Here is a 57,671-nt window from a genome sequence, read left to right on the forward strand (position 1 = left end):
GCCCGGATCTGCTGGCTGGGCTACGGCGAACGTGCCAAGGCCGGGCTGCTGTTCAACCAGCTCGTCGCCGAGGGCAAGGTCAAGGCCCCGATCGTGATCGGCCGGGACCATCTGGACTCCGGCTCCGTGGCCTCCCCGTACCGGGAAACGGAGTCCATGAAGGACGGCTCCGACGCGATCGCCGACTGGCCCCTGCTCAACGCCCTGACCGCCGCGTCCTCGGGGGCGACCTGGGTCTCCATCCACCACGGCGGCGGCGTGGGCATCGGCCGCTCCATCCACACCGGCCAGGTCTCCGTCGCCGACGGCACCGAGCTCGCAGCCCAGAAACTCGAACGCCTCCTCACCAACGACCCCGGCATGGGCGTCATCCGCCACGCCGACGCCGGCTACGACCGCGCCATCGAAGTCGCCCACGAACGCGGCGTCCGCATCCCCATGGAAGAAAGCAAGTAGGAACACCCCGATGACAACCATTACCCACGAACCGCTGACCGTTACCCTCGGCTCCAGCGGAGTCACGCCGGAGGACGTCGTCGCCGTCGCGCGCTACGACGCCAAGGTGACCATCTCCCAGGAAGCCCTGGACACTGTTGCCAAGGTCCGCGCCCACATCGACGGCCTCGCGCACAGCGAAGTTCCGGCGTACGGCGTTTCGACGGGCTTCGGCGCCCTGGCCAACCGCCACATCCCCAATGAACTCCGCACCCAGTTGCAGAAGTCGCTCATCCGCAGCCACGCCGCAGGCATGGGCCCGGCAGTGGAGCGCGAAGTGGTCCGCGGCATCATGTTCCTGCGTGCCAAGACCCTGGCCTCGGGCCGCACGGGCGTTCGTCCCGTGGTCCTGCAGACCATGGTGGACGTCCTCAACGCCGGCATCACCCCGGTAGTCCGTGAATTCGGCTCCCTGGGTTGCTCGGGCGACCTCGCTCCGTTGTCCCACTGCGCTTTGGTCCTGATGGGCGAAGGCGAAGCCACCGGCCCCGACGGCGAGCTCTACGGCGCCGCCGGAAAGAAGCCGGTTGCCGAACTCCTCGCCGCGCACGGCATCGAGCCGGTGGTCCTCGCGGAAAAGGAAGGCCTCGCGCTCGTCAACGGCACCGAGGGCATGCTCGGCATGCTCCTGATGGCCATCGCCGACCTGCACCTGCTGCTTACGACGGCGGACATCACCGCGGCGCTCAGCGTCGAGGCGCTGCTCGGCACCGACCAGGTGTTCCTGCCTGAGTTGCACGCGGCCCTGCGGCCCCACCCGGGCCAGGCCGCAAGCGCGGACAACATGCTTCGGGTGCTTTCCAACTCGCCGATCGTCGCTTCGCACCGCGTCAACGACACCAAAGTCCAGGACGCGTACTCGCTCCGCTGCGCACCCCAGGTGGCCGGCGCGGTCCGCGACACCGTGACGCATGCCGAACTCGTGGCCTCCCGCGAGTTGGCTGCAGCCATCGACAACCCCGTGGTGCTCCCGGACGGCCGCGTGTCCTCCAACGGAAACTTCCACGGCGCCCCGGTGGCGTACGTCCTGGACTTCCTGGCGATCGCCGTGGCGGACCTGTCCTCCATCGCCGAGCGCCGCACGGACCGCATGCTGGACCCGGCCCGCTCGCACGGACTCCCGGCCTTCCTCGCAGACGATCCCGGAGTGGACTCTGGCCTCATGATTGCCCAGTACACCCAGGCCGGCCTCGTCTCGGACAACAAGCGGCTGGCCGTCCCGGCGTCGGTGGACTCCATCCCGAGCTCCGCCATGCAGGAAGACCACGTCTCCATGGGTTGGCACGCTGCCCGCAAGCTCCGGAAGGCCATCGAGAACCTGCGTCGCGTCCTGGCCGTGGAACTCGTGACGAGCGCCCGCGCCCTCGACATCCGCACCAAACTGTCCGGTGGAGAACTCACTCCGGGGCCTGCCGGCACCGCCGTGATCGAGGTGCTGCGCGGCGTCGTCGACGGTCCCGGAACTGACCGTTTCCTCTCACCTGAACTGGAAGCGGCAGACCGTCTTGTAGGCGCTGGCGAGGTGCGAACGGCCGCCGAATCCGCCGTCGGAATTCTCGCCTGACGCCGAACAAAATACTGTTCGAGTGAACAATAGGAAGCGCCCCGGAAATGTTTGGCAATACGTGCCCCGGGGCGCTTTCTGTGTAGTAGAACTTATGGTGTACGGCATGTCCACGCCGACGATGTCGTGGGCCTACCGGGGAATATCCGTTACAACTGAAAACAACGAACATCCACAAAGGGGTAGAAGTTCAATGAAGGCACGCGGGACAGTCCTGTCCAGGCGAATCGCACAGTCCGCCGTCGTTTCCAACTGGGGAACGTTGAAGGTGGGGGAGCGGATCGAAGTCGTAAGGCACGCACATGTGGTCGCGGCGGGGGAGGTGCAGGAAGTCTCGGGCAGCGGCAACGTTGTGTGGCTTGAACCCGCAGGACCTGGCGCCGATGAAGCCGCCAAACAGCTTTTCATGAAGTCCGACGGCGTGGAGTTGCGCCGGGTGTAGGGACTCCGCAAAAACCGGGTTAAAGGACCGGGGCTTGTTTCCCATTCCGCGCCGTCTTGGCGTGGTCTGGAAAACAAGCTCCGGTTTTCTTGTCTGTACCTATTTCAGGGCCTGTCCTTAGGCGGCGAGGACCTCACGGGTCTGGCCGAACGGGACGGACTCGTCCAAGGCGACCGTGTAGCTTCCGGGCTCCCGGCGGGTCACCAGGATCCCGCAGCGGCCGTCTTCGGCAGCGGCTTCGATGAGCGTGCTGACGGCTTCGTCGAGTCCGGCATGGACTTCGTCGACGGACGCAAAGGACAAATGGATCTCGTTGTTTTCTATCGTGGCAGTGCTCATTGGGGGCCTCCTTCTGCAGGATGCCGCGTTGGGGAGCGGCAATTCCTGCATAAAAGATAGCAAAGAGTCGTCGGATGTCTGTCATTCTGGGATCTGGATCACCGGCGTACCATCGCTCGCAAGAGCTTCACGGCCACGGAGAGTGCGGCTATATCCACCGGGCCGGGCTTGATCGCTTCCTTGATGGTGTCCTGGATGCGGGCGAGTTGTTCGATGTTTCCGCGTTCCCAATCCTGGATCCTTCCTATGGGGTCGGCGCTTGCCTCGGGGGAGCGGGGAGTGTGCCGGACCACGGCCTTGGTCATGTCGGCAAGGACCAGATACATGTCGTCGCGAAGGGCTGCGCGCGCCAAGGCCTCCCAGTGGGTGTCCCGCGGCAACAGCGTGATGTGTTCCAACAGGGGGATAGCCGAGATCCGTTCGAACACGGCGAAGTACACCTCGGCGACGTCCTCAACGGGCTCCTGCAATTCCTCGGCAATCGCGGAAATGTCCAAAAGGCCGTAGCTGACCAGGAGTTCCGAGGCTCGAAGGCCCAGCTCGTGTGGCAAGCCCACTGAATCCGAATGGGCAAGGCGCGTCAACGAGTGTTGCAGGTTGATCCCGTGCAGGAAGCGCGTGAAGTTCGCCCGCATCAGCGACATGGGCCGCTCGAGCCGGGCGAAGGCGTCCGCAATGGGCTTGTCGCGGAAATCGTGGGTGACGTACCAGCGGGTGGACCGGTCGAGGAGCCGGCGCATGTCCAGGGCCACGGCGCATCCATGTTCGCTCGGGACGCTTGCCGGTACCCGCGCGATGGCTTCAGTGACCGAATCGAAGTCCCAGATTCGGCGCATGACCACGAATCCGCGCGCGACCGCGGCCGCCGAAACCGTGGTCTCCTCCATGGCGCGGAACGCGAAGGCTATGCCGCCGAGGTTGATCATGTCGTTGGCCACCACAGTGGCAACGATTTGGCGGCGCAGGGGATGCGTGGAGAGGTCCTCGCCGAACCGTTCCGAGAGCTGACGGGGAAAATAGTCGCGCAGCGTTTTCGAAAACCATGGATCGTCCGCGAGCCCGCCCTCCGTCAGTTCCCGCGCGAGCTCGATCTTCGCATAGGCCGCCAGCACGGCGAGTTCAGGTGAGGTCAGTCCAACTCCGGTCCTTACTCGCGCCTGGATTTCCTTGGTTGTCGGCAGGCATTCGAGCTCCCGGTCCAGGTCCGTGGCTGACTCGAGCCAGTCCATGGTCCGTTCGAAGCTCGGGCTCCACTCGAGGACCAGTTGCCTGTCATTGAGGAGGAGGACGTTTTGGTCAACGTTGGTTTTCAGCACGAGCCTCCCCACTTCGTCCTGGAGTGAGTGCAGGAATTTCGTCCTTTCGTTGGGGGACATCTTGCCTGCGGCGATCATCCGGTCCAGGAAGATCTTGATGTTTACCTCGTGGTCCGAGCAGTCCACGCCGGCGGAGTTGTCGATGGCATCGGTGTTTACGCGGATTCCAGCCAGCGCAGCCTCGATCCTGCCGCGTTGGGTGATGCCGAGATTGCCGCCCTCGGCGATGATCCGGGTACGCAGTTGGGCGGCGTCCACCCGGATGGCATCGTTTGACTTGTCTCCGACGTCGGCATGGGTCTCGGCGGAAGCCTTGACGTAGGTGCCGATCCCACCGTTGTAGAGCAGGTCGACGGGGGCCGTGAGGACGGCCCTGAGCAGCTCAGGCGGGCTCATCGCCGTCGTGCCCTCCTCCAATCCCAAGGCGAGGCGGACAGGCTCGGTGATGCCGATTGATTTGTCGGCCCGGGAGAACACTCCTCCACCGGGACTGAGCTTCGCGGGGTTGTAGTCGGCCCAGGATGAGCGGGGGAGCTTGAAGAGCCGTTTCCGCTCGGCGAAGGAAATGGCCGGGTCCGGGGTGGGATCCAGGAAGATATGCCGGTGATCGAAGGCCGCCACAAGCTTGATGTGGTTCGAGAGCAGCATTCCGTTTCCGAACACATCGCCGCTCATGTCGCCGATGCCCACCACGGTGAAATCCTCGGCCCGGGAGTCGATGAGCAACTCACTGAAATGGTGCCGCACGGACTCCCAGGCGCCGCGGGCCGTGATGCCCATCTGCTTGTGGTCATAACCCACGGAACCGCCGGACGCGAACGCATCGCCCAGCCAGAATCCATACTCTGAGGCGAGGTCGTTGGCGATGTCGGAGAACGTGGCTGTGCCCTTGTCCGCGGCGACCACAAGGTAGTAGTCGTCACCGTCGTGCCTCACCACGCGCGCCGGCGGGACGACGCGCTCGGCAACCAGATCGTCCGTGATGTCCAGTAGTCCACGAACGAAGATCCGGTAGCTTTCCTGGCCCTCGGCCAGCCAGTCCGCCCGGTCTTCGGCGGGGTCCGGGAGTTGTTTGGGGTAGAAACCACCCTTGGCTCCGGTGGGAACAATGACGGCGTTCTTCACGGTCTGGGCTTTCACGAGCCCCAGGACCTCCGTGCGGAAGTCCTCCCGGCGGTCGGACCAACGCAAGCCGCCGCGGGCAATGGCGCCGAACCGCAAGTGGACGCCTTCCACGCGTGGCGAGTAGACCCAGATTTCGAATTGTGGCCGGGGTGCAGGTGCAGCCGGGATGGAGGAGGGGTTCAGCTTGAAACTCAAATACGGTTTGTTGAGGTAAAAGTTAGTGCGCAGGGTGGCCTCCACCAGGCTCGCCAGGGAACGCAACAGGCGGTCGGCGTCGAGGACCGGTACGGCGTCGATCGCTTCGGCCAGTTCCTTGCGCGCGGCGTTGGTGGCTTGCGTCCGCGAGCTGTACTTGCCGCGGTCCGTTTCGAACAGGTCGCTTCCAGCCGCCATCTGCTCAGCAGGCGTCTTGTCAGCGGGCGCCGGCGCCCGCAGTTCAGGATCGAACAGATCGGGGTCGAACCGGTCCGGATCGAACTTCGCCTCGAAGAGCGAAAGCAGAGCGCGGGTTGCCCGCACATTCTCACGAAGTGTATCCGCGATGAACCCGTACGAATTGGTGCTCCCCAGCTGCCGGAGGTACTTCGCATACGCGCGCAGGATGGCTGTCCGCCGCCAGTCGATCCCCTCCCGGATGACCAGGGCATCGAAGGCGTCGGACTCCGCATCTCCCCGCATCGCGGCACAAAACGAAGCGGCCAGGAGCTCGCCCGTTCGCACGGGATCAACTCCGCGCGGATACACGAGGCCAAGGTCGTAAAGGAAGAAGGACCGCCCGTCGGCACGCTGCACGTCGAACGGCCGCTGGTCCAGGACGCGCAAGCCTAGGTTGTGGAAGAGGGGCAGAATCTGGCTCAGGCTCTGCGGGTGGGTCAAATAGAGCCGAATCCGCGCATCCTCGGCGAGGACAGCGGTTCCCGGGCGCCTGTAGACGGTGAGCAGCGGGTCCGCGGTGTCGCCGTCGGCCTGGTCCCCGTCCATGGGCGCGAAACCCTCGAACCGGACGATGTCCTGAACGGCGTCTTCCACCTCGTAATCGGCCTTGTAGCTGGCCGGAAAGGCGGCAGCCCATTGCCGGGACAGCCGGGCGGCCTCGTCTGCTGGGAACCTTGCCCGCAAGGCTTCGTCCAGGCCTTCCGCCCAGGACCGCGTCGCGGCGATAATCCGCTGCTCCAGTACCGCAGGGTCGACGACGGCGGGCGCCCCCTCGCGTGGCAACAGGACCCGGAAGAACACCCGGGCCATGGCGGATTCGCCCAGGCGGAGCTCGAACTCGATGGCCCCGGAACCGAAGGCCTCGCGAAGTTCGCGTTCAATGTTGAGCCGGACGGCCGTGCTGTAGCGCTGCCGCGGCAGGAAGACCAATGCCGTCATGAAGCGGTTATGCGAGTCCGGACGAAGGAACAACCGGGTGCTGTGCCGTTCTTGGAGGCGCAAGATGTCCCGCGCGTGCTCCGCCAACTGCCCGGCGTCGATGTGGAAGAGCTCGTCGCGCGGATAAGCCTCCACCACGGCCAGGAGTTCCTTGCCGCGGTGTGATGCCGGCGGGTAGCCGAACGTCCGCAGTACCTCGTCCACAGTGTCCCGGATGACGGGAATCTGGAGTGCCGAACGGGACGCCGAGCTGGGAGCGAAAAGGCCGACCCAGGTGCGCTCGCCGATCTTGTCAGGCCCGCCCAGGGTGATTTCGTCGAGGTAGGCACGCCGGAGCACCGTCGAGCGGAGCGTCGACTTGGTGAGCGTCAGGAGGGGCTTTGCGCTCGGCCCACCTTCGGACGGCCCACCTTCGGGCGGCCCGGCCTCGGGCGGCCCGGCCTCGGACGCGTCGGCCGCCACCTTCCGGAGCAGTCCGAGACTCCTCCGGCCGCGGTAGCCGAGGAACACGAAATTCCCGTCGTCCAGCCAGCGCAGCAACTCCCGGACCTCCCCGCCGCCGGACAAACCCGCCAAACCCCCGATCTCGTCGGCAAGTTCCTGGTGGATGGCAGCCGCGTCTTCCGCCGCGGCCCGGACATCGCCAAGGACGCTCTGCAGCCGTTCAACGAGGTGTTCGGCACTCGTTTCGTCCGGAAGCCGGGAAATCTCGACGGCGATCCAAGCCTCCGTCAGCGGCCCCCCGTCGTCGTGCTCCAGAGGGGTGACCGGGACGGAAGGCTCGACGCCGGACGGCAGTCCGGTCCGCAGGGGGCCGCGGCGGACGTCGGTCAGGCGGTGGGTGGCTGGATCCCGGGTGACGGTAAAAGTGGGGTGGACCAGGAGCCCGATGGAGGCGTTGTCCCTGGCGATTTCCGCAGTGACCGACGGTACGAGATAAGGCATGTCCTCGGTGACAATCGCTACGAGGCTCGCGTCGGCCTCGTTCAGGACGCCGATCACAGCTTGCCCGGGAGCCCGCCGTTCAGCCAATGAGCGGTGGTACCGGGCACGCTCGAGGAGCGTGTCCGTGGTGTAGTTGCGGACATCATCATCGGCCACGTGTTCGTAGTAGTCGGTCAGGAATCGGTCCGGGGCGCCGGGGGCAGTGCCTCCCAGGGCGTGGTCCGCGGGCTCGATCCTGGGTGACATGTCGCTGCGCCTCCGCTGCGCAAGGAGCGGCCGTGCTGTAGCGGTCGGCGAAGTCCTGCGCCTGATTTCATGATGGCTGGCGCGGGGCGGGCAGTAAACCCCTGGAATGCGCCGCGAGATGGCACTTCGCGTCAGTAATTGCCGTGAACTGCCATCTCGCGGGTGGTGATGAATCGCCTAGCGCTTGACGGCGTCCAGCTTGAGCATCTTGGCGATGACGCCGTCGAGCTCGGAGTCGTCGAAGATCTTCTTCCAGTCGTCCTTGATGATGGTGTCCTTGCCGTACTGGATGGCGATTTCGCAGGCCTCGGAGAACGGGTTGGAGCCGCGCAGGGCGTTGGTCAGGGCAATCTGCACGTGACCGAACAGCATGGCCTTGGCTGCTTCTTCGGGGACGCCGGCGGTGTGCACGGTTTCGTGGAGGGCTTCGTTGAGCAGGGTGCCGATCATGCAGGCCACGGTCTCCACGAGGGTGGGTTCCAGGATGGCGAGCTGCTTCACGGTGACCCAGTGGACGTCGATGACGGGGGCGTAGATGGTGCGGATGGTCGCCTCGGCTGCGTCGCGGGTTGCCGCGGGTGCGTCCTCATCGATCGCTGCCACGACGTTCTGCGGGGCGCCCTGGCCGCCGAAGGTGTCGGCCCATTCTTCCTTGGTGGTCCGCTCGAGGAACACGGAGGGGTGGCACGGGTGGGCGACGGCCTGGACGACGTCGTCGCGCTTGGCCAGTAGTCCGGCGTAGGCGGCGGCCGGGTCCAAGGTAAGGAGGATCGAGCCGGGCTTCATCTGCGGGACGACGCCTTCGGACACGATGCCCAGGACGGTGTCCGGCACGGCGAGGATGACGACGTCGGCGCCCTTGACGGCGTCATCCGTTGCGGTGATCTCGCGGCCCTCGGCGCGGACGCGGTCCTGGCCGGCGGCGGAGTTCTCGCTGTAGGTGACGGTGTGGCTGCTCTTCTGGAGGTTGGCGGAAACGCGCATCCCCATCTTGCCACCGGCTCCAATAACGGCGACGGTCAATTGTTCTGCTGACATTTCACTTGCTCCTTAGGAATTCGAGGCTTTGTTGGGTCCACTGGTTTTCGAGGCGGATGGTTTCCGCCTCGGAGTCCTGCCAGGGCAGCCAGTGTTCGACGATCTGGTTGATGTTTCTTTGCGAGGGCTGGATCTTGCCGGCCATGTAGTCGTAATCCAGGAGGCCTTCGCCGAGCGGCGCGCCGGAGTACGTGAACCCGACCCACCCCTCCTTGCGGCTGAACGCAAAGTCTTTGATGTGCATGTTCAGGACATAGGGCGCGACGGCGTCAATCACCTCGCGCGGCATCTCCAGCGCCGCGACGGTATTGGCGGGGTCGCTGCAGATCCCGAGGTACGGGCTGTCCACCCGGCGGATCACGTCCAGGATCCGTGCGGTAGGCACCTGTTCGTAGGTTTCGACGGCGATCCGCACGCCTGCCGCTTCGAAGGCCGGCAGGACCTCGGTGAAGATCGCGGTGGCTTCGTCGGCGTCGGGCGCGTGGCCGGGGACGTTGAACATGGTCCTCAGTAGCTCCGAGCCAAGGATCCGGGCGATGTGCAGGAACTTGCGCAGGTGCTCCGGACGGATGCCCTTCGTACCGAGTTCCAGCGTGATGCCGAGGGAGTCCGCGGTTGAGCGGACGGCGGCGAGTTCGTCGTCGGACATGTGCTCGACGGGAGCATAGTCGCAGATCTGGAACAGCTCGACGCCCAGGTCCGCAGTGCAGGCCAGCGCGTTGTGGATGCTCAGCGGCGCCGAGACGGCGTCCGAGAGTTGCCAGAAGAACGCGTAGCTGCTCAGGCCGATGGTCGAGCTCATACTGTCACCCCTTTCCCAACAAGGCGTGCGGCAGCCTCGTCCAGGATGGTCTTGAGGGCTTCCGGATCGTGCGCGAAGCGGCCGAGGAACAGGCCGGCAACGGACATGTCCAACTGGCTGATCAGCCCGGGGCCCGCGCTGCCGCCGTAAATGACACGGCTCCCGGCCTGTCCCGGCAACGAGCGGAGGTGCTCGTCGAGGCCGCGGACCACGGCGCTGATGTATTCGGGCGTCGCGGGTTCCGGCGCGCCGATGGCCCACTGCGGTTCGTAGGCCACGATGGTCCGGCCTGCGGGACCGAGCGATTGCGCCCGCTTGAGGGCGGCGTCGATCTCGGCGGAGCAATGGGCGATGGCCTCTTCGGCTGAACCGGAGTTCAGTTCGCCGACGCACAGAACCGGGGTGAGGCCGTTGCGGTAGGCTGCCGCGGTCTTGAGCCCGATGACCCGGTGGTCCTCGCCGAAGATCCTGCGGCGTTCGGCGTGCCCGATTTCGACGTAGCTGCCGCCGATCTCGGCCACCATCTTCCCGCTGACCTCGCCGGTGTATGCGCCTTCGTCTTCCCAGAAGATGTCCTGCGCGCCCGTGGCTGCGCCGGACGTTTCGAGGAGTCGGCCGGCGTCCGCTAGAACGGGGAAGGCCGGCAGGACGAACAACTCGACCTCGCCGCTCCGGACCGCGGGATGCGCGGCCGCGATGGACGCCACTTCCCGGCAGTATTCGAGCGTGCGCTCGTAGCCGAAATACATCTTCAGGCTGACGCCGATGATCACCTTCTCATTCGTCCCGCCGACGGCGGGTTTAGCAGGAAGTGACACCTTCGTAGTCCTTAATAAGCGTGACTTTCTCGGCGGAGGCTGAGGACTCGTCGAACGTGTAGGTGAGCCACTCCTTGGCGAGGCGGCGGGCAAGTTCCAGGCCGACGACGCGCTGTCCGAAGGTGAGGACCTGCGCGTTGTTGCTCAGGACGGCCCGTTCCACGGAAAAGCTGTCGTGGGCGGTGACGGCGCGGATGCCGGGGACCTTGTTGGCTGCGATGGCCACCCCCAGCCCGGTGCCGCATACCAGCAGGGCACGGTCGGCCTTGCCTGCGGCGATGAGCTCGGCAGCAGCGATGGCCACGGACGGGTACGGGGTGTGGCTGACGGCATCCACCCCGACGTCGGTCACGGATTCGACCAGTTCACTGGCCTCGAGGTCGGCCCTCAGGGCTTCCTTGTACTCGAATCCGGCGTCGTCCGATCCGATGACCAGGCGCAGTTTGGTGCTCATGCTGTCTCCTTCATGCTGTTTTCGATCGTGTTCTCCTGGAGGAGGGACTCGTGGATCGCCTTGACGATCAGGGCCATCGAGACTGCTCCGGCATCCGGGGTGCCCAAGCTCTTCTCGGCATGCGGGCGGGCGCGGCCCATCAGCGGCAGCAGGTTCGCGGTTGCCTCGGCGGCCTGTTGGGCAGCCACGACGGCGGTGCCCCACGCGTCCGTCAAGGACCGGCCGTCCTGCACGCCGGCTTCGAGGGCGTCGCGGAACGGGACCAGGACGTCCACCAAGGTTTTGTCGCCCACCTTGGCTTTGCCGAAGTTCATGATGGCCGCGGCGGCGTCTGCCACGCCGGTGGCGACAGCACCGCCGTCGGGCGCGTTGGCGTCGCCCAAAGCGTCACCGACGGCCCGCAGTGCCATGCCCCAGAGCGCGCCGGAGGTTCCGCCGGCCTTATCGGCCCAGGCATCCCCGGCGAAGTGCAAGGTGGTGGCCGCACCGGCGCCGCGTACGACGGCGTCTGCCGCGGCTTCCACGGCGGCGCGGACTCCGCGTTCCATGCCGATGCCGTGGTCGCCGTCTCCGGCGATCGCGTCGATCCTGCCAAGTTCCTCGGCGTTCGCGTCGACGACGTCCTTGGCGGCGCCAAGTGCGGCGAGGACGCGGACGGCGGCCGCGCGGGACTCAGCCGAGGCGGCAGGGATGGAAAGTTCGCCGTCGGCCAGCCCGCCGTCGTCGGCCGCCAGCGCCTGGGCCGTGACCGCGCCGCGGCGGAAGGCCGGGGCGTCGGCCGGTGCGAGCCAGAGTTGTTCGAGTTCCTCGTCCAGCCAGAAGAGGGTCAAGGATGTGCCTGCCATGTCGAAGCTGGTCACGAGCTCGCCCACCTGCGGATCCACGACGTCGAGTCCTGCCTCAGCGAGGAGCTGCGCGACGCGGCGGTACACGACGAACAGTTCTTCGTATTTCACGCTGCCCAGGCCATTGAGGATCGGGACGACGCGGGCACCACTGATCTGGACACCCTCGGGGATTTCGGCAAGGAGCTTGGCGACCATCAGCTCGGCGAGCTCATCCGCCGTCGGGATGTCCGTTTCGCCGATGCCTGGTTCGCCGTGGATTCCCATGCCCACCGCCATCCGGCCCTCGGGGACGGTGAAGAGCGGCCGCTCCGCGCCGGGCAGCGTGCACCCGGTGAACGCGACGCCGAAGGAACGGGTGCGGTGGTTGGCGCGTTCGGCGATCTGCACGACGTCGTCCATGGTGTAGCCGGCCTCGGAGGCTGCGGCGGCGACCTTGAAGACGGTCAGGTCCCCGGCAATACCCCGGCGCTTGTGCATCTCGCTTGCGGGGGCGGAGGAGATGTCGTCCGTCACGGCGATGCTGCGGCAGTCGATTCCCTCCTTGCGGAGCTTCTCCTGCGCCTGGGTGAAATGCAGGACATCCCCGGCGTAGTTGCCGTAGCCCAGGAGCACGCCACCGCCGTTGTCCGACGCCTTGGCCACGTTGTAGACCTGCTGCGCGGACGGCGAGGCGAAGAGGTTGCCCATCGCTGCGCCGTGCGCCAGGCCCTGGCCGACGAGCCCCCCGAAAGCCGGGTAGTGGCCCGAACCGCCGCCGATCACCAGCGCTACCGTGCCGGGAGTGCTCCGGGTGCTGCGGGCCACGCCGCCGGAGACGCGCCGTACCCAGCGGCCGTGCGATGCGACGAAACCTTCGATCATTTCGTCGGCGAAGGCTGCGGGTTCATTGAACAAGCGGGTCATGCGGAACTCCTGGACCTGTCGGTGGAAATCATGGTGAGAACTGGCGCCTGCCTGGGGGCAGGCCGGCCGGGCGGGGCGGCGGTGTGGCTGCGTGGTGTGGCGTGGGACGGTAACCCAACTGACTAGCAGTTGTTGTCGTTATGAGGGCTCATAACGACAACAACTGCGAGTTAGTTGGGCGGGCCGGGCGCGGGTTAGGGCTGGGTTTGCTGGCTGGCGCCTGCGGGATCCAGAGCCTCGGCGGGGGCGCCTTCGCTGGCTTCTCCCCGGCGGCTGAGGACGACCATGAGGATCGAGGAAAGGAGCATGAAGCCACCCACCACGAACATGGGCACCACGTAGCTTCCCGTCCAGTCCTTGAGCCAACCCGTGATGTAGCCGGCGCTGAAGCCTGCGAGGTTGCCGACGGTGTTGATCAGCGCGATTCCGGCTGCGGCCGCCGCCCCGGTGAGGAACTGCGTGGGCACCGTCCAGAAGTTCGGCAGGGCCGCGAAGATGGACATGGCGGTGATGGTGATGACGGCGATCGTCGCGGCCGGGGACCCTGCGAACAGCGCCAACGGAATGCTGACGGCGCCGGTCAGCGCGGGAAGCGCGATGTGCCACGTCTTGACGCCGCGCTTGGTTGCGTCCCTGGACCAGAAGTACAGGGCGACGGCGGCAGGCAAGTACGGGATGGCCGTGATGAGGCCTTGCTGGAAGACGTCGAATTTCGTGCCGAACTGGGACTCGAAACCCTTGATGATGGTCGGCAGGAAGAACCCGAGGGCGTAGAGGCCGTAAATGAAGCCGAAGTAGATTAGGGAAAGCATCCAAACGCGGCCGTTGCCGAACACGGTGCGGACGCTGACGTGCTTGTTGATGGCAGAAGTCGCCGCCTTTTCCTTGTCGAGCGCACCGGTCAGCCAGGTCTTTTCCTCCGACGTCAGCCACTTGGCCTTGGCGGGGGAGTCTGCCAGGTAGAACCAGGAGATGACGCCGATGGCGATCGCGGGGATGGCGACACCGAAGAACATGAACCGCCAGCCCTCAAGGCCGAAGAACACGCCGTGCTGCTGGATCAACGCTCCGGCCAGTGGAGCGCCGATCACCGTGGTCAACGGCTGTGCCAAGTAGAAGAGGGCGAGGATCTTGCTTCGGTGTTTTGCGGGGACCCAGAGGCTCAGGAAGAGGATGGCGCCGGGGAAGAATCCGGCTTCCGCCACACCCAGAATGAAGCGCAGGACGTAGAGCTGGTCCACGTTGCCCACCCAGGTGAACACGAGGGACACAATGCCCCAGCTGACCATGATTCGGGCCAGCCAGCGGCGCGCGCCGAACTTGTGCAAAGCAAGGTTGCTGGGAACCTCCAGCAGGATGTAGCCGATGAAGAAAACTCCGGACGCGAAACCGAACTGCGCTGCGGAGAGCGCCAGGTCCTTGTTCATGCCGTTCGGGCCGGCGAACGAGATGGCCGTCCGGTCCAGGTAATTGATGAAGAACATCAAGGCGACGAACGGCACCAGCCGGTTCGCGACTTTCTTGATGGCCGATCTTTCGACCACCGATTGTGTGGTGTCCACATTGACTCCTAGAGGTTGCCGGAGCGCGTTGTCCTTCTGTGGACCAGGCGGCTCGGGTTTTCTTAGTGCCGATCCGTGGACTTCGATGCCTCAGGACCGAGCTAAGCGTGTGATAAAAACCATAAACCCCAGGGAGTAAATTGGTCAACCGGTTGACTGATCTTAATTTTCGCGCGCCGGATTCACGTGACCCCCGCACCTACGAATTCGGTGCGGGAGAAATTGGTCATCCGGTTGCTACGCTGTGAAGATGTCAGCGAATTCCGCCGCCGCAGCGGCCCATATGACGGCAGCCCTTGCTCCGATGGAGCACGGCTCCGTCGTCTCCGAGGTCGCCGAGAGGTTGCTCGCGTACTTCACCAGCGGCGACATAGCGGCGGGAACCCGGCTCCCGGCCGAGCGCCAATTGGCGGCTTCGCTCGGCGTCGGGCGTTCGGCGGTTCGCGAGGCGTTGGCCGCGTTGGAAATCCTCGGCATCGTCATCGTCCGGCCGGGGTCCGGAACCTATTTGCGCGACGGCGTCTCCGAACTTCTGCCCCGCACCCTCAGTTGGGGACTCATGCTCGGCGAGCCGCGCACACGCGAACTCGTGGAGCTGCGCAGTGGATTGGAGGTCCAAGCGGTTCAGTTGGCCGCGGCCCGCATTACCGACGAGGCCCTGGAGCGCATGCGAGCCAACCTTGATTCGATGGAGGCCGGGCTGGATAACCTCGCGGTTTTCGTCGAGGCCGACGCCGCGTTCCATAAGGAAATCGCGTCCGCTTCCGGGAACCAGGTCCTCCAGGAACTCCTGCAGAGCATTAGGTCGCTCTTGCGAATCTGGGTGGACCGGGCACTGACCGATGAAGGCCATGCCGCCGCCGCGCTCGCCGAGCATCGCGCGATCTTCAAGGCGCTCGAGTCCCGGGACGCCGCCTTGGTGACAGAGGCCATGGTCTCGCACATGGGCACAGCGTCCCGCCGCCTGCTGGCGGGCTACGACGCCGCCCAATAGCTCGGCCCCTGGGCGTTTCGCCCCAGGACAACACACGAGACGTGGTGGCGGGATTCGAACCCGCGTGCGCTGCTTTGCAGGCAGCTCCCTGGCCTCTCGGGTACACCACGTGCATCGAGGTTAGGCAGGCCGCGGCGCGCCAACCAATAATGGTTTCGAAACCTTTCGCCGGGTTGCGTGGCGTTGCTCCAAGTGACCTACCGCGACGCGAACCGCAGCGCGTGAGTTCTCAAATATTGGTCAACCGGTTGACTCATCGCATGGCCCGCATCACAATTGATTCCAATTACGCCTACTTCCGTCCTCGCTGCAAAGGCCCGCTGTGCTCAACGACGAAAACCACGCCAGGCTATTCGCCCCATCGGAAACGGTGGAAGCAGCAGCTTGGGGAGCCGAGCTTCGCAACGATGAACTCTCGGACATCACGTTCAACGGCATGCCAGTACTGCGGGCCATTCGCGCAGTGGTCCGCGATCACGACTGGCGCACCCTCGTGCCCACGGTCAGCAGGGTCGCGCAACACTCCCGCGACGGCGGTGTCACCCTCCTGCTCGACATCGACTTCGCCGGTTTCGGCTCCAGCTACACCGGCGAGCTCGCCATCCACTTCACGAAGAACAGCGTCAAAGTGACGTTCGACGGCGTCGCTCCCGCTGCCTTCCGCAGCAACCGGATCGGACTCGTGGTGCTGCACCGCCCCGACGACGCCGGCCGCGCGGTGACCATCGGCAGTCCCGGTGGCGCCAGCACGCCGTCGTTCTTCCCCGTGGACATCAGTCCGCACCAGCCCTTCATGGACCTTTCTTCCATGGAGTGGGAGCGCGACGGAACCCGGTTCAGGCTCGACTTCCACGGCGACGTCTTCGAGACCGAAGACCAACGGAACTGGACAGACGCTTCCTTCAAGACGTACAGCACGCCGCTGTCCAAGCCGTTTCCGGTGGAAGTTTCCGCCGGCGATCGCGTCCACCAGTCGGTGCTCCTGACGGTGACTCCCGGGTCCGCCGCGCCGTCGTCAGTTCGGCAGCCAGAAAGTGTCCTCACCGTGCTCGACGGCGGCACGGCCCGGGTGCCGGCGCTTTCGGTTTCGGCTACTTCGGCCACAGCACCCAGAACCCGTTCCGAGCCCATCCCCGGCCTGGACGCCCTGCTTCTGGAGCTCGTGCCCGGACCGGACACTGAGCGCACGGTCCGTGGGGCCGCGGATGAGGCAACGGACCTGAACGTTCCGCTGGATGTGCGGCTCTCCGTCGATTCGCCGCAGCGCATCGGGGAACTCCTCGAGCTCCTGCCCTTGGACAATGTGCTGCGGCTCGCGGTGTTCGACGCTTCCAGCCACGTCACGGAGCCGGAGCTCTGGGCTGAACTCAGGGATGAGGCTCGGCGGCGCGAATTTGGCGGTGCACTGCTTGCCGGAGCGCGGTCGCACTTCACCGAGCTGAACCGCAGCGCGGATCGCCTCCCCCCGGACGCCGACGCCGTGTCCTTCAGCATCACGCCGCAAATGCACGCCACCGAAGTGCCACACGTCGTGGAGACCCTGCCGATGCAGCGTCTTGTCGCGCTCAATGCCCTCCGGATCGGCCCGGGGCGGCCGCTGCACCTCGGCCCGGTGACCCTGAAGGCGCGGTTCAACGCCGTCGCCACAGAGGGTGACGATGCGGCAGCCGAAGCCATGGCCACGGACCCGCTGCAGCCCGAGGGTTTCACGGCCGCTTGGCTGCTGGGCAGCATCGCAGCGCTCAGCGTTCCCGGCGTCGAATCCGTCAGCTATTTCGAGGCAACGGGACCGCGCGGGATTCGCGGACCCGGCGGCCTCACGCCCGCGGGCGAGCTGCTGGCCGCCCTCCCCGCCGTGCGCGGGTGCGAGGTCCTTGAGGTAGCTGGCGAGGTGCCCGGCGTCGTGCTGTATCCCGTGCGCGACGGCGGCCGGACGGTTTTGTTTGCCGCCAACCTCACTGCCCAAGCGCTGAGCGTCGTCGTCCGGCTCCCGGGTAGCCACACCACCAATCTTGAATTTGAGCCGTGGACTGCGGTTGTCCGCCGCGTCGACTGAACTGAAAGAGGAACAACAATGAGCAAACGGCTGGACGGCAAGACCGCCCTTGTCACGGGAGCAGGCTCCGGCATCGGACTGGCCGTGGCCCAGCGTTTCGTCGCCGAAGGCGCCCGCGTGTACTTCGCCGACATCAACCTGGAAGCCGCCGAGAAGGCTGCCGCTGTCACGGGATCAGCCCTCGCACAGGCTTTGCGCATGGATATCTCGGACGAAGCCAGCGTCATTGCGGCCTACGCTGCCGTGGCGGAAGACGGACCGCTCGACGTCGTCGTGGCCAATGCCGGGGTGCAGTTGTTCGGGCAGGACGCCCGTGTCGGGGACCTGGACTTGGCGGTTTGGGAAAAAACCGTCGCCATCAACCAGCGCGGGGCCTTCCTCACACTCAAGCACGCAGTCCGGGCCATGGAAGGCCGTGGCGGATCGATCATTTGTACCGGCAGTCCCACCGCGGTGGTGGCCTGCGGGCAGACCTTCACCGCGTACACGAGTTCCAAGGCCGGGGTGCATGGCTTGGCCAGGGTAGTGGCGGCTGACTATGCCGCGTCTGGAATCCGGGTCAACACCGTAGTGCCCGGTTACACCGAGACCCCGCTCGTGCAGACCATCGCGGACGATCCCGTGAGCCGTGCCGGCCTGGTCAACTCCACGATGCTCGGCCGGCCCGGAGCCGCGGCCGACGTCGAGGGCATCATGGTGTTCCTCGCCAGCGACGATTCCGCGTACGCCACTGGCGGGCTGTTTACCGTGGACGGCGGCCTGACGGCGCTGTGACGCGGGGCGACTGACCCACCCAACTAGCTAGCAGTAAGTGTCGTTTTGAGGGCTCATAACGACACTTACTGCGAGTCAGTTGGGTGGGCTAGAAGCTCTCGGTCGTGACGGCGTTGAGGTAGGCCGCGACTTCGGAGGGCATGTCCACGGAATCGTTGTCGAGAAGCCACTGGACCTGCAAGCCGTCCATGAGCGCGGTCAGCTGGCGTGCCGCTGCGGCAGGCGCGACGCCGGGCCGTAACGTGCCTTCGTCCGCCATGTGCGAGAAAGCATCGCTCAGCAAGCCGCGTACCCGCTCGTACCGTTCAAGAAAGTACTCGTGGGCCGGGTGCTCGGGGTCAGTGGCTTCCGCGGACAGTACGCAGTACAGCGCCACGAGGCCTGGGATGGTGGTGTTGTGCCGGGTCAGATCCACCATGGCGTGCAGCAAGTCCGCACCCTTGGCATCCAAGGCCCCGGTGTAGATCGCGGACTCGTCGTCGCGGAAGGTCAAGACTGCCTCAAGCAAGGCTTCCTTGCTGGGAAAGTGGTGCAGGAGCCCTGCTTGGGTCAGGCCCACTTTGTCCGCCACGTCCTTCAGCGAGCCCGAGCGGTATCCCGAGGATGAAAAGACGTCGAAGGCGGCCTTCAGGATTTCCTGCCTCCGGGCCTCCGTCTTGGCATAAGTCCCGCGGCGCCCTCGGCGCACCGTTTCGGGCTGGATGCCGCCCGCCGTCTCTTTCATGGATCAACCCTAACAACGTCGATTTTCAATAAGTCCATCAATTGGTCAACCACTGTGCGCATCGTCACATTTCATAACGATTCAAAAAGTTCGGCTAAAACCTAGTGGTCACTAGGTTTTTGATGTTACGGTCTTTCCCAATGGCCGTCCATGGTGGACGCCACTGATCGTGAAAGGGACCAACGATGTTCCGATCCAAGCGAATGGCCGCAGTCATTGCGGCTGTTGCCCTGGGGCTCACTGCTTGTGGTGGTGGCGGAGCCGCCGCCCCCCAGGACCAGTCCTCCCAAACCCTGACCCTGGGCGCGCTGTTGGCGCCCAAGACCTTCGCTGCAAACCAGTCCGAGTTCGCCAACCTGTCGCCGTTCTACCAGGCCGTGTACGACACTTTGATCCGGATGAAGCCGGACGGCTCGCTCGTGCCGATGCTGGCCAAAGACTGGAAGTACAACGCGGACAAGACCGTCCTGACGCTCACCCTGCGTGACGACGTCAAGTTCACCGATGGCACCCCCTTCAATGCCGACGCCGCGAAGCAGAACCTTGAGCGCTTCAAGGCAGGAACGTCTCCGGATGCACAGTTCATGGCGGCACTGAAGACTGCCAAAGCCGTGGACGCAACCACGCTGGAACTGACCCTGTCCGCCCCGGACCCGGCGTTCCTGAACTACCTGTCCAAGGACGCGTCCTTCATGCAGAGCCCGGCGTCCTTCGGCAACGCCGACATCGCCACCAAACCCGTCGGCTCCGGTCCGTATGTGCTGGATACCGCCGCCACCGTGACCGGCACGTCCTACAGCTACCACCGCAACCCGAATTACTGGGACAAGAGTTTGGTGCACTACGACAACCTTGTCCTCAACGTCTACGGTGACCAGACCTCCCTGCTGAACGCCATCAAGTCCGGACAGCTCAACGCCGCCAACACCGCCGACAACAACACGCTCACGGAGATCCAGGCTGCCGGGTACAAGGTCAACCCACTCCAGCTGAACTGGGCAGGGCTCATCCTGTTTGACCGGGCCGGAACCACCAACCCCGCGCTCAAGGACATCCGCGTCCGGCAGGCACTCAACTACGCCTTCGACACCAAGGCGATGCTGCAGTCAATCGGCCAGGGCTATGGCGAGCTGACCACCCAGGTGTTCCCGCCGTCGTCGGCTGCCTATGACAAGTCCCTGGACTCCCGCTACGCCTACAACCCTGCCAAGGCCAAGGAACTGCTTGCCCAGGCCGGATACGCCAGCGGGCTGACCCTGAAGCTGCCGTCCTCGGCGCTCATGGGCAACACCCTCCCTGCGCTCATCACGCAGCAGCTCAAGGACATCGGCATCACGGCGGAGTTCACGGACACGGGCAACAACTTCATCGCCGACCTCCTGGCACCGAAGTATGGCGTGAGTTACATGATCCTGGAGCAGCAGTCCGACTGGCAGCTGATCAACATGAAGATCGCTCCCGGTGCCCCGTGGAACCCGTACAAGTACGAGGACCCGAAGGTGGACGAGCTGATCAACAAGATCCATGTCGGTTCTACGGATGAGCAGACGGCCGCCGCGAAGGAACTGAACAAATACATCGTGGAGCAGGCATGGTTCGCTCCGTGGTACCGCCCGCAGTCCAGCTTCGTCACCGACGCCAAGACCAAGGTCGAGGTCCAGACGGGTAACGCCTACCCGTTCATCTGGTCCTTCTCTCCCGCCTCCTAGCGGACAGCCGCCGGGACCGGACCACGTGCTGACACAAGCGGCCCGGCTCCGGCGGCCCCAGGAACCTTCCCTTAAGGAACTTTGATGTACCGTTTCGTGCTGCGCCGCCTGCTTTCGGGCGTCCTCCTGCTGTTCGTCATTACAACGGTCGCCTACTTGCTGCTGTACGCGGGTGGCGGCGATATCGCCCGCCGCATCGTGGGCCCCACAGCCAGCCAGGCCCAGGTGACCCTGAAGGCTTCCCAGCTGGGCCTGAACCGCCCGCTCGTGGTCCAGTACTGGGATTGGCTCACCCACGCCGTCACCGGCGACCTTGGACGCTCGTGGTTCAACGGCCAGCTGGTCAGCACCGGCGTCACCAGCCGGGTATCGGTGACCCTCTCCCTGGTGTTGGGCGCCACCATCATCGCGGCCGTGATCTCCGTGGTCATCGCTGTCCTGGCCGCAGTGCGCCGGGGCTGGGTGGACCGCGTGGTCCAGTTCGTGGGCGTCCTGGGATTCGCGATTCCCGGCTTCCTCATCGCTTTGGGACTCGTGTCCCTGTTCGCTTTGAACCTCAAGTGGTTCAAGGCCACCGGCTATGTACCGATTACGACGTCGTTCGGCGGCTGGGCGGCTACGGTCACCTTGCCGATCATCGCCCTTTCGATCGGCTGTATCGCCTCGGTGGTCCAGCAGGTCCGGGGATCCCTGATCGATGCGCTCCGCCAGGACTATGTCCGCACGCTCCGGGCCCGCGGCCTCTCCTTCAACCGGGTGGTGTACAGGCACGTGCTGCGCAACGCCGGCGGTCCTGCGCTGGCTGTCCTCGCGGTCCAGTTCATCGGCCTGCTCGGCGGTGCCGTGATCGTTGAACAGATCTTCGCCCTGCCCGGCCTCGGGCAGATCGCCGTTGCCGCCACCAGCCAGGGGGACATCCCGGTGGTGATGGGCGTCGTCGTCGCCACCGCCGCCATCGTGGTGATCGTCAACCTCATCATCGACCTCGCCCAAGGCTGGCTCAACCCGAAAGTTCGGCTGTCATGATCGACACTTCCATCGCACTGTCCACCCAGGCAGCCAAAGTCTCCTTGTTCCGCAAGCTCCTCACGAACCCCACCGGCGCCGTATCCATGCTGGTCCTCGCGGTCGTGGCTTTGGCCGCGGTGCTGGCACCTGTGCTCGCAACGCACGACCCAGGGCTGGCCAGCCTGCAGGCGGTCCTGGCCAAGTCCGGCCCTGACCACGTGCTGGGTGCGGACAGTGCCGGCCGTGACGTCTTCAGTCGTCTGCTCTTCGCTGGACAGTTCAGCTTGGCCGGGGCGCTGTTGGCGCTGGTTGTCGCCGTCGCGATCGGCGTCACGGGCGGCCTGGTGGCCGGATACTACGGCGGCTGGTTCGATTCGGTATCCTCATGGCTCACCGGCCTGCTCATGGCGATGCCCGGCATCGTCATCCTGCTGGCCGCGCGGGCCGTCGTGGGGCCATCGATGTGGTTGTCCATGATGATCTTCGGCGTCCTGCTTTCCCCGGCCTACTTCCGCTTGGTGTACGCCTGCGTGACGGCGGTGCGCAACGAACTGTACGTCGACGCGGCACGGGTCTCCGGGCTCAGTGATTTCCGGATCATCGGCCGCCACATCCTCACCGTGGTGCGCGCACCCGTCATCATCCAGTCCGCCATGGTCCTTGGCATCGCCATCGCCATCCAGGCCGGCCTGGAATTCCTCGGCTTGGGCGACGTCAACATCCCCACGTGGGGGAGCATGCTCAACGACGGCTTCATCAACCTCTACAAGGCACCCACCCTTGTCCTGTGGCCAAGCCTCGTCCTCGGCGTCGTCTGCATCGCGCTGACCCTGCTGGCCAATGCGATGCGCGACGAACTCGAGCGCAGCCGCGGGCCGGTCAAGCGCCGCCGCAAGGGGGCCGCCGTCGTCGACGCCGCAGAAGCCGCCGCCAAGCGCGGCGAGCCGGCCGTGGTGCATCCCGAAACACCCGCCGGTGCACGCACTGCTAACGCCGGTGAAGTCATCCTGGAGGTCACCGACCTTGGCATCGGCTACGACCAGCCCGATGGTTCCACCACCCACGTGGTGAACCATGTGGGCCTCACGGTCCGCCGGGGCGAGGTTCACGGGCTGGTGGGCGAGTCCGGCTCGGGCAAGACCCAGACCGCCTTCTCTATCCTCCGGCTCCTGCCGCAGGGCGGACGCGTCACCGGCGGCTCCATCATCTTCGACGGCACGGACCTGGCCCGCCTCTCGGAAAAGGAAATGACGAAGGTCCGCGGCCAGCGCATCGCCTATATCCCGCAGGAACCCATGAGCAACCTGGACGCCGCCTTCACGATCGGCAGCCAGCTCATGGAGCCCATGCGGGTATGCCTCGGCATCTCCAAGGCGGAAGCCCGGAAGCGTGCACTGGCCCTGCTGGCCAAAGTGGGGATTCCCCACCCCGAACGGACCTTCAACGCCTATCCGCATGAAATCTCCGGAGGCATGGCGCAGCGGGTGCTGATCGCCGGCGCGGTCTCCTGTGAGCCGGACTTGCTTATCGCGGACGAGCCCACCACTGCATTGGACGTCACGGTGCAGGCCGAAGTGCTTGACCTGCTGCGCGAACTCCAGGACGAGCTGAAAATGGGCGTCATCCTGGTGACCCACAACTTCGGTGTCGTCGCCGATCTGTGCGACCGCGTGACCGTGATGCAGACAGGCCGTGTCGTGGAAACCGGGCCCGTCCGGACCATCTTCAAGGACGCCCGCCACCCGTACACCCGGCAACTGTTGGAAGCGATCCTCGAGGATGCGGCACCGCGCGGCCCGCTGGGCGCCGCTGGTCCCCGCACAAACGGTGCAAGCACCGACGGATCCCTCACCAGCCTGACAGGAGTGAAGCCATGACCGAAACACTGCTCGACGTCCGGGACGTCGTCGTCGAATATCCCCTCAAGGGCTTCCGGAAGGAACCGTTCAAGGCCCTCAAGGGCGTTTCCCTCGACATCCGCCCCGGCGAGACGGTGGGCCTGGTGGGGGAGTCGGGCTCCGGCAAGACCACGCTGGGCCGCGCCGTGCTGGGGCTCGCCCCGGTCACCGGGGGAAGCATCAAGTACCGCGGCCAGGAAATCTCCCAAGCCACGGGCGCCCAGCGCAAGGAGCTCAGCCACGAGATCCAGGTGGTGTTCCAGGATCCGTACACCTCGCTCAACCCGTCCATGACCATCGAGCAGATCCTCACCGAGCCGCTCACGGTCCGGAAAGTGGAACGCCAGGCCGCCAACAAGCGGGTCGCCGAGCTGCTGGACCAGGTCCGGTTGCCGCACGGCGCCGCCCACCGGCTGCCGCGCGAGTTCTCCGGCGGGCAGCGCCAACGCATCGCCATCGCCCGGGCCCTGGCACTGGATCCGAAGCTGATTGTGTGCGACGAACCCGTCTCGGCCCTGGACCTCTCCACCCAAGCCACGGTGCTGGACCTTTTCATCGAGATCCAGGAACGCACCGGCGTCGCCTACCTCTTCGTCTCGCACGACCTCGCGGTGGTCCGCCACCTCAGCCACCGCGTCGCCGTGATGTATCACGGCGAAATCGTCGAATGGGGCGACGGCGGGCAAGTCACCGGAGAACCGGAGCATCCCTACACCCAGAGGCTCTTCATGGCCGCCCCGGTCCCCGATCCGGACCGGCAAGCCCAGCGCCGCGCCGACCGCCTGCGCTTGCTGGACATCCAGCACCAGCAGAACGTCCAGGCCGGCGTGGCCTGACCCGCTGCCAGCCCCACCTTCAGAACAAACACAGACCCACGAAAGGCGAGCCCATGACTCAGCCGCCACTGTCCGCGAGCCCGGCACTCTCCCCGGCCGCAACGTTTCCTGCCGACTTCGCCTGGGGCGTGGCCACCGCCGCGTACCAAATCGAAGGTGCCGTCAACGAGGGCGGACGCGGCCAGAGCATCTGGGACGCCTTCTCCCACGAGCCGGGCACCACCATCCACGGTGACAACGGGGACATCGCCTGCGACCACTTCCACCGCTGGGAAGAGGATCTTGACCTTATGGCAGAACTGGGCATCCCCTCTTACCGGCTGTCCTTGTCCTGGTCCCGGCTGCAGCCCACCGGCGTCGGCCCTCTCAACCCGGAAGGCGTGCGCTTTTACCGTGAGCTGCTGGCGGGCTGCGCAGCCCGCAGCATCACCCCGTACGTGACGCTCTACCACTGGGACCTCCCGCAAACACTGCAGGACGACGGCGGTTGGCCGGCCCGGCACACGGCCTACCGTTTCGCGGAGTACTCCGGACTCGTGGCCGAGGCCCTGGGTGACCTCGCCGAGCACTGGATCACCATCAACGAGCCGATGTGCGCGGCCTTCCTTGGCCACTCCTGGGGCATGCAGGCCCCAGGCATCAAGGACGACCGCCTCGCCGTGCGCGCAGCCCATCACTTGCTCCTGGCCCATGGCTTGGCGCTGGCCGAATTCCGTGCCCGCCGCCCCGAGGCCAAAGTGGGCATCACCAATATCATCGGCAACCTCAACCCGGCCAGCGATTCCGAAGCCGACCGCAAGGCCACGGAATACTGGGACGCCGTCAGCAACCGGATCTTCCTGGACCCCGTCTACCGGGGCCGCTACGCCGAGTCCACCATCGGGGCCTACGGCCAGTACGGGCTGACCGCCACCGGCGAGGGAGCTTCGGCCGAAGACCTCGTCCAACCCGGAGACCTGGCCATCATCTCGGCACCCGGGGACTTTGCCGGAATCAACCACTACACCAACATGCTGGTTTCCGCGGACGAAGCAGCCCCGGGAGGGGCAAGCTGGACGCACGTGCTGCCGGCACCGTCGTCGTTCGGTTGGTCCAATACGCCCGTGGCACTCAAAGCGGTACTCAAGCGGGTCGCCGCCGAATACACCTCCCTTCCTCTGTACGTCACGGAAAACGGCGCCACGTTCCACGACTACGTGGATCCGAACGGCGAGGTCCGCGACCCCGAACGCATCGACTACCTGCGCGGCTACATTTCCGCGGTAGGCGAGGCGATCGCCGACGGCGTGGACGTCCGCGGCTACTTCGCGTGGTCGTTCATGGACAACTTCGAATGGGCCGAAGGCTACGACAAGCGCTTCGGGCTGGTCTACGTGGACTACGCCACCCAGGCCCGCATCCCCAAGTGGAGCGCGTACTGGTACCGGGACATCATTGCCGCCCAGCGCGAAGCCGCCGGGGCCGCAGCCACCACGGGTGCCACCGCATGAGCATCGACACTTCATCCCTCAAGTCAGACAAGAAAGCCACCATGGAACTCCTCACCGACCAGACCATCGACCAACGCCTCGAGTCCCTGCTGGCCCGGCTGAGCCTGGAGGAGAAGGTGCGGTTGCTGACGGGCCGGGATTTCTGGACGACGTGGCCGGTGGAGAAGATCGGGTTGCGGCGGATGTTGTTCTCGGACGGGCCAACGGGGGTGCGCGGCGAGGTGTGGGATGAGCGGCAGCCATCGATGAATTTCCCGTCCGCGACGGCGATCAGCTCGTCCTGGGATCCCGCGATGGCGGACCGTTTGGGGGCTGCCTCGGCGGTCGAGGCCCGCCGGAAGGGCGTCGACGTGGTGCTCGGCCCGACGATCAACCTGCACCGTTCCCCGCTGGGCGGCCGGCATTTCGAGGCGTTCAGCGAGGACCCGGTCCTGACCGCGGAGCTCGCGGCGGCTTATGTGGCCGGGGTGCAGCGCAACGGCGTCGGTGCGACCCCCAAGCATTACGTGGCCAACGATTCGGAGACGGACCGGTTCACCGTGGATGTGAAGGTGGCGGAGCGGCCCTTGCGGGAGCTGTACCTGCTGGCGTTCGAGAAGGCCATTGTGGACTCGAAGGCGTGGCTGGTGATGAGCGCGTACAACTCGGTCAACGGTGCCACGGCCACGGAGAACGAGCTGCTGGAAGCCCCGCTGAACACGGAGTGGGGTTTCGACGGCGTGGTGATCAGCGACTGGACCGCGGTGCGCAGCGTGGAAAGCGCGAAGCACTCCCAGGACCTCGTGATGCCGGGTCCGGAGGGTCCGTGGGGTTCGGCGCTGGTGCTGGCGGTGAAGTGCGGCACGGTTCCGGAGGCCGCGGTTGACCGGAAGGTGTTGCGGATCCTGCAGCTCGCCGCCCGGGTGGGCGCCCTGGAGGGTTTCGAACCCGTGGCAGCGGAGCCGGCGGAGCGGGAGGACCCGGTCGCGTTCGCCCGGGAGGCGTCCGTGGCCGGGACCGTGATGGTGAAGAACGACGGCGTGCTGCCGCTGGCTCCCGCCTCCGTAACCGGCGTCGCGGTGATCGGGCACAATGCCCGCCATGCCAGGACCCAGGGCGGCGGGTCCGCGACCGTGGTCCCGGAAAGGATCGTCACCCCGCTGGACGGGATCCGTGCGGCGTTCAGGCCGGAGAACGTCAGCTACACCGTGGGCGCGGTGGTGCAGGAAGGCATCGCCGAACTGCCCCTGGAACAGCTCAGGAACCCTGTCACGGGCGAGCCGGGGCTGAGGGTGCGCTTCTTTGCCTCCACGGGCAAGGAACTGTTCGCGGAGGACCGCCGCTCCACCGCGCTGGTTTGGTTCGGCGGGGATGCCCCGATCGCGGAGTCCTCCATGGTCCAGTTCCATACCCACTACACGCCCGAGGAGACCGGCACCATCCGGCTGGGCTTTTCCACCGTGGGGCACGGGCGGATCTTCGTGGACGGGGTCCTGGCGCATGAGGCGTCCATCGAGGCCACGGGCACGGACCTGGGTGCGGCGTTCCTGGCCCCGCCCTCCGCTTCCGTCCCGGTCGAGGCCACGGCGGGTGTTCCGCTGGAAGTGACGGTGGAACTGGACCTCGCCGGGCGCGCCGGCGCCCTGGGCAACGCCCTGGCTGTGACCATCGGGCTCGAAGCGGACAACACCGACCCCGAGGCACTCATCAACGACGCCGTCGCCGCGGCCCGGGCGGCCGAGGTCGCCGTCGTCGTGGTCGGCACGAACTCGCGCGTCGAATCCGAAGGCTACGACCGTACCACCCTGGAGCTTCCGGGCCTGCAGGACCGCCTGGTCCGCGCCGTCGCCGCGGCCAACCCGCGCACCGTGGTGGTGGTGAACTCCGGGTCCCCGGTGCTGCTGCCCTGGCGGGACGAGGTGGCGGCGATCCTGATCGGGTACTTCGGCGGGCAGGAATTCGGCACCGCCCTCGCCGACATCCTCACCGGCGCGGCCGAGCCCGGGGGCCGGCTTCCGACCACCTGGCCCGGGGCCCAGGAGGACGTGCCGGTCCTGAACACCACCCCGGACGCGAACGGGGAACTGGCCTATACCGAGGGGATCCACATCGGTTACCGGGCCTGGCTGAAGGCAGGAGCCGCTCCGGCGTACGAATTCGGGCACGGACTCGGCTACACCCGTTGGACCCTCGACACAGCCGAAGCCCCCGCAGCGGCGGTGCCCGGCGCCGTCGTGCCCCTCACGGTGACCCTCACCAACACCGGCACCCGCCCCGGCAAGCAAGTGGTGCAGGTCTACGCCGAACGGCCCGGCTCCGCCGTGGACCGTCCCGTGCGCTGGCTCGTCGCCTCCGCCCCCGTATGGGCCGAACCCGGCGAAACCCGCACCGCGGTGATCAATGTGCCCACCCGGCTGCTGGCCTACTGGGACAACGGCTGGACCTACGAACCCGGTGACTACCGCCTGCGCATCGGCACCTCCGTCACCGAACTGCCGCTCGAAACCGTTCTCACCCTGACTGACGCAACCCAGACCGACTCAAACCAGGACGGTGCTGCATGAACTTCCCTAACCCACTGATTCCGGGCTTCAACCCCGATCCCAGCATCGTCAAGGTCGGCGAGGACTACTACCTCGCGACCTCCACCTTCGAATACCTCCCCGGCATCCCGATCTACCACAGCACCGACCTGGTCAACTGGGACCGGATCGGCCACGTGGTGGACCGGGAAGGGCAGCTCGACTCAACGGACGTGCCGACCCTTGGAGGCGCGTGGGCACCCACCATCCGTTTCCACGACGGCCTCTTCTACGTCGCTGTCACCGACGCCATGGCACGCGGGACCCTGGTGTTCACGGCAGAGGACCCTGCCGGGCCATGGAGCGACGGACTCGCCATTGAGGGCGCCATCGGCATCGACCAGGACCTTGCCTGGGACGAGGACGGCACCGCCTACATGACGTACTCGGGACTCGACACCGTCACCGGGAACATCGGCGAGCACGGCGGCATCCTCCAAGTCCGCGTGGATCTGGAAACCGGCAAGGCCGTTGAGGAGCCCCGCAGCGTGTGGTCCGGTATCGGGCTGATGTTCCCCGAAGCACCTCATCTGTACCGGCACGGCGACTACTGGTACCTCATGATCGCCGAGGGTGGCACCGAGCGCGGACACAGCGTCAGCATTGCCCGCGGAACGTCGCCGGCCGGTCCTTTCGAGGGCAACCCGGCCAACCCCATCTTGAGCGCCCGCAGCACCGAGCGTCCCATCCAGAACACTGGCCACGGCGACCTCGTGCAGACGCCCGACGGCGGCTGGGCCATGGTGCTCTTGGGCATGCGACCCAAGGGCATGACCCGGGCCTTCTCCGCCCTGGGCCGGGAAACCTTCATCACCCCGGTCACGTGGGAGGACGGCTGGCCCGTCGTCGAACCCGTCATCCTCAACCCCCGCCCGGGCGGCGGCGAGTTCGAGGACAACTTTGCGGAAACCGAGCTCGACGGCGGCTGGATCGCCGTGCGGCGATTCCCCGGCACGTTCGCCTCCACCGAGAAGAACCCCGGGCGCCTCACCCTGGTCAGCGACGGCGCCAGCCTGGACGATCCCCGGCCTTCCTTCCTGGGGCGCCGCCAGCGCTATCAGGTAGAGACCATCTCAGCACTGGTGGACACCGGATCGTCCGAGGACCTGGACCCCCTTGACGGGGGAAGGAATGCCGGCGGCCTTGCCGTTCGCTACGACGAGGCACACCACTATTCGATCGAACTGAGTGGAACCACCCTGACGGCGCGGGCCCGGATCTCCTCGATCGAACAAAGCTGGACGCGACAGGTTCCCGCCGGGCCGCTGGAACTCCGCATCGCAACCCGCCAGCCGGATTCGGGCGCGGGATTCGGGCACTTGAGCTCGGACACCGTCGCCCTCCAGGCAGTCGTCGACGGCGAACTGCTCACCTTGGCCGAACTGGACGGCCGCTACCTCTCGGCGGAAACCGCAGCCTCCTTCACGGGACGCGTTTCCGGCGTCTTCGCGAGCCGCGGCACGGTCACGTTCGACTGGTTCCGTAGCGAAGGCCGCGAACCACAGTAGAAACTCCGGCGCCTATCCACCCACCGCTTCCGAAAGGCCCCTCCGTGACATCAACATCCCTGGCACCGCAGCCAGCAGGTCTCCGCCAGGCTTCTGTCAGCCGGTTCAGCGCTGAGTACCGGACCGATACCGCCTTCGTGGCCAATCCGCGGCCGCGGCTCAGCTGGGTCGTCGCCACGGAGAGCACCGATTGGCAGCAGACCCGTGCCGAACTGCGGCTGACCCGTGCGGGGGCTGTCGAGTCGGCAGTGCACGAAGGCCCTGACTCGGTGCTGGTGGAGTGGCCTTTTGAGGCCATCGACGCCGGGGAGCAGGTGGCAGTCGAGGTGCGCGTCTCGGGGAACGACGGCGGCACCACGGCTTGGAGCGCACCCTTGGCTTTGGCGGGTGGCTACCTTGAAGGGCCGTGGCAGGCCGAAGCGATCAGCCTGCCCGTCCTTTCCCGGGCGGAGATTCCGCTCGGGCAGCCCGGCCAATTGCGGCACGAATTCACGGTGGGCACGGGCTTGGCCAAAGCCACCCTCTTCGCCACCGCGCACGGTGTCTACCAGGCCGAAATCAACGGCTCGGAAGTGGATGACCAGGTTCTGAAACCGGGCTGGACGGCTTACGCTGACCGCCTCAACCACGAAACCACCGACGTCACCGCGCTCCTTAAAACGGGGGCCAACGCCATTGGTGTGTGGCTCGCGGGAGGCTGGTACACCGAAAAGTACGGCTTCCACGGCTTCGCCACACCGTTCTACGGCGAGCAACCGGCCGTCAAAGTGGAACTGCATCTCGAATACGCCAACGGCACACGTCAAACCGTGGCCAGCGGCCCGGAGTGGCGGGGCACCACGGCGGGCCCACTCGTTTCCAGCGGCATCTACGCGGGGGAATCCTTCGATGCGCGGCGTATCGAGGCCGCCTGGTCATCGCCGGACTTCGACGATTCGCGCTGGCTTCCCGCTTGCTTGGACTCCGGAGCAGTGAATTCCAGGGCTGCGGACTCCAAGTCATGGGTGGAAGCAACTCCCGCCGTGGCGCCTCCGGTCCGTCGGATCGAAGAACTGCCGGTCCGGGAAATCCTGACCACGCCTTCCGGCGCCACCGTCCTGGACTTCGGCCAGAACCTGGTGGGCCGCCTCCGGATCCGGGTAAGCGGCGACGCGGGACGCCGGATCACACTCCGCCATGCTGAGGTCCTGGAGGATGGTGAACTGTCCCTCCGTCCGCTTCGCCTGGCTGCCGCTACGGACAGCTACACGCTCGCCGGCGGCGGGGAGGATTCCGGCGAGGAGGAGGAATGGGAGCCTCGCTTCACGTTCCACGGGTTCCGCTATGCACAAGTAGACAACTGGCCAGGCGAGCTGGACCCGGCGGCGATCACCGCCGTCGTCATCCACAACGACATGCGCCGCACCGGATGGTTCGAGTGCTCGGACTCGATGTTGAACCGCCTGCACGAGAACGCCCTGTGGGGAATGCGCGGCAACTTCCTGGCGCTGCCCACCGACTGCCCGCAGCGGGACGAGCGCCTTGGCTGGACCGGAGACATCCAGGTCTTCAGCCCGACGGCCAGCTACCTCTACGACTCCTTGGGGTTCCTCAGCTCCTGGCTGCAGGATCTCGCCCTCGAACAGAGCCACCGCAACGGTGTGGTGCCCATTGTGGTTCCTGCGGTGCTCGGCATGCTGGAATCGCCCGTGGCCGCCTGGGGTGACGCCGCCACGGTGGTTCCGTGGGTGCTCTATGAACGCTTCGGCGACCTCGGACTGCTGGGCCGGCAGTACCGAAGCATGTGCGATTGGGCTGATGCGTTGCTCCGCGTCCGGGACAGCTCCGGCTTGTGGCAGGGCCAAATGCAGCTGGGCGACTGGCTGGACCCGGCAGCACCGCCGGACAAGCCCGGCGCCGCCCGCACCCACGGCGACATCGTGGCCAGCGCCTACCTTTTCCGTTCCCTCGACCTCACGGCAAAGGCCGCGGCCGTGCTGGGCGCCGACGACGACCACGGCAAATACTCAACCCTCGCCGAAGACGTGCGCAGCGCGTTCCTCTCCGAATACGTCACGCCCTCCGGCCGCATGGTTTCGGATGCGCAAACGGCCTACTCGCTGGCTCTCATGTTCGGGATCAGCACGGATCCCGTCCAACGCCAGGCACTTGGTGACCGGCTCGCCGAACTCGTTCGGCTGGGCGGCTACAGGATCGCCACCGGTTTCGTCGGCACGCCCCTCATCGCGGACGCCCTGACGGTCACCGGGCACATGGAGGCTGCCGAGCGCTTGCTCACCCAGACCGAATGCCCCTCCTGGCTCTACCCGGTCACGCAGGGCGCCACCACCATCTGGGAACGCTGGGACTCCATCCTGGAGGACGGCACGGTCAACCCCGGCGAAATGACCTCCTTCAACCACTACGCGCTCGGCGCCATTGCCGACTGGATGCACCGGACCGTTGCTGGCCTGGCTCCTGCTGCGCCGGGCTACCGGAAACAGCACATCGCTCCGCGTCCGCTCCGCAGCCTGCAGCATGCCGGCACCTCACACGAGACGCCGTACGGCCTGGCCAGCGTGGCCTGGAAGCGTTCCGGCGAGCGGATCCTCGTGGAAGCCGTCGTGCCTCCGGGGACCACCGCCGTCGTTTCCTTGCCGGACGGATCCGAGGAGTTCGAGGTGGGATCCGGCCGGTACGCCTGGGACGTGCCCGACGTCGCTCCTGCCGCGGCGCACGGTGCCGTGTCCCTGGACTCGCCGCTGTCCGCCATCATGGACGATCCCGGGGCCTACGCGGCAGTGTGGCAGGCCATCGACGCGCACGATCCCGCCGCGGCAGCCCAATTCCGCAAGGACACCGTCTGGTACCGCCAGACGTCCCTGAACCAGGGGCTGATCTTCACTCCAGCGCCCATCAAGCGAGAGATCGGCTCCGCATTGTCGGCACTGAGCGGCACACGCACCGATGTCCCGTCCCTTGCTCCACGAGAACACTGACCTGAGAACCCTGAACCGAGAAGGCAAAGATGACCACTTTCACCGCTGAAAGCCCCCTGTACTTCGTGATGCGGCACGCCGAAGGAAACCGCATCCTGAGCGAACGCGTCCCCACGCTTGTGAACAGCCCGGCGCTGCACACGCTCTACTTCCACGAGGTGGGCACCATCCTCGGAACCGAGGAGGCCCTGCAGGGGAAGCCCGGGGAAACCGCGGAAATCCTGCGCCTCCTCGGCGAGTTGGAACCCGAGGATCTTGCAGCCCAGCGGGCCGCCGAGGCGGCGGCCGATCTTCCCGCCCCGGCTGGGGACTATGAGCCGGGCTCGGTGGTGCGCGGCAGCGCGGGGGCGGAGTACCCGACGACGGCGGCCGCCCTTGAGCGCTTCGAGCTCACCCTCGCCGGTCTCTCGCACGGCAACCCATTCACCGACGTCGAACTCCGTGCCGTGTTCACTTCTCCGTCAGGTGACACGCTCAGTGTGCCCGGTTTCTACGACGGCGACGGCTTGTACCGCGTGCGGTTGTTGGTGCCGGAGGCGGGGGAGTGGACGTTCACCACCACCAGCAACGCGCGCTCGCTGGACGGCGTTACCGGCGCGTTCACGGCCCGCGAGCCGGTTGCCGGGGCGAAGGGCGTGGTCCGGGTGGCCAAGACCTTCCACTTCGCCTATGAGGACGGCAGCCCGTACCTGCCCATCGGCACGACCTCCTACGCCTGGACCCATCAGGGCGATGCGCTGGAGAAGCAGACCCTGGATACGTTGGCGGCCGGTCCGTTCAACAAGATGCGCATGTGCGTTTTCCCGAAGTCCTACCTGTTCAACGAGAACGAGCCGGAGTTCTACCCCTTCGAAGGATCCCTCGCTGCCGGATTCGACTATGACCGGCCCAACCCGGAGTTCTACCGGCACCTGGAACACAGGATCGGGCAATTGGAGGAGCTGGGGATCGAGGCGGACCTCATCCTGTTCCACGCGTACGACCGCTGGGGTTTCTCCACGATGAGCCCGGGCCAGGATGACCGCTACCTGAAGTACGTCGTGGCCCGGTTGGCTTCGCACCGGAACATCTGGTGGTCGCTGGCCAACGAGTACGATCTCCTGTTCCGCAAGACCACCGAGGACTGGGAGCGCTTCGCGGGCATTGTCCAGGCCAATGACCCGAGCGGGCACCTGCTGTCCATCCACAATTGCCATGCGTTCTACGACTACTCCCGGCCATGGGTTACGCACAGCAGCATCCAGCGCCAGGACGTCCACAAGACGGCTGAATTCACCGGGGAATGGCGGGAGCGCTGGGGCAAACCGGTGGTCATCGACGAGTGCGCGTACGAGGGCAACATTGATCAGGGCTGGGGAAACATCACCGGCGAGGAAATGACCCGGCGGTTCTGGGAGGGGGCCGTCCGGGGCGGGTACGTGGGCCACGGCGAAACGTACATGCACCCTGCTGACGTGCTGTGGTGGGCCAAGGGCGGCGAATTCCATGGCAGCAGCCCGGAGCGGATCGCTTTCCTGCGCCGCATTCTCGAGGAAACCCCGGGCGGATTCCTTGAGCCTCTGCCGAGCGCCTGGGACGTCCCCACCGCCGGCATTCGGCACGAGTACGAGATCAGCTATTTCGGTTTCAACCAGCCCACCTACCGGAACTTCGTGATGCCCGCCGGCCGCCGTTACGAGGTGGACATCATCGACACCTGGAACATGAGCATCGACACCCGGCCGGACGCAGTGGAAGGGCGCTTCCGCGTGGAGCTCCCCGGCCGCCAGTTCATCGCCGTCAGGCTCCGCGCCGTCGGCTAACCCCGCCTACCCCAGCAGCGTGTTCACCAAGCGCGCGGCCACCTTGGCGGTCCGCGAGTCGATATCGAACTCGGGGTTGAGCTCGGCGACGTCCAGGTGCATGAGTTTTCCGCTCGTGGCAACTTGCTTGCACACCGCGCTGATAACGGGCAGCGGCACCCCATACGCCGCAGGCGCGCTCACGCCGGGAGCCACCGACGCCGGTAGCACGTCCAGGTCGATCGTCAGGTACAGCACGTCCACGCTGTCCAGGAACCGCGCCACGAACTCCTGAACGGCCTCCGCGGAGCACTCCTCGTCCAGCAGATACTTCACGCCCAGCCGGTCCGCCGTGTTGAAGAGGGTGCGCGTGTTGTTGGGCTCGGAGATTCCGACGACGGCGTAGTTCAGTTCGCGGCCCTCGGCGGCTTCCGCCCGGGCCATCTGCAGGAACGGCGTGCCTGAGCTCGGCACCGGTTCGTCCCGCAGGTCGAAGTGCGCGTCGAGGTTCAGGACTCCGAGGCGCTTGCCGCCCCTCACGGCCTCCGAGCCAGCCACACCCAGGTAGCTGGCGAAAGCAGTTTCGTGCCCGCCGCCGAGCAGCACCGTGAGCTTGCCGCCGTCGAGCAGTTCCGAAATCACGCGGCCCGCGCGCGCTTGGCCTGCCTCCAGGGAGCCAGCCTCCACCGAGCCGTCCTCCACAACCACGTCGCCGGCGTCGAACACGTCCCGGTCCAGATGGAAAGCCAGCGGACCCAGGGCCTGCCGGATGGCCGCCGGAGCGGCGGCCGCGCCCATACGGCCCTTGTTGCGCCGCACGCCCTCGTCACTGCGGAAGCCCACGACGACGGCGGCCCGGGAGCCCGCGTCCCGCGCGCCGGGGGCGGCTGCATCGGGAGTGTGGGGCGCCACGGCCTGCCACCAGCGGCGGTGCTCATCGCCATCGCCGTCGAAGCGGCCGGTCCACGGCGTGGGGCGGACATCGGCAACAGCGCGGGAAATCTCCATGGTTAAAGCTCAACGCATGGCGGTACCGAAAAACATCGCTTGGGGGCGGAGGGTGTCCGGTATTCCGGAAAGGCCTATTTGACTCCCAGGATTTCCTCGACGGGACCGATCCCGAAGAACAACAGGAACGCAGCGGCCACGGCCCACATGAGCGGATGGACTTCGCGGGCCCTGCCCTGGAACGTGCGGATGAGTGCGAAGGAGATGAACCCGGCGCCCAGGCCGTTCGCGATCGAGTAGGTGAACGGCATGAGGGCCATGGTCAGGAACGCGGGAATGCCGACTCCCCAGTCCTGCCAGTGGATCTTGCCCACCTGGGACACCATCATGAAGCCCACCACCACCAGGGCGGGGGCGACGGCCTCGAACGGGACCAGGTTGATGAGCGGGGTGAAGAACATGGCCACGAGGAACAGCAGGCCGGTCACGATCGACGCCAAGCCGGTGCGGGCACCCTCGCCGATGCCGGCGCCGGATTCCACGAAAATCTGGTTGGAGGACACGGACGAGCCGCCGCCGATGATCGCGCCGAGGGCGTCCACCTGCAGGACACGGTCAACGTTGGGGATGTTTCCGTGTTTGTCGATGTTTCCTGCTTCCCTCGCCAAGCCCACCATGGTGCCCATGGCGTCGAAGAAGATACTGAGCAGGATCACGAACGCCAGCAGGGTGGCAGCGATGATGCCAAGGTGCTGGAATGCGCCGAAGGGGTTCGCCTTGCCAATGAGGGACAGGTCCGGAGCGGCCCACTCGGTGAACTTGGGCGCCACCAGGGACCAGCCGCGGGGATTGTAGGTTTTGCCGTCGAAACTCGGGCCGATGTGCAGGGTGAACTCCAGGATGGCGGCAAGGGCCGTGGAGACGATGATGCCGATCAGGATGGCGCCACGCACCTTGCGGACCACCAAGGCGATGGTCAGGACGAGTCCGACGACGAACACCAGGGTCGGCCAGCCCAGCAGCTTCCCGTCGACGCCGAGGCCCAGGGGGACCGTGGTGCCGGCGGCGTCCGGGATGCGGCGCACGAAGCCGGCATTGACGAGGCCGATCAGCGCGATGAAGAGGCCGATGCCCACCACGATCGCGGTTTTCAGGGCCTCAGGGACGGCTTTGAACACCGCGGTGCGGAAACCGGTGAGCACCAGAATCAGCATGGTGAGGCCCGAGAGCATCACGAGGCCCATCATGTCCGGCCATGTCAGGCCGGGGTGTGAGGCAATGGTGACTGCCACGAAGGCGTTGACGCCCAGCCCGGTAGCGATGGCGAAGGGGTGCTTGGCCCAGGCTCCCATGAGGATCGTCAGGATGCCGGCGACGAAGGCGGTGGTGGCGGCGACGGCGGCGAAGCCAAGTGAAGCGCCACTCGAGTCCGCCCCGGAGAGGATCAAAGGATTGAGCACCACGATGTAGCTCATGGCAAAGAACGTCGCGAAGCCGCCTCGGATTTCTCGCGAGTAGTTGGATCCGCGTTCCGAAATCTTGAAGTAGCGGTCGATGGCTGAGCCCTGCTTGAGCATGGAAGTCTCCGGGGATCGGGGAAGTGTGCTCTCAAATCCTATGCCCGCGGCTTCGGCACTCCCGCGAATTCGCCTAGTCTGTAAGGAATCCAACACTAAGGGAGTTATTCGCTCATGCGCCCTATCCGCCAGTTGCTGGCCGTCGTCGTCGCTGCCACGGCGGTTCTTTTCTCTGCCGGCCTGTTCTCGGCGGCACCCGCCTTCGCGCACGATGTAGCCGAGTCAACGTCACCGGCCAACGGCTCAACGGTTGCCAGCGTCCCGGACTCCGTGTCCATCACGTTCAACAACCGGCCGCTCCTGCTCGGCTCGCAGATCCGGGTGAACGACGCCTCAGGGCAGAACTGGGCAGATGGTTCCGTCGAGATTGTGGACGCCGTGGTGTCGCAAAAGCTGCGGCCTGGCGCGCCCGCCGGCGCATTCACCGTCATCTGGCGCGTCGTCAGTTCGGATTCGCACCCCATTGAAGGCACCTTCACGTTCACCGCCAAGGCAGGAAGTACGACGGCGGGCGGCGGCTCCGCGAGCACTGCACCTTCGGCGGAGGTACCCACCGCCGGCACCGCAGCCCCTGGTTCGACCACGACGCCCGAAAAGGTGCCCGATGCGTCCCAGCCGTTCCCTTGGAGCATTGTGATCTTCGCCGTGGTGGCTGCGGGCCTGCTGGTCTTCCTCGGCATCACCGCACGACGCCGGCTGGCAGGCGTGGGTTCCGATGATTCTGATGATGCTGGCGATTCCGGGGACGCTGATGACGCTGGCGATGAAGAGGACGCCGAGGTTGAGCCCGGCAGCCCGGAGAAGAAGCCCTAGGCCAGGGCGGGAACAGCTGCAAAGGTGCCCGTGAGCGCCCCGTGGACGCTGTCCGGGTAGACCTTGGCGGAAATCGCCTGGCCCACCACCTTGGCTTGGCGCAGGACTTCCTTCGGTGTGGGTGTGGCAAGTTCGCCGACACCAACCAAGTACATTCCGATCGCCCGCATGGCCGCGACGAGGTTCTGGCCGATGGCGAAGCCGAGCTCGGCAAGCATTCGCCGCAACTGGCTCTGTCCACAACGGGTGACAACAACGTGGTCGGCCAAAAGCACTCCGTTGGCCGTGTGAACGGCCCATTGGTACGAGGCGACGCCCGAGGACCCTGAAACTACCGATCCGGAAATCACGGACCCCGCGGCAGCTTCGTCCAGGCGATCGAGCCGGACAGCGCGCGTGGTGCTCCGTACGTCGAGCCCGTGACTGGTTGCGTAGTTGCGCAGGTGCCGCAGGATTTCGCTGCGCTCCTGGAGGCACGCGGCGTCGGCGGCGTCGCAACGCTGCAGGATGCCGGTGTTGAGCGGCTGCAAAGGTCCGGGGACGTACATTCCGTCCACCACGATGGCATCCACGCCGTAGCGGCTGAGTTCGCTGGCCACGGCCAGGCCGGGCATGCCGGCACCGATGACCACGGTGGTGGTGCGTTCCGTACTCGCAGCAGGCATGGTTGACACAGCTTGGCTCCTCTTTGAAGGTGCGTTGCCGAGGCAACAGCGGGGTGGCGTCCGGGTCCCCAAGCGGTCGCGAATGATGGCCGTTGATGTGTTGAAAAACACGATCCCCGGTCATCAGTGCCTCGAACATTACAGAAGAAATCGCGTGGTGGATAGCCCCGGCATCGGCATGTCCGCCGATGCGTTTTTCGCGCCCCGATTCGGCGGATTTCGCCGCCCTCGCCGGGGTTTCCACATACGCTTCTTCCGGCTTGATTCGGCCCTTGCAAACGAGAATAGTGAGCATTGGAGACCGCAACTCACGGCAGTCGAGCGAGAAACACGTTGTGGGCGCGGCCTCTGGCAGAATAGCCGCAACATCAGCCAGCAGTGCGAGGAGGCAGGCCCCATGGACCAGCACGGCAAACACTCTGAGAGCCATCAACCAGAGACCGAAGGCAACGGAGAGGAACCCTCCATTGCCCCCGGCGGAATTGTAGTGGGCGTTGACGGCAGCGAACACGGCCAATGCGCCCTCGTTTGGGCCGCCCGCGAGGCTGAACGCAGGCAGCTGCCCTTGCATGTGGTCACGGCCTACTCCGTGCCGATCTTCGCGGCTTCAGGGCTCGACGGCGGCTACGCGACAGTGGATGACTCCGTGATCCGGGACGGCGCCGAGGCGATCGTCAAGCAAGCCCTGGAGAAGGTCTCCGGCTACGCCATCGACGTCGATGGCTCGGTGGAGAACGGAGATGCCGCCGGCGTGCTGCTCGATCTGTCCGAAACGGCCGAACTCCTGGTCTTCGGCACCCGGGGACGCGGCGGCTTTGTCGGCAGGCTCCTGGGCTCCGTGAGCAGTGCCCTGCCGGCGCACTCCAAATGCCCCACCGTGACGGTCCCACTCTTCTGCGCGGACCGGCTGGGTGAAACCACGGAGGACAAGCACATCAAGGCCGAGCGCGCGAAGTCCGGCTCCCGCGTTGTCGAGAATGTGGTCGCAGTCGGCGTGGACGGCTCGGAACAGGCGCGCGTTGCCGTCCTGGAGGCCGCGGAGCAGGCTCAACGCATGGGCGCCAAGCTGCGCGTCATCTGCGCCGTACCCGAATACAGCGGCTCCTTGGCGTGGGTTCCGGCACCCCTGGACCGGGAGGCACTCTTCAAGGACATCAGGATCCAGTTGGACGCAGGCTTGGCGTGGCTCAAGAGCCACTTCCCCGAGCTTCCGGCGGAAACCCAACTGCTCGATGGTTCGCCAGTGGAAGTCCTCGTGGAAGTGAGCCGCAGCGTCGAACTCGTGGTGCTGGGCACGCGCGGGCGGGGAGGCTTCGCAGGAATGCTCCTCGGATCGACGTCGGATGGAGTCCTGCACCATGCCAAAGGACCCGTGCTGGTTGTTCCAGACCGCGAGGACCCCAGGCTGGCGGACCGCGCCAACTTCGGTCCCATGCTCGGCGCCGCATAACAGGCAAGCCCAAGGACCGGTGGACGCAGGCAGACGGTAATGGTGGAGCACGCAGAGCCCAGGAAGGCATCGCGCTTGATCGTCGAGCTGCGCCGGATCCGGGCAACCATGCTTCCAGAGGTCGGCGGCAAGGCGGCCAATCTCGGCGAGCTGATCTGGGCGGGACTTCCGGTCCCGCCCGGGTTTTGCCTGACCACCGAGGCCTACCGGCGCGCATTGCAGCCGGATGGAAGCCCCGAGCCAGCCGTCCGGGACATTCTCCGTGGCCTTGAGGCCGTGGAACCCGGCGACCTTGAGGGGCTCGCTTCCCTCGCGGCCCGCGCCAGGGAAACAGTGCTCGACGCCGGGATCCCGGCCGACGTCGAAGGCGCCGTTCGCTCGGCCTACTCCGCGCTTGGCCCGGATGTCCCTGTGGCCGTCAGGTCCTCCGCCACCGCCGAGGACCTGCCCTTTGCCAGTTTCGCGGGACAGCAGGACACCTACCTGAATGTCGTGGGGGCAGATGCCGTCCTGCAGGCCGTCCGGAAGTGCTGGGCTTCCCTGTGGACGGACCGGGCAGTCAGCTACCGGGCAAGCAACGGGATCGACCACGCCACGGTGACGCTCGCCGTCGTCGTCCAACGGATGGTGGACGCTGAGGCCGCGGGGGTGTTGTTCACCGCGAATCCGGTGACCGGGCGCCGCCGCGAGGCGGTCATCGACGCCAATCCCGGGCTCGGTGAGGCCGTGGTCTCCGGCGCCGTGAATCCGGACCACTTTGTGGTGGATTCGCTCACCGGCAGGATCACGGAACGGCGGATCGGGGACCGGAAGCTGGTGATTCGCTCCGTTCCCGGCGGCGGGACCGAAAGGCTCGACGCCGAGCCTCGGGCCGAAGGCGGAACCGCGCGAGACGCCTGCCTTGCCGACTCCCAGATCAGGGCGCTCGCGGTCCTCGGCCAGCGCGTCGAGGAGCACTACGGAGCACCGCAGGACACTGAATGGGCCATCGACGGCGACGGCAAACTGTGGCTCACCCAAGCACGCCCCATCACCACGCTCTACCCGCAAATGACCCGGCAACCAGCAGTCCCCGGTCCGCACGCGTACCTTTGCTTCAGCCTCGCCCAAGGCCTCACCCGCCCCCTCACTCCCATGGGACTCGCGGGCATCAGGCTCATGGGGTCCTCGGTGGCCGGCGCGGCGGGATTCCGGGTTCCCGAACCGCGGGACGGGCCTTCGCCCTACTACGAGGCGGGGCAGCGGATCTATTTTGACCTCACTTCGGTGCTCAGGAGCAGGGCCGGGCGCGCCATCGTGCCCAGGATTTTCGACGTCATGGAAGCACGTTCGGCGTCCATCATGCGTGCCCTGTTCGAGGACCCGCGTTTCGCCGTCACCAGCAAGACGCCTTTCAAACTGCTCAGGCACGTTGGCCCGATCGTGCTCCGCTTCCACCTTCCGGAGACGCTGCTGCGTGCTCTCTTTCGGCCGGACGTTGCCCTTGGCAAGGTGGAACAGCTGGACGGGAACCTGAAGGCCACGCATGAAGTCCCCACCGATGCCACCCCCCGTGAAAAACTGGACCACGCCGAGCGGATACTGCGCACGGAATTGTTCCCCATACTGCCCAATATCCTGCCCCCGGTAGCGCTCGGCTTCGCGATGATGGGGCTGGTACGGAAGCTGCTTGGAGAACAGGCTTCCTGGGGTGAGCTCCAAACCATCATCCGCGGCCTGCCCAACAACGTCACCACCGAAATGGACCTTGCGCTGTGGCGGCTCTCGGCCAGTATCCGCGACGATCCCGCTTCCGCGGTGGCGTTTACCGGTGGCGATCCCGCTGCGCTCGCGGAGAGCTACCGCGATGGCAAGCTGCCGGTCGTCGCGCAATCGGGATTGGCCTCGTTCCTGCGCGACTACGGGCACCGGGCCATCGCGGAAATCGACCTGGGCATGCCCCGCTGGTCCGACGACCCCACCCACATCATCGGAGTCCTGGTCAATTACCTTCGCCTCGACGATCCCCGCCTGGCGCCGGACAAACAGTTCGAAAAAGCAGCACGCGACGCCGAGGAACAAGCCGCCGTGCTGGTGGCCCGTGCGCGGTCCAAGAGTCCGCTCCACGCCAGGATCGTGAAAATGGCACTCGAACGGACACGCATGTTTGCCGGGCTCCGTGAACTTCCCAAGTACCACCTCGTGCGGGGCTTCGCCGCGGTCCGAGCACAGGTTGCGGAAGCAGGGGAGGCCCTGGCGGAAGCGGGAATCATCGACGATGCCAGCGACGTCTTCTTCCTGGATTTCAACGACGCCCGCCACGGCTTGGACGGCAAGGATCTCCACGAGCTCGTGGCGCAGCGCCGCGAAGCCTATGAGCTTGAACTCAAGCGCCGCCACGTGCCACGCGTGCTGCTCTCCGACGGCACCGAGCCGGAAGCGCTGCCAGCCGGTCTCCTGAGCGGCGCGACGGGGGCACCGGCGTCGGACGGCATGCTGTTGGGAACCCCGGCTTCGGCGGGAACTGTGACGGCGGTGGCAAGGGTGATCATGGACCCGGTGGGCGCGCATCTTGAACCCGGAGAAATCCTGGTGGCGCCCTCGACGGATCCCGGCTGGACGCCCCTCTTCCTGACCGCCGGGGGACTCGTGATGGAGATGGGCGGTCCCAACTCGCATGGCGCCGTCGTGGCTCGTGAGTACGGGATTCCGGCAATCGTGGGCGTCCCGGATGCCACGTCCCAGATCAGCACAGGACAGACGATCACGGTGGATGGCGCCGCGGGGACGGTGGCTTTCTAGCCTATCCCCAGCCGAGTTCGTGCAAACGGTCGTCGCCGATGCCGAAGTGGTGGGCGATCTCATGGATCACCGTGATGGCCACTTCGTCGATTACTTCCTGGCGGGATCCGCAGATATCCAGGATCGGCTGACGGAAAATGGTGATCCGGTCCGGGAGGGAACCGGCATCCCACCAAGAGTCCCGTTCCGTCAACGGCACGCCCTCATACAGGCCCAGGAGTACGGTGTCCGGTTCGTCTCCAGGCTGCGGGGTGTAGTCGTCCTCGATGAAGATGGCCACGTTGTCCATGGCCCGGGCAGCTTTGTCCGGGATGAGGAGCAATGCATCGCTGACGGCTGCCTCGAAGTCTTCCGGCGACATACTGAACGGAACGGTACTGGCCGCCGCGGCGTCAGCGCCAATCCCGGGACCCCCGGATCCGGGGCCGGGGAGCGGAGAGGAAATGCGCTGGCCGCCAGGGGCATCGCCGTCGGGAACAATCGGCAGGCCGGGAGGTAAATTCGCGGGCATGATCCGACTCTAGTCCGCGGCGCGGTCGTTGACGCCGGATGTGATGACAGCTACAGTTTTCCGGGCTGGTAATTCGTATAACCCAGCCCCAGGTTAAGCCCAGCCAGTCGTGCGGATCCTGTGACAAGCACCCCGGAGTTCCCAGTAGACAGGCCAGCCCATGACCCGCCCCGGCAGCCGCTCAGGCACGACGATGAACGACGTCGCTGCCGCAGCCGGTGTTTCCCAGGCCACGGTTTCCTTGGTGCTCAATGACGCCGCAGGAACCAGGTTCTCTGAGGAAACCCGACGCCGGGTCCATGCCGCCGCCAACGAACTGGGGTATCGGACCAACGCCCACGCCAAAGTGCTCCGCGACGGCGTTGCCGGGATGATCGGCTTCGTCGGCGACTTCGTGGCCACGGCGCCATTCGCGGGCAAGATCATCGAGGGCGCCCAAGCCCGGGCTTGGGAGGCCGGACTGCTCCTCCTGACCGTCAACACCGGCGGCGACAAGGCCCTCGAGGCCGCTTCGCTGGAGACCATGCTGTCCTACAAGGTGGCCGGAGTGGTCTACGCCGCCATGTACCACCGGGTCCTTGAGGTGCCGGACGTCCTGGCCGAGGTGCCCGCCGTCGTGCTCAATTCGCGCGACCGGTCCGGGCGGTTCCCGAGCATCGCTCCGCAGGAGGAGCTGGGCGGCTACACCGCCACCAAACGCCTGGTGGACGCGGGTCACCGGCGTATCGCGATGATCAACATCGGCGCGGTGGACGGCGAGCTGCCTGCCGCCGTCGGACGCCATGCGGGCTATCTCCGGGCACTCAAGGAGGCCGGCCTCGACGCCGACCCACTGCTCCACAAGATCGGCGACGGGCATGAATCCGGCGGATTCGACAATGCCCTGGCGCTCATGACCGGTCCTCAGCCACCCACTGCCATCTTCTGCGCCAACGACCGCACCGCCTGGGGCAGCTACCAGGCGCTGGCCCAACTCGGATTATCGATCCCGCGCGATGTGTCGCTGGTGGGTTTCGACAACCAGGAAACGCTCGCCCCGCACTTGCGGCCCGGACTGACCACGCTGGAACTGCCTTTCCTTGAGATGGGCCGGCGCGCCATCGAACTGCTGCTGGCCGGCGCGGAACGTGATGGCAGTACCGAATACTTTGAATGTCCCCTGGTCGAACGCCATTCCGTGGCGGCGCCCCCGAAAACCACCATTAGCCCCTGAAATTTGCTAGCAGCCAGTGAAACTCCCCAACCAAGGAACAGGAAACGCATGAACCACTCGCACCTTGCGTCCGAGCCGCTCGACGTCGTCGTGGTCGGCGAAGCGCTCATCGACATCGTCAACTCGCCTGGAGGCCAGACCGAATACCCGGGCGGCTCGCCTGCGAATGTCGCCTACGGCCTCGGGCGGCTCGATGTGAAAGCAGGGCTGCTGACCGCCGTCGGGCGCGACTCCCGGGGCGAGTCCATCGCGGCCCACCTGGCAAGCGCCGGCGTGGTTGTCCTTCCGGGCTCGCAATCGCTCGCGAAGACCGCGACGGCGACTGCGGAGATCGCCGCGGACGGTTCGGCCAAGTACACCTTCGACATCGAGTGGAACCTGGGCCCCGCCGCACTCCCTTACGCGCCAAAGGTGCTCCACACGGGCTCGATCGCCACGTTCCTCGAGCCCGGCGCGGCTAACGTCAGGACGCTCCTGGAGCAGGCCCAGGGCGGGTGCATCGTCACCTACGACCCCAACATCCGCACCGACCTCCTGGGCAGCCACAGCGAGGCCCTCCGCATTTTCGAGGAGCTCGTACCGCTGACCAGCGTGGTGAAGCTCAGCGACGACGACGCGTTCTGGCTCTACCCCGGCAAGTCCTTGGAAGAGACTGCAACACACATCCTGGGCCTCGGTGCGGGCCTGGCCGTCGTCACCCGAGGTGCCCAGGGTTCCTTGATGGCGACGCCGCACACCCAGTTGACGGTTCCGGCGGTGACCTCGGTGGTGGCGGACACCATTGGCGCCGGCGATTCCTACATGTCTGCGCTGATCCTCGGGCTGCTGCTGCGCGGTAGCCAAGGGCTCGCGCCCACGGTTCTCGAACGCATCGGACAGACCGCCTCCATGGCCGCGTCCATTACCGTGGGGCGTCCGGGAGCCAATCCGCCCACGCACCGCGAGCTTCTCGCCGGGATGGCAAGGTAGCCGCGGCGGAGGTGCGACGGCGGTGCGGCGCACCTTGGCGCCGGGCCGCCCGGCTTCTTAGCGGGGGGTGATCCCGCGGGAACGGCGCCGCGTCAACCCGACGCCCACAAGGCAGATGACGCCGCCCACAAGGCCCCAGATGGTGGGGATTTCCTTGAGGACCGCCCAGGAAATCAGGATCGTGGTGCCCGGAACCAGGTACGTCGTGGCGGCGAGTTTCCCGGCCTCGATGAGGGACAGTGCGTAGGCCCATGTGGTGAAAGCGATGGCGGTGGGGAAAATTCCGAGGTACACCAAGCCGAGGGTGGCCGGAAGGGGTGCGGCCTGCACTTCGGCCACTAGTTGGCCGGTCCACGGCAGGCAGCACACGGCGCCCACCATGATGCCAAACCAGGTGGCCTGTGCAGCGGAGAACGTGCGCAGCACCGGCTTCTGGACAATCACGCTCACCGCGGCGAGCACAGCGGCAAGGAGGCACAACAGCACTCCGGCGACATCCGCCGTCGAGCGCTGTCCCGAACCGAGCGCGATCAGCGCAACGCCGCCGAACGCCACGAGGCTGCCGATGATCAGCCAGCGCGGAAAGCCTTCTTTCAGGATCACGCCGGCCAGGACGGCGATCAGGATCGGCGAGACGTTGATGAGCATGGCGCTGGTTCCGGCATCGAGCATGTGCTCGGCGGCGTTCAGGGCGAGGTTGTAACCTGCGAACCACATGACGCCGTAGGCGAGGATGGGCAGCCATTCGCGTCCTTTGGGCCAGCGCTTGAGCCTAGGCAGGGCGACAATGCCGAGCGCGACGGCGGCAACCACCAGCCGTCCGAGCGTCAGGGAGCCCGGGGAGAAGCTGGGTCCCACTGCGCGGATGCCCACGAAGGCGGACGCCCAGAGGACAACGGTGACGATGACGGCGGCGATGCCGAGCTTACTGATGGTCCGGGAGGGTGTGGTCGCCGGAGAGACTGGTGTGCTTGTGGCCATGGTGCCAATCTAGCCCGGGAGCAGCTGGACGGACTGGCGGAATTCGGACGTCTTTCAACAAGAAACCGCCAACCCTGGCACGGCGGTTTTGAGCGGTGGCTTGAGACTGGCGCTGCGTCCGGATTGCGTCCTGGTTTGAGACCCCGTTTGCGTTCCGCGCTGCGCGATTTGGGAATATCCCTGAGTATGCTCTAAAGTTTTAGAGTCCAGTTCGGACGAGCGAGAAGCGGTAAACGCATAGCGTTGTTGACCGTCGCGAATTCGGATTGTTCCAGGCCCCCATCGTCTAGCGGCCTAGGACACCGCCCTTTCACGGCGGCGGCACGGGTTCGAATCCCGTTGGGGGTACGCAAGGAACTGGTCAAGCCGGGCTGAAAAGTCTGGTAGGCTGGAAGCCTTGAAAAAAGCGGTAGAGATACCGCAATCGTAGTAGAGATACTGCAAGCAAGGCCCTGTAGCGCAGTTGGTTAGCGCGCCGCCCTGTCACGGCGGAGGTCGCGGGTTCAAGTCCCGTCAGGGTCGCTCTGATTGCCGGAAGAAGTTCCGGCAATCATGGTGACATTGTCACCTAAGGCTCTGTAGCTCAGTTGGTAGAGCGTTCGACTGAAAATCGAAAGGTCACCGGATCGACGCCGGTCGGAGCCACCACTGGGAAGCGTCAGTTCTTCGGAACTGGCGCTTTTCTTCATTTAAGCTGCGATGGAAATGCCTGGGTTTATTCGATTTCTGCCTAAAGGGCGGACATTTCAGCGCGCGTGCGCCATTTACGGCAATGATCCAGCAGAATCTCATGGCGACGGCCGGCTTGTCTCCGCCTTGTCTTGGCCAAGCGCTAGGGTGGTACTCAAGAGAAGGGGAGGGCTAAATGGACCAGCAGGAAAGCTACACCGCGCCTGAACCGGAAGCCGTTGGGGCTCCGGTATCCGAGGACCGGCAAACGGTGGCAGGAAGTGGCCGCACAGTGATCTCGGATTCCGCTGTCGCCAAGGTTGCCGGCATTGCCGCCAGGGCTGTTCCGGGCGTCTATTCCCTCGGCTCGGCTCCTTCCCGCGCCCTCGGAGCCATCCGCGATGCCGTTGGTAGCCAGGACCATGCCGCAGGCGTCCGCGCCGAGGTCGGAGAAACCCAAGTGGCCGTGGACCTCAATCTTGTGGCCGTCTACGGATACCCTTTGCATGATGTCGCCAACCAGGTCCGCGCGGCCGTCTATCGTGCCGTCGAATCGTTGGTGGGCCTGGAGGTCATTGAGGTCAACGTTGAGATCAACGACGTCTACGTTGCTCCGCCCATCAAAGCCGGAACAAGAGGCGCATTATCGGAAAGGGAGCCACTCCAGTGAACTTGACCGTTGTCGGAATCGGGATCGGCGCCTTCGTGGCGTTCATGGCCTTCCAATTCGGGCTGTGGGGTTTCATCATCGCGCTTCTCTTCATGGGCATCGGTGCGCTTCTGGGCCGCGCCGCGGACGGAAAGCTTGACCTGCGCAGCGTGCTGGATGCCCTCACCGGCCGCCGCTCGTCGTCATGAGTTCCACGGCTGAGGCTGTGCAGCCCGCCGTGAATCTGGCTGGCCACAACCGAATCAGCACCCAGGCGCTCACCACCTTGGCCCAGGCAGCCGCCGCGGAAGCGCTTGGAGTCTCGTCGCAGGATGTTCGCGCCGAATGGTCGGACGACGACGGCCTGCTGGCACTCTCGATTGTCGCCCCGATCAGTGTGCCCTCGCTGACGGACGTCCTCAGGGACCCCCTGCGGGTAGCAGGATACGGTGGAACGGTCTGGGACCGTGCCGTAGCTGCCAAGACGGCCATTCTTGAGCGTGTCACCCAGCTCAGCGGTTCCACCTTGAGCCGCGTGGATATCCGGATCAGCGGCGCACGCGTCAGCGAAGGAGTCCGCGTCCGATGAGCCACGCCCAGACCCCGCACGTCCGGCGCAGCCACCCGGACACTGCGCCGACTCAGACGGCCGAAGGCGACACCCCCGGTGTCTACACGCCCGGGACCCCAGGCAACGGCGACCGGATCGACGTCGGACTCCAGCGCATCCTCAAGCGTGAGACCCGCTCGTCCCGCGCTGGAATGGCGGCGCTGGCCGCGGCGCTCGTGATCGCGGCCTGTCTCTATGCCCTCCTCGAATCCGCGCTGCGTGCCATTGGTCAACCACCGTGGCTCATCGATCCGCAAACAGCGGCCGAACGGCTGACGGCCCTTCCCGGAGGGATTTCCCCCTTGCTGCTTGGTGCCCTGGGCGGGGTCGTGGCCATGGTGGGCCTGATGTTCTTCTTGAACGCAGTCCTGCCCGGCCGAAAGTCCCGTCACTTGCTTGAGGATCCCCGGGCCGGAGTGGTGGTGGACGACGAGGTCATCGCTTCGGCGCTGGCCAGGGCCGCCCGGACGGCAGCGAACGTCACCCAGGAGCAGGTCATGGTGGTGGTTTCGCAGAGGCTGGTTGTGGTCAACGTCCGGCCAACCTCGGGCGTGCCGTTGCACGAGGAACGGATCCTTGCCGCCGTCGAGGATGAACTTCAAAGGATGGCCCCTTCGCCCATGCCTTCAGTCCGGGTCAATGTCGCCGCTTCCGGGGTGATCGGGGCATGAACGGTACTCCGCACGTCCTCAACCGCATCCTGATCGGCATCCTTGGCCTGAAACTATTGGCCATCGGCATTCTCCTGATACTGCTCGCCACTGTCCCCGCCGTCGGAAGTTGGTGGCAAAGCTGGTCCACCGGGCTCTGGGAACACGCCAAGTACCTCTCTGAGCAGACCCGCATTCCAGGGCGTGAGGAAAGCTGGCTTTGGGTGGCCGCAGCTGCGGTGCTTGTTGTGCTGATCGTGCTCATGGTGTCCTGGGTGTCGCAGCAAGGCAAGGGCCGCGCCAACCTCATCGTGTCGGAGTACGACGACGCTCAGACTGCCGGGGACGTCAACATCGGCGGGAACCTTGCCGAGCAGGCGCTCAAGGCGGCCCTTGCGGAACGTACGGATCTTGCGGGCGTGACGGTGGCAACCTACGAGGTCAACGGTCGTCCCGGGCTCCGGGTCAGGGTCCAGCCCCGTCAAGGCGTTTCCCCGCACGCACTCGCCGCGGATGTCTCCCGGCTCGTGGAGGCGCTGGACATTGTGGTGGGACGCCGGACTCCCGTCTTGATCCATATCGGGGCCGGCGCACGGACCAGGTTCAGCAAGGCCGAGCGCGTTCGTTGAACTGACACGCGACCGTTGTTAATCGGATGGCTATGTTACCTCGCAGGCGTTTTGCGTTGCAGAGGTATCTGCAGGGCCATAGTTTGAAGGGTAGGGGGAACTCTTCCCTTTGGTTGGGCTTGCCCGGCCGGCACTGGACCTTGGGTCCGTAGTCAAGCCGATGGACCAAAACACTTGGGCCAGGAACAAGGAGAAAACCATGAGCGAAGAAGTCAACAACATCAAGCAAAGCGCCGAAGCCGCGGCTGAACAGGCCAAGCACGTCGCAGGTGACGCCGCGGAGCACGTCAAGGAATTTGCCGGTGAGGCGGTCGGGAACGCGAAGGAATTTGCCGGTGACGCCGCGGAGCACGTCAAGGAGTTCCTGTCGGGTGACGTGGCTGAGAAGGCCAAGGACCTCGCGGGGGATGTTGCCGGGAACGCCAAGGAAATCGTGGGCGACGTGGCTGAGAACGCCAAGGGCCTCGGCTCGAAGATCGCCGGTTTCTTCAAGGGCGGCAAGTAGGCTCCACGCCAAGACGACGCCTTCCTGACCTTCTTTGGTTAGAGAACGGGGCCGACACGCACAACTTGCTGCGTGTCGGCCCCGTTTCCGTGCCAAAGAAGGTCGGGAAGGGAAGGGGCCCTACTTCGCCACGAGGTATGCCCCGCTGTTCGGGGCAATCGAGGCCCCGCCCGAGTCGCCATCGCTGGAGAGTTCCACCCGGAGCCCGGCCGGCACGGGGAGGGCGGCAGTACCCATGTTGACTACAACCAGCACGTCACTGTTGTGGAAGGCCAGGACTCCGTTGGCGGGATCGTGCTCCTCGGCCCACTGGAACGTGCCTGAGCCCAGGCGGTGCGAGCGGCGGAAAGCCAGGACCGAGCGGTACAGCTCGAGGGTGGAGCCCACGACGCCGGACTGGACGTCCGCCGCCAGCTCGCCGAACGCTTCGGGCTGGGGTAGCCAGGGCGCTCCCGGCTCTCCGCCGGCAGCCGCGGCGCCGCCCGTACCGGACGATACACTCTCCGAGAACCCGAAGCCGGGTGCCTCGGACTTCCAGGGCAGCGGTACGCGGCACCCATCGCGGCCGCGCTCTACGCCCTTGGTACGGAAGAATGACGGATCTTGGCGAGCATCGGCCGGCAGGGACGTGTGCTCCGGGAGGCCGAGTTCCTCACCCTGGTACAAATAGGCCGAGCCCGGCAGGGCGAAAGACACCATGGAGGCCGCCCGTGCCCGGGCCAGGCCCAGGACGGCGTCGGGTTGTTCGTCTTCCGCCGCGATTCCCTTGGGGAACGTGGTGGGATCTCCCAGCCCGAAGCGGCTGGGGTGCCGGACGGTGTCGTGGTTGCTCAGGACCCAGGTGGAGGGCGCTTCGACGGATCCCGCCGCGTCCAGGGAAGACTCGATTGCCACTGCCATGCGCTCCGCGTCCCAGCCCGCCAGGAGAAAATCGAAGTTGAAGGCCTGCTGCATTTCATCCTTGCGGACGTACCGGGCCAATCGCTCCGCGGGCTCTACCCAGGCCTCGGCAACCAGCATGCGGTCCCCGTCGTACTCGGCGAGGACTCTGTGCCATTCGCGGTAGATCTCGTGGACCCCGTCCTGGTCGAAGAAGGGCGACGGCGGGTCCAGCGGCGGCTTGACCTTGTGCTCGACGGCGGTCGCGACGGGCCCCGCAGCGGGCACGGCTCCGGCAGCGATGTGGGGGTGTGCGGTGTGCGGTTCGACGGCTTCGCTGTGGGCGCCCGGTGCGGACAGGCCACCTTCGACCATGGCGGCAGAGCCTTCCCAGTCCGGCAAGCCGGCTTCTTTGACCAGGCCGTGGGCAACGTCCACCCGGAAGCCGTCAACTCCGCGGTCCAGCCAGAAGCGCAGCACCGAGCGCATCTCCTCGTGGACTTCTGGGTTCTCCCAGTTGAGGTCGGGCTGCTTCGTGTCGAAAAGGTGTAGGTACCACTCGCCGGGAGTACCGTCGTCGTTCGTCAGGCGCGTCCACGCGGGGCCGCCGAAGATGGATTTCCAATTGTTCGGGGCCAGGGCCCCATCCCCGGAGCCCGCTTTGGAGTCTTTGCCCGGGTGGAACATGTAACGCTCACGCTCGGGGGAGCCGGGGGCTGCGGCGAGGGCTTCGCGGAACCAGGCGTGCTCGTCCGAGGTGTGGTTGGGCACGAGGTCGACGATCACCTTGATGCCCAGGCTGTGTGCTTTCTCCAGCATTGCGTCGAAGTCGTCCAGCGTGCCGAAGAGGGGGTCCACGGCCCGGTAGTCCGCTACGTCGTATCCGGCATCAGCCTGCGGTGACTTGTAGAACGGGGAGAGCCACACGGCATCAACGCCCAATTCTTGCAGATAGGGCAGTTTCGCGGTGACCCCGGCAAGGTCGCCCATTCCGTCGCCGTTGGCATCGGCGAACGAGCGCGGATAAATCTGGTAGACGACGGCGCTTGCCCACCACGCGGAATTGTTGGAACCGGGGGTTGGGATCGGGGAGTGCGGCACTGGATTCCTCTCGATGACATATTTTTGTGTAAACGCTTGCATTACTACCCGGAAGCTTACTAATGTGAGGCTCACCACATCAACCGCACAGCGGAAATACCTGGTCCACTCACTGAGGAGTTCCCAGCATGAACACACGCAAGTACCTTTTGCCGGCCGCTGTTGCCGGCGTGCTAGCCATGTCCCTGTCCGCCTGTGGTGGCGGCGGTGGCGGCGGCACAGCCTCAAGCGGCGGCGATGCCGCAGCGAACCTCGACGGACGCGGTCCAATCACCTACGTCCAGGGCAAAGACAACAGCAACGTTGTCCGCCCGCTCGTCGATAAGTGGAATGCGGCGCACCCGGACCAGAAGGTCACTTTCAAGGAGCAGTCCGACCAGGCGGACCAGCAACACGACGATTTGGTCCAGAACTTCCAGGCAAAGAACGTCAATTACGACGTCGTTGACGTGGACGTCATCTGGACCGCCGAGTTTGCAGCGAAGGGTTGGCTGCAGCCGCTCACGGACAAGATGAGCATCGATACCTCAAAGATGCTGCCCGCCACGGTCAAGACGGCGACCTACAACAACACGCTCTTCGCGGCACCCCAGACCTCGGACGGCGGCATCCTCTACTACCGCAAGGACCTGGTGCCCACCCCGCCCAAGACCTGGGACGAGATGATGAGCATGTGCTCCATCGCGAAGTCGAACGGCATCGACTGCTACGCAGGACAGTTCGCCAAGTATGAAGGCCTCACCGTGAACGCGGCTGAAGCCATCAACTCGGCCGGCGGCACGATCGTTGGCGACGACGGCAAGTCCACCGTGACCTCGGCGGCGGCGAAGGCCGGCCTCAACAACCTGGTCACCGCCTACAAGAGCGGAAACATCCCCACGCAAGGCGTGACCTACCAGGAAGAACAGGGCCGGCAGTCCTTCGAAGACGGCAAGCTCCTCTTCCTGCGCAACTGGCCCTACGTCTACAACCTCGCCAAGACGGACGGTTCGTCCAAGGTGAAGGACACCTTCGGCATGGCTCCGCTCCCGGGTAAGAGCGGCCCCGGCGCCTCTTCCCTCGGTGGACACAACCTCGCCGTCAGCGTCTACTCGGCGCACAAGGCAACGGCCAAGGACTTCCTGACCTTCATGACAAGTGAAGAGACTGAAAAGTTCTACGCAACGCAGGGCTCGCTGGCCCCGGTGCTCGCTTCCTTGTACGACGACCCGACCCTGGTCCAGCAGCTGCCGTACCTTCCGGTGCTGAAGACCTCGATCTCGAATGCCGTGCCGCGCCCGGTCACGCCGTTCTACCCGGCTGTCACCAAAGCCATCCAGGACAACGCCTACGCTGCCATCAAGGGTGACAAGTCCGTCGATCAAGCAATGACGGATATGGACACGGCCATCAACTCGGCCAGCCAATAGCGACACCTCCAGTGAACCCCGGGCGGCCGGCGCTTTACGCGTACGGCCGCCCGGGGGGCACGCCATCAATTTCCGGAAGGAGGGGAAATGTCCACCCTTGCGCAACCTAAGCGGGCGCCAGAGACACCAAGCCCCAAAACCAAAAAAGTTCAAAAAGAAGTAGGACAGGACCGGGCGGCCACGTCTCAAGGCCGCTGGGCGTTCTGGTTGATTTCCCCCGCCCTGGTATTGCTTGCCGTTGTCATCGTGTACCCGGTGGTCAACGCGATTATCATGGCGTTCCAGAAGGACCAGGGCCTTGACCCGGTCACCAAGGTCTTCGTCCAGGGCGGACCCGCGGGCTTCGATAACTTTGTCCACTGGTTGGCCCAGCAATGTGGCTCTGCTGCCTGTGCTCCTGGCACCCTCGGCGCCCAATTCTGGAGCGCGGTCGGAACTACGTTCTTCTTCACGGCGGTCACCGTTGTCCTGGAGACTGTCCTCGGGTTCTGGATGGCCGTCATCATGGCCCGGACGTTCCGCGGCCGCAGCGCCCTTCGTGCTGCAGTCCTAGTTCCGTGGGCCATTCCAACGGCCGTGACCGCGAAACTGTGGTTCTTCATCTTCGCTTTCGACGGAATCGCCAACAAGCTCTTTGGTACCGCAATCCTGTGGACAGGCAGCGAATGGCCGGCCCGCTGGGCGATCATCATTTCAGACGTTTGGAAGACGACGCCGTTCATGGCCCTGCTGATCTTGGCTGGCCTGCAGATCATCCCGGCCGAAGTGTACGAAGCCGCGAAGGTGGACGGCGCCTCGGCTTGGCAGCGCTTCACCCAGATCACCCTGCCGCTGGTGAAGCCGGCACTCATGGTGGCTGTCCTGTTCCGTGTCCTTGACGCACTGCGCATGTACGACCTCCCGGCCATCATGACCCAGGGCTCGAACGGCACAACAACGTTGTCCATTTTGGTTGTTGACCAGATCCGTCAGGGATTCAACTCAGCAGCGGCGTTGTCAACTATCACGTTCTTGATCATCTTCCTCGTTGCGTTCATCTTCGTTCGTTTCCTGGGAGCCAACGCAGTCGCCTCAGCCACACCCAAGACCACCAAGGGGCAGGACAAATGACCGCCGTGAGCATTGACTCCGCGCCTAAGACAGCTGCCCGGCGGCGGGAACGCTGGGCGAGCGGGCGCACGTACATCAGCGCAGGGCTCATCTTCATCTGGTGCCTGATTCCCTTTTACTGGATGATCGTGACCGCGTTCCGCGACGTTGGATATACCTTCGATTCGACGCCTTTCTTCACCCACGTCACCTGGGACAACTTCAACACGGTGTTCTCCGAAAGCCTGGGCAACCACTTCGGCCGGAACCTGTTGAACTCGCTCTTCGTGGCAGGGGTAACCACCGTTGTCGCCCTGCTTTTCGGGGTTTTCGCGGCATATGCCTTGTCCAGGCTTGAATTCCGCTTCAAGTTCCTGGTCCTCGGCTTTGTCCTCGGGGCCTCGATGTTCCCGGGTGTGGCCTTGGTGACTCCGTTGTTCCAGCTGTTCACGAACATCGGCTGGTACGGCACATATCAGGCGCTGATCATTCCGAACATCTCGTTTGTTCTCCCCCTGACGGTTTACACCCTGACGTCCTTTTTCCGGGAAATGCCGTGGGAGCTGGAGGAATCAGCCCGGATTGATGGCTGCACGCAGGGCCAGGCATTCCGCAAGGTGATCATGCCGCTCGCTGCGCCGGCTGTTTTCACCACCGCCATCCTGGCGTTCATCGCTTCGTGGAACGAGTTCCTCATCGCGAGCCAGCTGTCCAATGACCAGACGAAGACCGTCACGGTCGCAATCGCCTACTTCGCCGGTGCCCAGGCCCACCAGGAGCCGTACACCGCCGTCATGGCAGCCGGAACGGTTGTGACGATTCCACTGGTGATCCTTGTGCTGGTCTTCCAGCGCAAGATCGTGGCGGGCCTGACAGCCGGCGCCGTCAAATGACGCAAACTCCCGATTCGGCCGGGCCGTCCATCGGCGGCCCGGCCAAGGAGCAGCACTCGCGGGTGAAATCGGCGGAAGATTTCGACCTCGTGATAGGTTTTCTCGGCTTCTGGGCCTTGGTCCTGCTGGTCATCACTGTGGCCGCCGAACTCACGGCCCAGCCCGCACTGGGCTGGGCCCTGGGCCTCCTGGCAGTGCTGCTGGCCTTGTGGGGGATGCTTCGGCTTCGCCGGCGGCTCCCGGCACGGACATCCAGGCGCATCACGTGAGCAGCGAGCCGAAATAAGTAGCGCGGAATCGGCGGAGGACAGCCAGGCGGAATACGCTGGTTATCTGCCGTCTGGGAAGGAACCCCCGGCTTCCGCACGGATTCCTTGAGGGGGCTTGAGTGGCGAAAACGAGTGAACGGTCCCAGCGTGGCGGCCACGCAGGAGCCAGCATTGAGGATGTCGCACAGGCCGCTGGCGTTTCCACCGCCACCGTTTCCCGCGCAGTGCGCGGCCTTCCCCGGGTATCTCCTGCTACCCGGGAGAAGATCCTCAGGGTCGCGGGAGAACTTGGGTATGTGGCGTCGTCGTCTGCTTCGGGACTGGCCACGGGACGTACCAGGACGATCGGTGTCCTGGCCCCCTACGTGGACCGTTGGTTCTTCTTCAAGGCCATCGAGGGCGTGGACCGTGAGCTCCACGCCCGCGGTTACAACCTGTCCCTGTTCAACTTGGGCGGCCAGCGCGGAGCGCGGGAACGGCTCTTCAGCAAGACGATGGTCTACAAGCAGATCGATGCGCTCCTGGTCCTTTGTATGTCCCTGACGCCTGAGGAAATTGCCGATCTCCAAAGGATCGAAATCCCCTTGGTCATTGTCGGCGGTCCAGTGGAGGATTGCCCCAGCATCGGGATCGACGATTACGCCGCCTCGGTGGAAGCCACCATGCATCTGTTGAACCTCGGGCATCGGGAGATCGCGCTGCTCCACGGCCAGGACGATTCCGACCTGAACTTCACCGTGCCGCGGCTGCGCGTTGACGGCTTCACGGATGCCATGACGAGCGCGGGCTTCTCGATGCCGCCGGAATGGGACATCTTCGGAAACTTCACTGTGGGCAGTGGCCAGGAAGCCTTCGACGAGCTCTGGAGCAAACCTGGACCCAAGCCGACAGCGATCTTCTGTGCCTCAGATGAAATGGCCATGGGGGCCATGTTGCAGGCACGCCGTCGTGGCGTCCGCGTACCGGAAGAATTGTCCATCATCGGCATCGACAACCATGAATTCGCCGAGGCCATGGGGCTGACAACCGTAGCCCAGGACCCCGTGGAACAAGGCCAATTGGGCACGCGCATGCTGTTGGACGAATTGGCCGGGGCCACAGGTTCCGTGCGGTCAATGAAAGCAGCCCACCGGCTGATCGTGCGGGAAACCACCGCCCCGCCGCGGCCCGAAAGCTAGGAACCCCAAAAGCTAGGAAGCCCGGGCCAACTGCCTGATGGGGATCCAGCGGGAAGCCAGCCTCCGATACGCCGCGGCCGCTCCCGTCATGTCCCCCTCGGCCAGGCATTCGATGCCGAGCCTGACGTCCATGGGCGACTCGTCCGGGTACACCTTGTCCGCCACTGCACCGTAGTCCAGCTCGACCATTGACTGCACATGGAACAACTCGAGCCATTCGGTGAGCTGGGTGAGGTCGTCCAGCATGTCCAGGTCCGGGGCTGCAAGGGCGAGGTTGGCTACTGCGAAGCGTGCCCGGTCCAAGGCATCGGTCAGTGAGGCCCAGACCCTGACCGTCAGGATGCGGCCGCCGGATTCCACGACATCCTTGCGGTCCGATTCCTGGAACAGCGAGAACCAGCTGAAGGGGATCCCCCACGTGGAGGCCCGCGTGTGCACCCGCTTCGCGTCATGACTGGCGTTGATGCGGTCGATGCGAGCCTGGTGCCGGTCGCGCTGGTCCACGGGGATGAGCAGGTCCGCGAGCGGTCCGTGGATACCTTCCATGAGGGCATTGGCCGCCAATCCTGCCCGGATGACCAGCTGGCTGGGGCAGTAAAGCAGCCGCCCGGCGTCGGGATCGTTCCGGTCTCCGGAAGGAACCCG

46 protein-coding genes, 4 tRNA genes and 1 pseudogene (1 of these 51 running past the window's edge) are annotated in these 57,671 nt (G+C 65.6%); 34 read left to right on the top strand and 17 right to left on the bottom strand.

Annotated elements, in window-relative coordinates; genetic code table 11:
* From AB4068_RS08465 to AB4068_RS08475, 3 genes and pseudogenes are all read left to right on the top strand, one after another.
* Positions 1-456: pseudogene (locus AB4068_RS08465) on the top strand (urocanate hydratase); the annotation flags it as partial.
* A gap of 10 nt (positions 457-466) precedes the next feature.
* Positions 467-2,059, top strand: a complete 1,593-nt coding sequence (gene hutH / locus AB4068_RS08470; RefSeq protein WP_306960746.1) for a histidine ammonia-lyase — start codon at positions 467-469, stop codon at positions 2,057-2,059.
* 193 nt (positions 2,060-2,252) lie between these two features.
* Complete coding sequence (locus tag AB4068_RS08475) at positions 2,253-2,501, top strand: hypothetical protein (protein ID WP_059388455.1); 249 nt, start codon at positions 2,253-2,255, stop codon at positions 2,499-2,501.
* A 117-nt stretch (positions 2,502-2,618) separates the two neighbouring features.
* On the opposite strand, the gene AB4068_RS08480 is transcribed toward AB4068_RS08475, so the two are convergent.
* The 8 genes from AB4068_RS08480 to AB4068_RS08515 form a co-directional block, all read right to left on the bottom strand.
* Entirely contained in the window at positions 2,619-2,840 is a 222-nt protein-coding gene (locus AB4068_RS08480; RefSeq protein ID WP_059388456.1) for a hypothetical protein, read from the bottom strand.
* Between the two features lie 98 nt (positions 2,841-2,938).
* Positions 2,939-7,846 (bottom strand): NAD-glutamate dehydrogenase, encoded by a 4,908-nt coding sequence (locus tag AB4068_RS08485; RefSeq protein WP_441433147.1) that lies wholly within the window; start codon positions 7,844-7,846, stop codon positions 2,939-2,941.
* Between the two features lie 177 nt (positions 7,847-8,023).
* A complete protein-coding gene (locus AB4068_RS08490; RefSeq protein ID WP_441433148.1) occupies positions 8,024-8,884 on the bottom strand; it encodes a phosphogluconate dehydrogenase C-terminal domain-containing protein in 861 nt (286 codons plus the stop codon).
* Between the two features lies 1 nt (position 8,885).
* A complete protein-coding gene (locus AB4068_RS08495) occupies positions 8,886-9,686 on the bottom strand; it encodes a sugar phosphate isomerase/epimerase family protein (RefSeq protein WP_441433149.1) in 801 nt (266 codons plus the stop codon).
* Positions 9,683-10,504, bottom strand: coding sequence for a triose-phosphate isomerase family protein (locus AB4068_RS08500; RefSeq protein ID WP_441433150.1), 822 nt, complete (start codon positions 10,502-10,504; stop codon positions 9,683-9,685). Before AB4068_RS08500 ends, AB4068_RS08495 begins: the two co-directional genes overlap by 4 nt.
* A complete protein-coding gene (locus AB4068_RS08505; protein ID WP_284990433.1) occupies positions 10,488-10,958 on the bottom strand; it encodes a ribose-5-phosphate isomerase in 471 nt (156 codons plus the stop codon). The genes AB4068_RS08500 and AB4068_RS08505 overlap by 17 nt, the downstream gene beginning before the upstream one ends.
* On the bottom strand, positions 10,955-12,709 hold the full coding sequence (locus tag AB4068_RS08510) for a dihydroxyacetone kinase family protein (RefSeq protein WP_441433151.1): 1,755 nt from the start codon (positions 12,707-12,709) through the stop codon (positions 10,955-10,957). The genes AB4068_RS08505 and AB4068_RS08510 overlap by 4 nt, the downstream gene beginning before the upstream one ends.
* Positions 12,710-12,903: 194 nt before the next feature.
* A complete protein-coding gene (locus tag AB4068_RS08515; protein ID WP_441433152.1) occupies positions 12,904-14,271 on the bottom strand; it encodes an MFS transporter in 1,368 nt (455 codons plus the stop codon).
* Between the two features lie 250 nt (positions 14,272-14,521).
* Here AB4068_RS08515 and AB4068_RS08520 point away from each other — a divergent pair, with 250 nt between their 5' ends.
* The gene (locus AB4068_RS08520; protein WP_284990431.1) at positions 14,522-15,265 is read left to right on the top strand and encodes a FadR/GntR family transcriptional regulator; all 744 of its coding nucleotides are present in this window, start codon (positions 14,522-14,524) and stop codon (positions 15,263-15,265) included.
* Between the two features lie 39 nt (positions 15,266-15,304).
* On the opposite strand, the gene AB4068_RS08525 is transcribed toward AB4068_RS08520, so the two are convergent.
* Positions 15,305-15,375: transfer RNA gene (locus AB4068_RS08525), tRNA-Cys, on the bottom strand.
* A gap of 212 nt (positions 15,376-15,587) precedes the next feature.
* On the opposite strand from AB4068_RS08525, the gene AB4068_RS08530 reads away from it, so the two are divergent.
* Positions 15,588-17,321, top strand: coding sequence for a hypothetical protein (locus AB4068_RS08530; protein WP_441433153.1), 1,734 nt, complete (start codon positions 15,588-15,590; stop codon positions 17,319-17,321).
* Between the two features lie 18 nt (positions 17,322-17,339).
* Entirely contained in the window at positions 17,340-18,095 is a 756-nt protein-coding gene (locus AB4068_RS08535) for an SDR family NAD(P)-dependent oxidoreductase (RefSeq protein WP_441433154.1), read from the top strand.
* Positions 18,096-18,183: 88 nt separating this feature from the next.
* Here the strand turns inward: AB4068_RS08535 and AB4068_RS08540 are convergent, their stop codons facing one another.
* Positions 18,184-18,819 (bottom strand): TetR/AcrR family transcriptional regulator, encoded by a 636-nt coding sequence (locus tag AB4068_RS08540; protein WP_306960756.1) that lies wholly within the window; start codon positions 18,817-18,819, stop codon positions 18,184-18,186.
* A 185-nt stretch (positions 18,820-19,004) separates the two neighbouring features.
* On the opposite strand from AB4068_RS08540, the gene AB4068_RS08545 reads away from it, so the two are divergent.
* From AB4068_RS08545 to AB4068_RS08585, 9 genes are all read left to right on the top strand, one after another.
* Complete coding sequence (locus AB4068_RS08545; RefSeq protein ID WP_441433155.1) at positions 19,005-20,528, top strand: ABC transporter substrate-binding protein; 1,524 nt, start codon at positions 19,005-19,007, stop codon at positions 20,526-20,528.
* Positions 20,529-20,612: 84 nt separating this feature from the next.
* Entirely contained in the window at positions 20,613-21,554 is a 942-nt protein-coding gene (locus AB4068_RS08550; RefSeq protein ID WP_059388463.1) for an ABC transporter permease, read from the top strand.
* Positions 21,551-23,413: a dipeptide/oligopeptide/nickel ABC transporter permease/ATP-binding protein gene (locus tag AB4068_RS08555; RefSeq protein WP_441433156.1), complete on the top strand. Its 1,863-nt coding sequence runs from the start codon at positions 21,551-21,553 to the stop codon at positions 23,411-23,413. The genes AB4068_RS08550 and AB4068_RS08555 overlap by 4 nt, the downstream gene beginning before the upstream one ends.
* On the top strand, positions 23,410-24,270 hold the full coding sequence (locus AB4068_RS08560; protein WP_441433157.1) for an ATP-binding cassette domain-containing protein: 861 nt from the start codon (positions 23,410-23,412) through the stop codon (positions 24,268-24,270). Before AB4068_RS08555 ends, AB4068_RS08560 begins: the two co-directional genes overlap by 4 nt.
* Before the next feature lie 53 nt (positions 24,271-24,323).
* The gene (locus AB4068_RS08565; RefSeq protein WP_441433158.1) at positions 24,324-25,760 is read left to right on the top strand and encodes a GH1 family beta-glucosidase; all 1,437 of its coding nucleotides are present in this window, start codon (positions 24,324-24,326) and stop codon (positions 25,758-25,760) included.
* A gap of 41 nt (positions 25,761-25,801) precedes the next feature.
* The gene (locus AB4068_RS08570) at positions 25,802-28,303 is read left to right on the top strand and encodes a beta-glucosidase (RefSeq protein WP_441433197.1); all 2,502 of its coding nucleotides are present in this window, start codon (positions 25,802-25,804) and stop codon (positions 28,301-28,303) included.
* On the top strand, positions 28,300-29,829 hold the full coding sequence (locus tag AB4068_RS08575) for a family 43 glycosylhydrolase (protein WP_441433159.1): 1,530 nt from the start codon (positions 28,300-28,302) through the stop codon (positions 29,827-29,829). The genes AB4068_RS08570 and AB4068_RS08575 overlap by 4 nt, the downstream gene beginning before the upstream one ends.
* A gap of 44 nt (positions 29,830-29,873) precedes the next feature.
* Complete coding sequence (locus tag AB4068_RS08580; RefSeq protein WP_441433160.1) at positions 29,874-32,807, top strand: family 78 glycoside hydrolase catalytic domain; 2,934 nt, start codon at positions 29,874-29,876, stop codon at positions 32,805-32,807.
* A gap of 29 nt (positions 32,808-32,836) precedes the next feature.
* Positions 32,837-34,609 carry a DUF5605 domain-containing protein gene (locus AB4068_RS08585; RefSeq protein ID WP_441433161.1) on the top strand — a complete coding sequence of 591 codons (1,773 nt, stop codon included), beginning with the start codon at positions 32,837-32,839 and terminating at the stop codon, positions 34,607-34,609.
* Positions 34,610-34,615: 6 nt separating this feature from the next.
* On the opposite strand, the gene hutG is transcribed toward AB4068_RS08585, so the two are convergent.
* Both hutG and AB4068_RS08595 read right to left on the bottom strand, forming a co-directional pair.
* A complete protein-coding gene (gene hutG / locus AB4068_RS08590) occupies positions 34,616-35,596 on the bottom strand; it encodes a formimidoylglutamase (RefSeq protein WP_441433162.1) in 981 nt (326 codons plus the stop codon).
* 74 nt (positions 35,597-35,670) lie between these two features.
* Positions 35,671-37,113, bottom strand: a complete 1,443-nt coding sequence (locus tag AB4068_RS08595; RefSeq protein WP_059388467.1) for an NCS2 family permease — start codon at positions 37,111-37,113, stop codon at positions 35,671-35,673.
* Positions 37,114-37,227: 114 nt separating this feature from the next.
* On the opposite strand from AB4068_RS08595, the gene AB4068_RS08600 reads away from it, so the two are divergent.
* The gene (locus AB4068_RS08600) at positions 37,228-37,926 is read left to right on the top strand and encodes a copper resistance CopC family protein (RefSeq protein WP_441433163.1); all 699 of its coding nucleotides are present in this window, start codon (positions 37,228-37,230) and stop codon (positions 37,924-37,926) included.
* On the opposite strand, the gene AB4068_RS08605 is transcribed toward AB4068_RS08600, so the two are convergent.
* Positions 37,923-38,591 (bottom strand): FAD-binding protein, encoded by a 669-nt coding sequence (locus tag AB4068_RS08605; RefSeq protein ID WP_059388469.1) that lies wholly within the window; start codon positions 38,589-38,591, stop codon positions 37,923-37,925. The two genes, AB4068_RS08600 and AB4068_RS08605, sit on opposite strands and share 4 nt — an antisense overlap.
* 397 nt (positions 38,592-38,988) lie before the next feature.
* Between AB4068_RS08605 and AB4068_RS08610 the strand changes: the two genes are divergently transcribed.
* Both AB4068_RS08610 and AB4068_RS08615 read left to right on the top strand, forming a co-directional pair.
* The gene (locus AB4068_RS08610) at positions 38,989-40,041 is read left to right on the top strand and encodes a universal stress protein (protein WP_441433164.1); all 1,053 of its coding nucleotides are present in this window, start codon (positions 38,989-38,991) and stop codon (positions 40,039-40,041) included.
* Between the two features lie 39 nt (positions 40,042-40,080).
* Positions 40,081-42,822, top strand: coding sequence for a PEP/pyruvate-binding domain-containing protein (locus tag AB4068_RS08615; RefSeq protein ID WP_441433165.1), 2,742 nt, complete (start codon positions 40,081-40,083; stop codon positions 42,820-42,822).
* Between the two features lies 1 nt (position 42,823).
* Here the strand turns inward: AB4068_RS08615 and AB4068_RS08620 are convergent, their stop codons facing one another.
* Complete coding sequence (locus AB4068_RS08620; protein WP_441433166.1) at positions 42,824-43,333, bottom strand: metallopeptidase family protein; 510 nt, start codon at positions 43,331-43,333, stop codon at positions 42,824-42,826.
* A gap of 160 nt (positions 43,334-43,493) precedes the next feature.
* Between AB4068_RS08620 and AB4068_RS08625 the strand changes: the two genes are divergently transcribed.
* Together AB4068_RS08625 and AB4068_RS08630 are read left to right on the top strand one after the other, a co-directional pair.
* Positions 43,494-44,546, top strand: a complete 1,053-nt coding sequence (locus AB4068_RS08625) for a LacI family DNA-binding transcriptional regulator (RefSeq protein WP_441433167.1) — start codon at positions 43,494-43,496, stop codon at positions 44,544-44,546.
* A 48-nt stretch (positions 44,547-44,594) separates the two neighbouring features.
* Positions 44,595-45,515 (top strand): carbohydrate kinase family protein, encoded by a 921-nt coding sequence (locus AB4068_RS08630; RefSeq protein ID WP_284991870.1) that lies wholly within the window; start codon positions 44,595-44,597, stop codon positions 45,513-45,515.
* A 57-nt stretch (positions 45,516-45,572) separates the two neighbouring features.
* Here the strand turns inward: AB4068_RS08630 and AB4068_RS08635 are convergent, their stop codons facing one another.
* Positions 45,573-46,496, bottom strand: a complete 924-nt coding sequence (locus AB4068_RS08635; RefSeq protein WP_441433168.1) for a DMT family transporter — start codon at positions 46,494-46,496, stop codon at positions 45,573-45,575.
* A 275-nt stretch (positions 46,497-46,771) separates the two neighbouring features.
* Between AB4068_RS08635 and AB4068_RS08640 the strand changes: the two genes are divergently transcribed.
* From AB4068_RS08640 to AB4068_RS08680, 9 genes are all read left to right on the top strand, one after another.
* Positions 46,772-46,844 (top strand) — tRNA-Glu (locus AB4068_RS08640).
* A 100-nt stretch (positions 46,845-46,944) separates the two neighbouring features.
* Positions 46,945-47,018: transfer RNA gene (locus AB4068_RS08645), tRNA-Asp, on the top strand.
* A 50-nt stretch (positions 47,019-47,068) separates the two neighbouring features.
* Positions 47,069-47,144 (top strand) — tRNA-Phe (locus tag AB4068_RS08650).
* Positions 47,145-47,361: 217 nt separating this feature from the next.
* Positions 47,362-47,835 (top strand): Asp23/Gls24 family envelope stress response protein, encoded by a 474-nt coding sequence (locus tag AB4068_RS08655; protein ID WP_441433169.1) that lies wholly within the window; start codon positions 47,362-47,364, stop codon positions 47,833-47,835.
* Positions 47,832-48,023 carry a DUF2273 domain-containing protein gene (locus AB4068_RS08660; RefSeq protein ID WP_059388473.1) on the top strand — a complete coding sequence of 64 codons (192 nt, stop codon included), beginning with the start codon at positions 47,832-47,834 and terminating at the stop codon, positions 48,021-48,023. Before AB4068_RS08655 ends, AB4068_RS08660 begins: the two co-directional genes overlap by 4 nt.
* Positions 48,020-48,403 (top strand): hypothetical protein, encoded by a 384-nt coding sequence (locus tag AB4068_RS08665; RefSeq protein WP_059388474.1) that lies wholly within the window; start codon positions 48,020-48,022, stop codon positions 48,401-48,403. Before AB4068_RS08660 ends, AB4068_RS08665 begins: the two co-directional genes overlap by 4 nt.
* The gene (locus AB4068_RS08670) at positions 48,400-49,095 is read left to right on the top strand and encodes a hypothetical protein (RefSeq protein ID WP_332602502.1); all 696 of its coding nucleotides are present in this window, start codon (positions 48,400-48,402) and stop codon (positions 49,093-49,095) included. Before AB4068_RS08665 ends, AB4068_RS08670 begins: the two co-directional genes overlap by 4 nt.
* Complete coding sequence (locus AB4068_RS08675) at positions 49,092-49,703, top strand: hypothetical protein (protein WP_284991866.1); 612 nt, start codon at positions 49,092-49,094, stop codon at positions 49,701-49,703. The genes AB4068_RS08670 and AB4068_RS08675 overlap by 4 nt, the downstream gene beginning before the upstream one ends.
* A 199-nt stretch (positions 49,704-49,902) precedes the next feature.
* Entirely contained in the window at positions 49,903-50,208 is a 306-nt protein-coding gene (locus AB4068_RS08680) for a hypothetical protein (RefSeq protein WP_306964078.1), read from the top strand.
* A gap of 120 nt (positions 50,209-50,328) precedes the next feature.
* Here AB4068_RS08680 and AB4068_RS08685 read toward each other — a convergent pair whose 3' ends face one another.
* The gene (locus AB4068_RS08685; protein ID WP_441433198.1) at positions 50,329-52,077 is read right to left on the bottom strand and encodes an alpha-amylase family glycosyl hydrolase; all 1,749 of its coding nucleotides are present in this window, start codon (positions 52,075-52,077) and stop codon (positions 50,329-50,331) included.
* Positions 52,078-52,316: 239 nt separating this feature from the next.
* On the opposite strand from AB4068_RS08685, the gene AB4068_RS08690 reads away from it, so the two are divergent.
* The 5 genes from AB4068_RS08690 (at position 52,317) to AB4068_RS08710 (ending at position 57,026) form a co-directional block, all read left to right on the top strand.
* Positions 52,317-53,597 carry an ABC transporter substrate-binding protein gene (locus tag AB4068_RS08690; RefSeq protein ID WP_059388478.1) on the top strand — a complete coding sequence of 427 codons (1,281 nt, stop codon included), beginning with the start codon at positions 52,317-52,319 and terminating at the stop codon, positions 53,595-53,597.
* A gap of 87 nt (positions 53,598-53,684) precedes the next feature.
* Positions 53,685-54,707, top strand: coding sequence for a carbohydrate ABC transporter permease (locus AB4068_RS08695; protein WP_059388479.1), 1,023 nt, complete (start codon positions 53,685-53,687; stop codon positions 54,705-54,707).
* Positions 54,704-55,579, top strand: a complete 876-nt coding sequence (locus tag AB4068_RS08700; protein ID WP_059388480.1) for a carbohydrate ABC transporter permease — start codon at positions 54,704-54,706, stop codon at positions 55,577-55,579. Before AB4068_RS08695 ends, AB4068_RS08700 begins: the two co-directional genes overlap by 4 nt.
* Positions 55,576-55,848 carry a hypothetical protein gene (locus tag AB4068_RS08705; RefSeq protein WP_253257252.1) on the top strand — a complete coding sequence of 91 codons (273 nt, stop codon included), beginning with the start codon at positions 55,576-55,578 and terminating at the stop codon, positions 55,846-55,848. The genes AB4068_RS08700 and AB4068_RS08705 overlap by 4 nt, the downstream gene beginning before the upstream one ends.
* A 119-nt stretch (positions 55,849-55,967) precedes the next feature.
* Positions 55,968-57,026 (top strand): LacI family DNA-binding transcriptional regulator, encoded by a 1,059-nt coding sequence (locus tag AB4068_RS08710; RefSeq protein WP_307052896.1) that lies wholly within the window; start codon positions 55,968-55,970, stop codon positions 57,024-57,026.
* A 12-nt stretch (positions 57,027-57,038) separates the two neighbouring features.
* Here the strand turns inward: AB4068_RS08710 and AB4068_RS08715 are convergent, their stop codons facing one another.
* A protein-coding gene (locus AB4068_RS08715) for a hypothetical protein (RefSeq protein ID WP_284754665.1) crosses the window boundary here: on the bottom strand, positions 57,039-57,671 show its 3' portion. It continues 237 nt past the right edge of the window; 633 of the gene's 870 nt are visible here — the last part of the coding sequence; its start codon lies beyond the right edge, outside the window; the stop codon is at positions 57,039-57,041.

Source organism: Arthrobacter sp. 2RAF22 (assembly GCF_052115325.1).
In the GTDB taxonomy this organism is placed as follows: Bacteria; Actinomycetota; Actinomycetes; order Actinomycetales; family Micrococcaceae; genus Arthrobacter.

What these genes read in the sequence shown, in the direction of transcription:
- hutH (WP_306960746.1), top strand. Translation starts at nt 467, where the DNA reads ATGACAACCATTACCCACGAACCGCTGACCGTTACCCTCGGCTCCAGC.
- AB4068_RS08475 (WP_059388455.1), top strand. Translation starts at nt 2,253, where the DNA reads ATGAAGGCACGCGGGACAGTCCTGTCCAGGCGAATCGCACAGTCCGCC.
- AB4068_RS08480 (WP_059388456.1), bottom strand. Translation starts at nt 2,840, where the DNA reads ATGAGCACTGCCACGATAGAAAACAACGAGATCCATTTGTCCTTTGCG.
- AB4068_RS08485 (WP_441433147.1), bottom strand. Translation starts at nt 7,846, where the DNA reads ATGTCACCCAGGATCGAGCCCGCGGACCACGCCCTGGGAGGCACTGCC.
- AB4068_RS08490 (WP_441433148.1), bottom strand. Translation starts at nt 8,884, where the DNA reads ATGTCAGCAGAACAATTGACCGTCGCCGTTATTGGAGCCGGTGGCAAG.
- AB4068_RS08495 (WP_441433149.1), bottom strand. Translation starts at nt 9,686, where the DNA reads ATGAGCTCGACCATCGGCCTGAGCAGCTACGCGTTCTTCTGGCAACTC.
- AB4068_RS08505 (WP_284990433.1), bottom strand. Translation starts at nt 10,958, where the DNA reads ATGAGCACCAAACTGCGCCTGGTCATCGGATCGGACGACGCCGGATTC.
- AB4068_RS08510 (WP_441433151.1), bottom strand. Translation starts at nt 12,709, where the DNA reads ATGACCCGCTTGTTCAATGAACCCGCAGCCTTCGCCGACGAAATGATC.
- AB4068_RS08520 (WP_284990431.1), top strand. Translation starts at nt 14,522, where the DNA reads ATGTCAGCGAATTCCGCCGCCGCAGCGGCCCATATGACGGCAGCCCTT.
- AB4068_RS08535 (WP_441433154.1), top strand. Translation starts at nt 17,340, where the DNA reads ATGAGCAAACGGCTGGACGGCAAGACCGCCCTTGTCACGGGAGCAGGC.
- AB4068_RS08540 (WP_306960756.1), bottom strand. Translation starts at nt 18,819, where the DNA reads ATGAAAGAGACGGCGGGCGGCATCCAGCCCGAAACGGTGCGCCGAGGG.
- AB4068_RS08545 (WP_441433155.1), top strand. Translation starts at nt 19,005, where the DNA reads ATGTTCCGATCCAAGCGAATGGCCGCAGTCATTGCGGCTGTTGCCCTG.
- AB4068_RS08550 (WP_059388463.1), top strand. Translation starts at nt 20,613, where the DNA reads ATGTACCGTTTCGTGCTGCGCCGCCTGCTTTCGGGCGTCCTCCTGCTG.
- AB4068_RS08555 (WP_441433156.1), top strand. Translation starts at nt 21,551, where the DNA reads ATGATCGACACTTCCATCGCACTGTCCACCCAGGCAGCCAAAGTCTCC.
- AB4068_RS08560 (WP_441433157.1), top strand. Translation starts at nt 23,410, where the DNA reads ATGACCGAAACACTGCTCGACGTCCGGGACGTCGTCGTCGAATATCCC.
- AB4068_RS08565 (WP_441433158.1), top strand. Translation starts at nt 24,324, where the DNA reads ATGACTCAGCCGCCACTGTCCGCGAGCCCGGCACTCTCCCCGGCCGCA.
- AB4068_RS08570 (WP_441433197.1), top strand. Translation starts at nt 25,802, where the DNA reads ATGGAACTCCTCACCGACCAGACCATCGACCAACGCCTCGAGTCCCTG.
- AB4068_RS08575 (WP_441433159.1), top strand. Translation starts at nt 28,300, where the DNA reads ATGAACTTCCCTAACCCACTGATTCCGGGCTTCAACCCCGATCCCAGC.
- AB4068_RS08585 (WP_441433161.1), top strand. Translation starts at nt 32,837, where the DNA reads ATGACCACTTTCACCGCTGAAAGCCCCCTGTACTTCGTGATGCGGCAC.
- hutG (WP_441433162.1), bottom strand. Translation starts at nt 35,596, where the DNA reads ATGGAGATTTCCCGCGCTGTTGCCGATGTCCGCCCCACGCCGTGGACC.
- AB4068_RS08595 (WP_059388467.1), bottom strand. Translation starts at nt 37,113, where the DNA reads ATGCTCAAGCAGGGCTCAGCCATCGACCGCTACTTCAAGATTTCGGAA.
- AB4068_RS08600 (WP_441433163.1), top strand. Translation starts at nt 37,228, where the DNA reads ATGCGCCCTATCCGCCAGTTGCTGGCCGTCGTCGTCGCTGCCACGGCG.
- AB4068_RS08605 (WP_059388469.1), bottom strand. Translation starts at nt 38,591, where the DNA reads ATGCCTGCTGCGAGTACGGAACGCACCACCACCGTGGTCATCGGTGCC.
- AB4068_RS08610 (WP_441433164.1), top strand. Translation starts at nt 38,989, where the DNA reads ATGGACCAGCACGGCAAACACTCTGAGAGCCATCAACCAGAGACCGAA.
- AB4068_RS08615 (WP_441433165.1), top strand. Translation starts at nt 40,081, where the DNA reads ATGGTGGAGCACGCAGAGCCCAGGAAGGCATCGCGCTTGATCGTCGAG.
- AB4068_RS08620 (WP_441433166.1), bottom strand. Translation starts at nt 43,333, where the DNA reads ATGCCCGCGAATTTACCTCCCGGCCTGCCGATTGTTCCCGACGGCGAT.
- AB4068_RS08625 (WP_441433167.1), top strand. Translation starts at nt 43,494, where the DNA reads ATGACCCGCCCCGGCAGCCGCTCAGGCACGACGATGAACGACGTCGCT.
- AB4068_RS08630 (WP_284991870.1), top strand. Translation starts at nt 44,595, where the DNA reads ATGAACCACTCGCACCTTGCGTCCGAGCCGCTCGACGTCGTCGTGGTC.
- AB4068_RS08635 (WP_441433168.1), bottom strand. Translation starts at nt 46,496, where the DNA reads ATGGCCACAAGCACACCAGTCTCTCCGGCGACCACACCCTCCCGGACC.
- AB4068_RS08655 (WP_441433169.1), top strand. Translation starts at nt 47,362, where the DNA reads ATGGACCAGCAGGAAAGCTACACCGCGCCTGAACCGGAAGCCGTTGGG.
- AB4068_RS08665 (WP_059388474.1), top strand. Translation starts at nt 48,020, where the DNA reads ATGAGTTCCACGGCTGAGGCTGTGCAGCCCGCCGTGAATCTGGCTGGC.
- AB4068_RS08670 (WP_332602502.1), top strand. Translation starts at nt 48,400, where the DNA reads ATGAGCCACGCCCAGACCCCGCACGTCCGGCGCAGCCACCCGGACACT.
- AB4068_RS08675 (WP_284991866.1), top strand. Translation starts at nt 49,092, where the DNA reads ATGAACGGTACTCCGCACGTCCTCAACCGCATCCTGATCGGCATCCTT.
- AB4068_RS08680 (WP_306964078.1), top strand. Translation starts at nt 49,903, where the DNA reads ATGAGCGAAGAAGTCAACAACATCAAGCAAAGCGCCGAAGCCGCGGCT.
- AB4068_RS08685 (WP_441433198.1), bottom strand. Translation starts at nt 52,077, where the DNA reads ATGGGCGACCTTGCCGGGGTCACCGCGAAACTGCCCTATCTGCAAGAA.
- AB4068_RS08690 (WP_059388478.1), top strand. Translation starts at nt 52,317, where the DNA reads ATGAACACACGCAAGTACCTTTTGCCGGCCGCTGTTGCCGGCGTGCTA.
- AB4068_RS08695 (WP_059388479.1), top strand. Translation starts at nt 53,685, where the DNA reads ATGTCCACCCTTGCGCAACCTAAGCGGGCGCCAGAGACACCAAGCCCC.
- AB4068_RS08700 (WP_059388480.1), top strand. Translation starts at nt 54,704, where the DNA reads ATGACCGCCGTGAGCATTGACTCCGCGCCTAAGACAGCTGCCCGGCGG.
- AB4068_RS08705 (WP_253257252.1), top strand. Translation starts at nt 55,576, where the DNA reads ATGACGCAAACTCCCGATTCGGCCGGGCCGTCCATCGGCGGCCCGGCC.